The organism is Nocardiopsis ganjiahuensis DSM 45031 (genome assembly GCF_000341085.1).
GTDB lineage: Bacteria > Actinomycetota > Actinomycetes > Streptosporangiales > Streptosporangiaceae > Nocardiopsis > Nocardiopsis ganjiahuensis.
On the sequence record NZ_ANBA01000003.1, the window covers coordinates 169,644 to 216,478 of the forward strand.

The 46,835-nt window shown below is 71.1% G+C and carries 37 protein-coding genes (1 of these 37 only partly in view); 21 read left to right on the plus strand and 16 right to left on the minus strand.

Annotated features, from left to right (window positions below; translation table 11 throughout):
* Together sucD and sucC are read right to left on the minus strand one after the other, a co-directional pair.
* Positions 1-342: the beginning of a succinate--CoA ligase subunit alpha gene (gene sucD, locus D458_RS0104600; protein ID WP_017585551.1), read on the minus strand. It extends 546 nt beyond the left edge of the window; 342 of the gene's 888 nt are visible here — the first part of the coding sequence; its start codon is at positions 340-342; the stop codon falls past the left edge of the window.
* A gap of 23 nt (positions 343-365) precedes the next feature.
* Positions 366-1,550 carry an ADP-forming succinate--CoA ligase subunit beta gene (gene sucC, locus D458_RS0104605; RefSeq protein WP_017585552.1) on the minus strand — a complete coding sequence of 395 codons (1,185 nt, stop codon included), beginning with the start codon at positions 1,548-1,550 and terminating at the stop codon, positions 366-368.
* Between the two features lie 139 nt (positions 1,551-1,689).
* Here sucC and D458_RS0104610 point away from each other — a divergent pair, with 139 nt between their 5' ends.
* The 13 genes from D458_RS0104610 (at position 1,690) to D458_RS34725 (ending at position 18,522) form a co-directional block, all read left to right on the plus strand.
* Entirely contained in the window at positions 1,690-3,273 is a 1,584-nt protein-coding gene (locus D458_RS0104610; RefSeq protein ID WP_193374593.1) for an MFS transporter, read from the plus strand.
* A gap of 99 nt (positions 3,274-3,372) precedes the next feature.
* The gene (locus D458_RS0104615; RefSeq protein ID WP_017585554.1) at positions 3,373-5,082 is read left to right on the plus strand and encodes a thiamine pyrophosphate-binding protein; all 1,710 of its coding nucleotides are present in this window, start codon (positions 3,373-3,375) and stop codon (positions 5,080-5,082) included.
* Between the two features lie 15 nt (positions 5,083-5,097).
* Complete coding sequence (gene frc, locus D458_RS0104620; protein WP_017585555.1) at positions 5,098-6,327, plus strand: formyl-CoA transferase; 1,230 nt, start codon at positions 5,098-5,100, stop codon at positions 6,325-6,327.
* Positions 6,328-6,331: 4 nt separating this feature from the next.
* Entirely contained in the window at positions 6,332-8,485 is a 2,154-nt protein-coding gene (locus tag D458_RS0104625) for an acetate--CoA ligase family protein (protein ID WP_017585556.1), read from the plus strand.
* Between the two features lie 308 nt (positions 8,486-8,793).
* A complete protein-coding gene (locus tag D458_RS0104630) occupies positions 8,794-10,341 on the plus strand; it encodes an Nramp family divalent metal transporter (RefSeq protein WP_017585557.1) in 1,548 nt (515 codons plus the stop codon).
* Between the two features lie 345 nt (positions 10,342-10,686).
* Positions 10,687-11,091: a DUF485 domain-containing protein gene (locus D458_RS0104635; RefSeq protein ID WP_017585558.1), complete on the plus strand. Its 405-nt coding sequence runs from the start codon at positions 10,687-10,689 to the stop codon at positions 11,089-11,091.
* Entirely contained in the window at positions 11,088-12,782 is a 1,695-nt protein-coding gene (locus D458_RS0104640; RefSeq protein ID WP_017585559.1) for a solute symporter family protein, read from the plus strand. The genes D458_RS0104635 and D458_RS0104640 overlap by 4 nt, the downstream gene beginning before the upstream one ends.
* Before the next feature lie 319 nt (positions 12,783-13,101).
* Positions 13,102-14,118, plus strand: coding sequence for a sensor histidine kinase (locus D458_RS0104645; protein WP_017585560.1), 1,017 nt, complete (start codon positions 13,102-13,104; stop codon positions 14,116-14,118).
* Entirely contained in the window at positions 14,115-14,903 is a 789-nt protein-coding gene (locus D458_RS0104650) for a LytR/AlgR family response regulator transcription factor (RefSeq protein WP_017585561.1), read from the plus strand. The genes D458_RS0104645 and D458_RS0104650 overlap by 4 nt, the downstream gene beginning before the upstream one ends.
* Positions 14,900-15,307 carry a hypothetical protein gene (locus tag D458_RS0104655; protein WP_017585562.1) on the plus strand — a complete coding sequence of 136 codons (408 nt, stop codon included), beginning with the start codon at positions 14,900-14,902 and terminating at the stop codon, positions 15,305-15,307. Before D458_RS0104650 ends, D458_RS0104655 begins: the two co-directional genes overlap by 4 nt.
* Positions 15,304-16,959, plus strand: a complete 1,656-nt coding sequence (locus tag D458_RS0104660; protein WP_017585563.1) for a sodium/solute symporter — start codon at positions 15,304-15,306, stop codon at positions 16,957-16,959. The genes D458_RS0104655 and D458_RS0104660 overlap by 4 nt, the downstream gene beginning before the upstream one ends.
* Positions 16,960-17,057: 98 nt before the next feature.
* Complete coding sequence (locus D458_RS0104665) at positions 17,058-17,600, plus strand: hypothetical protein (protein WP_026118994.1); 543 nt, start codon at positions 17,058-17,060, stop codon at positions 17,598-17,600.
* Positions 17,601-17,832: 232 nt separating this feature from the next.
* Positions 17,833-18,522, plus strand: a complete 690-nt coding sequence (locus D458_RS34725) for a hypothetical protein (RefSeq protein ID WP_051049581.1) — start codon at positions 17,833-17,835, stop codon at positions 18,520-18,522.
* A gap of 59 nt (positions 18,523-18,581) precedes the next feature.
* On the opposite strand, the gene D458_RS0104675 is transcribed toward D458_RS34725, so the two are convergent.
* The 3 genes from D458_RS0104675 to D458_RS0104685 form a co-directional block, all read right to left on the minus strand.
* Positions 18,582-19,355, minus strand: a complete 774-nt coding sequence (locus D458_RS0104675; RefSeq protein ID WP_017585565.1) for a bestrophin-like domain — start codon at positions 19,353-19,355, stop codon at positions 18,582-18,584.
* A gap of 254 nt (positions 19,356-19,609) precedes the next feature.
* Positions 19,610-21,418, minus strand: coding sequence for a phosphoenolpyruvate carboxykinase (GTP) (locus D458_RS0104680; protein WP_026118995.1), 1,809 nt, complete (start codon positions 21,416-21,418; stop codon positions 19,610-19,612).
* A 437-nt stretch (positions 21,419-21,855) separates the two neighbouring features.
* On the minus strand, positions 21,856-22,758 hold the full coding sequence (locus D458_RS0104685) for a universal stress protein (protein WP_017585567.1): 903 nt from the start codon (positions 22,756-22,758) through the stop codon (positions 21,856-21,858).
* 271 nt (positions 22,759-23,029) lie between these two features.
* Here D458_RS0104685 and D458_RS0104690 point away from each other — a divergent pair, with 271 nt between their 5' ends.
* Positions 23,030-23,755, plus strand: coding sequence for a hypothetical protein (locus D458_RS0104690; protein WP_017585568.1), 726 nt, complete (start codon positions 23,030-23,032; stop codon positions 23,753-23,755).
* A 131-nt stretch (positions 23,756-23,886) separates the two neighbouring features.
* Here D458_RS0104690 and D458_RS0104695 read toward each other — a convergent pair whose 3' ends face one another.
* The 3 genes from D458_RS0104695 to coaA all read right to left on the minus strand — a co-directional run bounded on the left by D458_RS0104695 (position 23,887) and on the right by coaA (position 29,042).
* Complete coding sequence (locus tag D458_RS0104695; protein WP_017585569.1) at positions 23,887-25,476, minus strand: tetratricopeptide repeat protein; 1,590 nt, start codon at positions 25,474-25,476, stop codon at positions 23,887-23,889.
* Between the two features lie 225 nt (positions 25,477-25,701).
* The gene (locus D458_RS0104700; protein WP_017585570.1) at positions 25,702-27,870 is read right to left on the minus strand and encodes a HelD family protein; all 2,169 of its coding nucleotides are present in this window, start codon (positions 27,868-27,870) and stop codon (positions 25,702-25,704) included.
* Between the two features lie 266 nt (positions 27,871-28,136).
* Positions 28,137-29,042 carry a type I pantothenate kinase gene (gene coaA / locus D458_RS0104705; protein WP_017585571.1) on the minus strand — a complete coding sequence of 302 codons (906 nt, stop codon included), beginning with the start codon at positions 29,040-29,042 and terminating at the stop codon, positions 28,137-28,139.
* Between the two features lie 333 nt (positions 29,043-29,375).
* Between coaA and glmS the strand changes: the two genes are divergently transcribed.
* Entirely contained in the window at positions 29,376-31,229 is a 1,854-nt protein-coding gene (gene glmS, locus D458_RS0104710) for a glutamine--fructose-6-phosphate transaminase (isomerizing) (protein WP_083936235.1), read from the plus strand.
* Positions 31,230-31,382: 153 nt separating this feature from the next.
* Here the strand turns inward: glmS and D458_RS0104715 are convergent, their stop codons facing one another.
* Both D458_RS0104715 and D458_RS0104720 read right to left on the minus strand, forming a co-directional pair.
* A complete protein-coding gene (locus tag D458_RS0104715) occupies positions 31,383-31,742 on the minus strand; it encodes an STAS domain-containing protein (RefSeq protein ID WP_017585573.1) in 360 nt (119 codons plus the stop codon).
* Positions 31,743-31,887: 145 nt separating this feature from the next.
* Positions 31,888-32,316 (minus strand): ATP-binding protein, encoded by a 429-nt coding sequence (locus D458_RS0104720; RefSeq protein WP_017585574.1) that lies wholly within the window; start codon positions 32,314-32,316, stop codon positions 31,888-31,890.
* A 433-nt stretch (positions 32,317-32,749) separates the two neighbouring features.
* On the opposite strand from D458_RS0104720, the gene D458_RS0104725 reads away from it, so the two are divergent.
* Positions 32,750-33,652: a helix-turn-helix domain-containing protein gene (locus D458_RS0104725; protein ID WP_017585575.1), complete on the plus strand. Its 903-nt coding sequence runs from the start codon at positions 32,750-32,752 to the stop codon at positions 33,650-33,652.
* Positions 33,653-34,112: 460 nt separating this feature from the next.
* Positions 34,113-34,346: a DUF397 domain-containing protein gene (locus D458_RS0104730; RefSeq protein ID WP_017585576.1), complete on the plus strand. Its 234-nt coding sequence runs from the start codon at positions 34,113-34,115 to the stop codon at positions 34,344-34,346.
* Between the two features lie 263 nt (positions 34,347-34,609).
* Here D458_RS0104730 and D458_RS0104735 read toward each other — a convergent pair whose 3' ends face one another.
* Positions 34,610-35,953 carry a KamA family radical SAM protein gene (locus tag D458_RS0104735; protein ID WP_026118999.1) on the minus strand — a complete coding sequence of 448 codons (1,344 nt, stop codon included), beginning with the start codon at positions 35,951-35,953 and terminating at the stop codon, positions 34,610-34,612.
* 443 nt (positions 35,954-36,396) lie between these two features.
* Here D458_RS0104735 and plsX point away from each other — a divergent pair, with 443 nt between their 5' ends.
* On the plus strand, positions 36,397-37,479 hold the full coding sequence (plsX, locus tag D458_RS0104740) for a phosphate acyltransferase PlsX (RefSeq protein WP_017585578.1): 1,083 nt from the start codon (positions 36,397-36,399) through the stop codon (positions 37,477-37,479).
* Positions 37,480-37,602: 123 nt separating this feature from the next.
* Here the strand turns inward: plsX and D458_RS0104745 are convergent, their stop codons facing one another.
* Both D458_RS0104745 and D458_RS0104750 read right to left on the minus strand, forming a co-directional pair.
* Positions 37,603-38,760: a M20 family metallopeptidase gene (locus D458_RS0104745; RefSeq protein WP_017585579.1), complete on the minus strand. Its 1,158-nt coding sequence runs from the start codon at positions 38,758-38,760 to the stop codon at positions 37,603-37,605.
* 94 nt (positions 38,761-38,854) lie between these two features.
* Positions 38,855-40,363 carry an AbgT family transporter gene (locus tag D458_RS0104750; protein ID WP_051049588.1) on the minus strand — a complete coding sequence of 503 codons (1,509 nt, stop codon included), beginning with the start codon at positions 40,361-40,363 and terminating at the stop codon, positions 38,855-38,857.
* Positions 40,364-40,579: 216 nt separating this feature from the next.
* Here D458_RS0104750 and D458_RS0104755 point away from each other — a divergent pair, with 216 nt between their 5' ends.
* Positions 40,580-41,593, plus strand: coding sequence for an Lrp/AsnC family transcriptional regulator (locus tag D458_RS0104755; protein ID WP_017585581.1), 1,014 nt, complete (start codon positions 40,580-40,582; stop codon positions 41,591-41,593).
* Positions 41,594-41,622: 29 nt separating this feature from the next.
* On the opposite strand, the gene D458_RS0104760 is transcribed toward D458_RS0104755, so the two are convergent.
* Positions 41,623-42,090: a protein-tyrosine phosphatase family protein gene (locus D458_RS0104760; RefSeq protein ID WP_017585582.1), complete on the minus strand. Its 468-nt coding sequence runs from the start codon at positions 42,088-42,090 to the stop codon at positions 41,623-41,625.
* Between the two features lie 99 nt (positions 42,091-42,189).
* Between D458_RS0104760 and argS the strand changes: the two genes are divergently transcribed.
* Together argS and D458_RS0104770 are read left to right on the plus strand one after the other, a co-directional pair.
* Positions 42,190-43,935, plus strand: a complete 1,746-nt coding sequence (gene argS / locus D458_RS0104765) for an arginine--tRNA ligase (protein WP_017585583.1) — start codon at positions 42,190-42,192, stop codon at positions 43,933-43,935.
* A gap of 306 nt (positions 43,936-44,241) precedes the next feature.
* Entirely contained in the window at positions 44,242-44,847 is a 606-nt protein-coding gene (locus tag D458_RS0104770) for a YceI family protein (protein ID WP_017585584.1), read from the plus strand.
* A gap of 42 nt (positions 44,848-44,889) precedes the next feature.
* Here D458_RS0104770 and D458_RS0104775 read toward each other — a convergent pair whose 3' ends face one another.
* Positions 44,890-45,801, minus strand: a complete 912-nt coding sequence (locus D458_RS0104775; RefSeq protein WP_040702178.1) for a ribokinase — start codon at positions 45,799-45,801, stop codon at positions 44,890-44,892.
* An 8-nt stretch (positions 45,802-45,809) separates the two neighbouring features.
* Positions 45,810-46,634 carry an exodeoxyribonuclease III gene (locus D458_RS0104780; RefSeq protein WP_193374594.1) on the minus strand — a complete coding sequence of 275 codons (825 nt, stop codon included), beginning with the start codon at positions 46,632-46,634 and terminating at the stop codon, positions 45,810-45,812.
* Positions 46,635-46,835: the final 201 nt, after the last annotated feature.

Here is a 46,835-nt window from a genome sequence, read left to right on the forward strand (position 1 = left end):
GCTCCAGAAGGCGGCGGTGTCGTGGACGGGGACGCCTTCGGTGATCACGACGGCCAGGCCGATCTCGGCGTCGATCGCCTCGATGACGGCGTCCCGGGTGAACTTCGGCGGGACGAAGATGACGGTGACGTCGGCTCCGGTCGCCCCCATCCCCTCGGCCACGGAGCCGAAGACGGGCACCTCGGTGCCGTCGAAGTCGACGCTCTGCCCGGCCTTGCGCGGGTTCACCCCGCCGACGACGTCGGTGCCCGAGGCGAGCATGCGGCGGGTGTGCCTGGTGCCCTCGGAGCCGGTCATGCCCTGGACCAGTACCTTGCTGTCCTTGTTCAGAAAGATGGCCATGGAGTTCTCCTCTGGGGGGTGGGTCAGCGCTGTCCGGCGGGTTCGGCGGCCAACGAGGCGGCCAGAGCGGCGGCGCCGTCCATGGTGTCCACCTGGCGCACGGCCGGGTGGGCGCGGGCGGTGAGGATCTGGCGGCCCTGCTCGGCGTTGTTGCCGTCCAGGCGCACGACCAGCGGCTTGCTGACGTCCTCGCCCCGGCTCTCCAGGAGTTCGAGGGCCTGGACGATGCCGTTGGCGACCGCGTCGCAGGCGGTGATGCCGCCGAAGACGTTGACGAACACGCTCCTGACGGCGGGGTCGCCCAGGATGATGTCGAGGCCGTTGGCCATCACCTCGGCGGAGGCGCCGCCGCCGATGTCGAGGAAGTTGGCGGGCCTGACGCCGCCGTGGTCCTCACCGGCGTAGGCGACCACGTCCAGGGTCGACATGACCAGGCCGGCGCCGTTGCCGATGATGCCGACCTCGCCGTCGAGCCTGACGTAGTTGAGGCCCCGCTCCCGGGCGCGCAGTTCGCGTTCGTCGGTCCCGGTGCCGTTGGCGAACGGGGTCCGCTCGGGGTGGCGGAAGGCCGCGTTGTCGTCCAGGGTGACCTTGCCGTCGAGGGCGACGATCCGGTCGTCGGCGGTGCGGACCAGCGGGTTGACCTCCACCAGGGTGGCGTCCTCGCCGACCGCCACGTCCCACAGTGCCGTGATGACCGTGGCGGCCCGTTCCCGGACCTCCTCCGGCAGCCCCGCGGCCACGCAGATGCCGAGGGCGTCGTCGCGGTCCACCCCCTCGGGCCCGACCGGGGTGCGCACGACGGCGTCGGGGTCGGTCTCGGCCACCTCCTCGATCTCCATCCCGCCCCGGGCGGAGCAGATGGAGAGGAACTCCCGGTTGGCGCGGTCGAGCAGGAAGGAGAAGTAGTACTCCTCGGCGATGTCGCTCGCCTCCTCGACCAGGACGCGGTGGACCGTGTGGCCCTTGATGTCCATGCCGAGGATCTCCTCCGCCCGGGCCCGGGCGTCCTCGGGCCCCTCGGCCACCTTGACGCCGCCGGCCTTACCGCGGCCGCCTACCTTGACCTGGGCCTTCACCACGACCTTGCGGCCGAGGCGGCCCGCCACCGACTCCACCCGTTCGGGGGTGTCGGCGATCTCGCCCTCGACCAGGGCGACACCGTACTCGCCGAAGATCTGTTTGGCCTCGTACTCGTAGAGATCCAACGCTCCTCCTCCGTCCGCTTCTCGCCCCCTCCCACAGTGATACTCCACATTGTATGCAGTATTCAATAGGCATTGCCCGAGAGATCCCTCTTCACAAGACGCCCCCCGCTTTGCATACTGCATACAAGGAGGTGTCACCATGTTCCCCCGCCACCTGCCGCCACCAGCGGGCCGCCGGACCCCACCGCCACCGGAAGCACCCGCGACACCCGTGGCCCCGCCCAGCACAGCGACCACGGACGTCCGCGACTGGCGGGGCAGGCGGTACACCGTCGGCCCCTCCGCGCGGAAGCTGACCGGCCTGCCCCGCTCCGCCCTGCTCCTACGGGCCCTGATCGCCGCCGCCGCGGTCGGCGTGCTCCAGTTCGGCTACGGCGCGGCGGTCCCCTCCCTGATGGCGGCGCACGACTGGTCCGCCGCCCAGGCACTGGCACCGTTCCTGGTCTGGGCCCTGGTCCAGGGCTCCTTCGCCCCCGTGCCCCGCCTGCTCAGGGCACGCGGCCTGCTCGGCCCGGGCACGGCGATCTGCGCGGGGGCCGCCCTGTGTGCCGCGGCCCTGTACACGGTCGGCCACTTCTCGGACCCGCCGACCGCCGTGGTCGGCTACGGCCTGCTCGGCGGCGTGGGCGCCGGGCTGGTCTACCACTCCTGCGTGGACCTGGTGGGCGGCTGGTTCCCCGACCGGCACACCGTGCGCCTGGGCGCGGTGGGCGGCGCCTTCGCCCTGGGCGCGGTGCCGCTGCTGCCCGCCCTCGCGCTGGGCCTGTCCCCCGACTCCCTCGCCGCGGCCGCCACCCTCCTGTCCCTGGTCGTGCTCGTCCTGGGCCTGGCGGGCGGAGCCGGACAGCGCGGCGCCCCGGAACGCTGGTGGCCGCCGGGCCGCGACCCGCGCGCGGCCGCGCTGCGCCGGAGCGCCGACCCCCCGGCGGCGCGCGACTTCAGCGCGGGCCAGGCCTGGGCGAGCGGGCGCTCGCTGCCCGCCCTGCACACGATCGTGGCCCTGTCCGGAACGGTCGGGCTGTTCACCCTCGTGGCGCTGCCGCTGGTCCTTCTGGGCCTGGGCCGGAGCCCCGCCGAGGTCGCGGCGGTCATCACGGCCTTCGCCCTGGCCAGCGGGCTGGGCCGGCTGGCCGCGAGCGGCGCCGCCGAGCGCACCGGCCGCCGCCGGACCCTCACCGTGCTGCTGGCCGCGACCGCGCTCGGACAGCTGGCCCTGGCCGCCGCGCTCCCGTCCGGACCGCTCACCCTGCTGGTCCCGCTGGCACTGGTGGTGGGCGCGGGCACCGGTTCCTGTTACCCGCTGACCAGGGCGATCACCGAGGGGCACTTCGGTACCGGCCAGCACAGTGGTACTGGCCGGCACAGTGGTACCGGCTGGCACAGTGGCACCGGGCAGCACGGCGGTGCAGGTCGACACGGAGGCGCGGGGCGGCGCGGAGGCGCAGGCCGGCGCGGCCGTCCGGAGCGCGGCGACCCGGAGCGCTCCGCCGACCTGGCCGGGCTGGTCCACGGGTCCAAGGCGGTCGGCGGCCTGCTCGGGGCGGGCGGCGCGATCGTGCTCCTGGCCCTGGCTCCGGCGGGCTCGTACCCCCTCTGGCTGGCCGCGTCCGCGCTGCTCCCGGCAGCGGCCGCCGTCCTGGCCGTCCGGCTGCGTCGGCCGCTGCCGATCCGGACTCTGCCCAACAGGGTCTGGACAGCGGGGCCTCGGAGTGCTCCAATGTGATGCACACGGTATACAGTATCCGATCTTCACACTGACCCCGTCCCTTCAACCGGCGAAGCAGAAACCCGCACCCTCCGCACGAAAGGGGTCGTCGCACCGATGGCCGACGGCAACGCATCCACCGAAACCACGAACAGCGACAACACCACGATCTCCGGCGGCCACCTGGTCGCCAAGGCGCTCAAGGCCGAGGGTGTCGACGTCATCTTCACGCTCTGCGGCGGCCACATCATCGACATCTACGACGGTTGCGCGGACGAGGGCATCGACGTGATCGACGTCCGCCACGAGCAGGTCGCCGCGCACGCCGCCGACGGCTACGCCCGGATCACCGGCAAACCCGGCTGCGCGGTGGTGACCGCGGGCCCCGGAACCACCGACGCGGTCACCGGCATCGCCAACGCCTACCGCGCCGAGAGCCCCATGCTGCTCATCGGCGGCCAGGGCGCCCTCAGCCAGCACAAGATGGGCTCCCTCCAGGACCTCCCGCACGTCGACATGATCAACCCGATCTCCAAGTTCGCGGCCACCGTCCCGCACACCGAACGCGTCGCCGACCTGGTCTCGATGGCCTTCAGGGAGGCCAACAACGGCGCCCCCGGCCCGTCCTTCCTGGAGATCCCGCGCGACGTCCTGGACGCCTCCGTACCGGTGGAGAAGGCGCGTGTCCCCAAGGCCGGCCAGTACCGGGCCTCCACCCGCCAGGGGGGCGACCCCGCCGCCGTCGAGCGCCTGGCGGAGCTCATCGTCCGCTCGGAGCGGCCCAGCATCCTGCTCGGCAACCAGGTGTGGACCACCCGGGCCACCGACTCCGCCGTGGAACTGGTCCGCTCGCTCAACATCCCGGCCTACATGAACGGCGCGGGCCGCGGCACCCTGCCGCCCGGCGACCCGCACCACTTCCAGCTCTCACGGCGCTACGCCTTCACCAACTCCGACCTCATCATCATCGTCGGCACACCGTTCGACTTCCGGATGGGCTACGGCAAGCGCCTGTCCCCCGACGCCACCGTCGTGCAGATCGACCTCAACTACGCCACCGTCGGCAAGAACCGCGACATCGACCTCGGCATCGTCGGCGACGCCGACGTCATCCTGTCCTCGGTGCTCCAGGCCGCGTCCGGCTACGGCGACACCGGGGCCCAGGGCCGCAAGGGGTGGCTGGAGGAGCTGCGCACCCAGGAGCAGACCGCGCTGGACAAGCGCGCGCCCCTGCTCACCTCCGACTCCTCCCCGATCCACCCCTACCGGCTGGTCAACGAGATCAACCAGTTCCTCACCGAGGACTCCATCTACGTCGGCGACGGCGGCGACATCGTCACCTTCTCCGGCCAGGTGGTCCAGCCGAAGTCGCCGGGCCACTGGATGGACCCGGGCCCGCTCGGCACGCTCGGCGTCGGCATCCCGTTCGTGATGGCGGCCAAGTACGCCAGGCCGGACAAGGAGGTGGTCGCGCTCTTCGGTGACGGGGCGTTCAGCCTCACCGGCTGGGACTTCGAGACCCTGGTCCGCTTCGACATGCCCTTCGTGGGGATCATCGGCAACAACTCGTCGATGAACCAGATCCGCTACGGCCAGATCGCCAAGTACGGCGCGGACCGCGGGGAGCTGGGCAACACGCTGGGCGACGTGCGCTACTCGGAGTTCGCGAAGATGCTCGGCGGTTACGGCGAGGAGGTCCACGACCCGGCCGAGATCGGCCCGGCCCTGCTCCGCGCCCGCGAGTCCGGCAAGCCCTCCCTGATCAACGTCTGGATCGATCCCGAGGTGTACGCGCCGGGGACCATGAACCAGACGATGTACAAGTAGCCCGGAAGGAGAGTCATGGGCAAGGCACTCGACGGGGTCCGCGTCCTGGACATGACCCACGTCCAGTCCGGACCGTCCGCGACCCAGATCCTCGCGTGGATGGGCGCCGACGTCGTCAAACTCGAGGCGCCCTCGGGGGACATCACCCGGCGCCAGCTCCGGGACAAGCCCGGGGTGGACAGCCTCTACTTCACGATGCTCAACTCCAACAAGCGGAGCATCACCCTCAACACCAAGAGCGACGAGGGCAAGCGGATCTTCCTCGACCTGGTGCGCCGCAGCGACGTGCTGGTGGAGAACTTCGCACCCGGCGCCCTGGACCGGATGGGGTTCACCTGGGAGGTGCTCTCCGAGGTCAACCCGAGGCTGGTCTACGCCTCGATCAAGGGCTTCGGCCCGGGTGTGTACGCCGACTTCAAGGCCTACGAGGTGATCGCCCAGGCCATGGGCGGCTCCATGAGCACCACCGGCTTCGAGGACGGCCCCCCGCTGGCCACGGGCGCACAGATCGGCGACTCGGGCACCGGAATGCATACAGTGGCCGGTATCCTCGCGGCGCTCTTCCAGCGCACCAGCACCGGCCGGGGCCAGCGCGTCCAGGTGGCCATGCAGGACGCGGTGCTCAACCTGTGCCGGGTCAAGCTGCGCGACCAGCAGCGGCTGGCGCACGGCCCGCTCTCGGAGTACCCCAACGAGGACTTCTCCGACGAGGTCCCCCGATCCGGCAATGCCTCCGGCGGCGGACAGCCCGGCTGGGCCGTGCGCACCGCGCCCGGCGGCCCCAACGACTACGTGTACGTGATCATCCAGCCCGCGGGCTGGGCGCCCATCGCCCGGCTCATCGGCCGCCCCGAACTGGTCGAGGACCCGGAGTGGGCCACGCCCGAGGCCCGGCTGGACAAGCTCGACAAGGCGTTCGCCCTGATCGAGGAGTGGTCCCGGGAGCTCCCCAAGTGGGACGTCCTGGCCGCGCTGAACGAGCACAACATCCCCTGCGGTCCGATCATGTCCACCCGGGAGATCATCGAGGACCCCACCCTCCGGGCGAACGGGGTCGTCGCCGAGGTCGACCACCCCGAGCGCGGCACCTACCACACGGTGGCCTCGCCCATCCGCCTCTCGGACTCGGCGGTGGACGTCGTCCGGTCCCCCCTGCTCGGCGAGCACAACCCCGACATCTACCGCGACGAGCTGGGCCTGACCCCCGAGGAACTGGCCGAACTCTCATCGAACGGAGTGATCTGAGCGCATGGCCGTCTACACCCCCGACCGTTCCGACCGCGACCGCACCCCGGTCCGCGAGGTCCTCGACCGCGCCAGGGCCGAGGGCCGGGACGCGCTCACCGCACCCGAGAGCCGTGTCCTCGCCGAGGCCTACGGCATCCCCGTCCCCGGTGAGGCGCTGGCTTCCAGCGCCGGGGAGGCCGCCTCCCTCGCCGCCGAGGTCGGCCTTCCCGTGGCCGCCAAGATCGTCTCCCCCGACATCCTGCACAAGACCGACGCGGGCGGCGTCGAGATCGGCCTGAACAGCGCCGAGGAGGTCTCCGCGGCCTACGAGCGCATCGTCGCCAACGCCCGGGCGTACGACTCCGACGCCCGGATCGACGGCGTGCAGATCCAGCAGATGGTCCCGGGCGGGCTGGAGGTGCTGGTCGGCGCCACCACCGACCCCACGTTCGGCAAGGTCGTGGTGTTCGGCCTGGGCGGCATCCTGGTGGAGGTGCTCAAGGACGTCTCCTTCCGCTTGGCCCCGGTCACCCGTGAGGAGGCTCTCGCCCAGGTCGACGACATCCGGGCCGCGGAGGTCCTGAACGGGGTGCGCGGCGCCGAGGGCGTCGACAAGGGCGCCCTGGCCGACCTGCTGGTCCGCCTGTCCGAACTGGTCTCGGACTTCCCCGAGATCGCCGAGGCCGACCTCAACCCGGTGTTCGCCACCGCGTCCGGGGCGATCGCCGCCGACCTGCGGTTCGTGCTGGACTTCGAGCCGGCCGAGGGACCGCGCAAGTTCTCCCGGGACGAGATCCTGGCGTCCATGGAGCGCATCTTCAAGCCGCGCTCCATCGCCGTGATCGGCGCCTCCAACGAGGAGGGCAAGATCGGCAACTCCGTCATCCGCAACATCGTGGACGGCGGTTACCAGGGCGGGATCCACCCGATCAACCCCAAGTCGGCCGAGGTCAACGGCCTCACCTCCTACAAGTCCATCACCGACGTGCCCGGCGACGTGGACGTGGCGGTCTTCGCCATCCCGGCCAAGTTCGTGGCGGGGGCGCTGGAGGAGGCCGGGCGCAAGGGCGTGGCCGGCGCGATCCTCATCCCCTCCGGCTTCGCCGAGACCGGCGAGCAGGAGCTCCAGGACGAGGTGCTCGCCGTCGCCCGACGGCACGGGGTCCGCATCCTGGGCCCCAACATCTACGGGTACTACTACACACCCCAGAAGCTGTCGGCGACCTTCTGCACGCCCTACGACGTGGCCGGCGGTACCGCCCTGACCTCGCAGTCCGGCGGGATCGGGATGGCCATCCTGGGCTACAGCCGCAGCACCCGCACGGGTGTGTCGGCGATCGTGGGCGTGGGCAACAAGGCCGACATCGACGAGGACGACCTGCTCACCTTCTTCGGCCAGGACGAGAACACCAACGCCGTCGCCATGCACCTGGAGGACCTCAAGGACGGCCGCGCGTTCGTGGCCGCCGCCCGCGAGGTCGTCCCGAAGAAGCCCGTGGTGGTGCTCAAGGCCGGGCGGACCTCCGCCGGGGCCCGCGCCGCCGGGTCGCACACCGGTGCGCTGGCCGGTGACGACAAGGTCTACGACGACATCCTGCGCCAGGCGGGCGTGGTCCGGGCACCCGGCCTGACCGAACTGCTGGAGTACGGCCGGGCCCTGCCGGTCATGCCCGCGCCGAGCGGCGAGAACATCGTCATCATCACCGGTGCGGGCGGCTCGGGCGTGCTGCTCTCGGACGCCGTGGTGGACAACGGGATGTCGCTGTTCGAGATCCCGCCCGACCTCGACAAGGCCTTCCGCGCCTTCATCCCGCCGTTCGGAGCGGCCGGGAACCCGGTGGACATCACCGGAGGCGAGCCGCCCTCCACCTACGAGAAGACCATCAGGCTGGGGTTGGAGGACCCCCGGGTGCACGCCCTGGTCCTCGGCTACTGGCACACCATCGTCACCCCGCCGCTGGTCTTCGCGGACGTCGTGATCGACGTGGTGAGCAAGGCGCGGGCCGCGGGTATCGACAAGCCGGTCGTGGCCTCCCTCTCGGGTGACACCGAGGTCGAGGCGGCGAGCCAGAAGCTCTTCGAGCACGGCATCGTCGCCTACCCCTACACGACCGAGATGCCGGTGAAGGTCCTGGGCGCGAAGTATCGCTGGGCCCGGGCCGCCGGACTACTCTGACCGGGTGCCCGGCCGGTGCCACGGGCCCCGGCCGGGCCACCGCAGCACACGGATCGCACTGACCCCGCCGATCCCCGGACAGCACCGACCGCACGACAGCACGACAGCACGAGAGCGCAGTACCACCGCCCGGCAGCCCTGGAGCCGCCGCCGCAAGGCAGCCGGGCCCCGGCCACCGCCACGACAGCCACGTCCAGCCACGGTGACCCCAGCCACGACCGCCCAGGAACAAGGAGGTACGGCACCACCCGGGGGCGACATGCGAACAACCGACTCGCATCCGCTCGTCACACACATGGAGTTCCACCATGGATTCCTCGCGCCCCGACCCCGGAAACAACCCGTCCGACCCCCCGGCGCCCTCCGGGACACAGCCACCCCCCGTCCCGTCCCCGCGACCGGCCCACCCCTCCGAGTCCGGACCCGCCGCCACCGGTGACACCGGCCCCGCCCAGGAGTCGCCGAGCAGCTCCGAAACCACCCCCGCCGCGACAGCCGCCGGAGGCGGTACCAAGACCATCCGTCTCGAAGCGCCGGGAACGGGCGTGCGCGACACCTGGCGGGCCATGGGCCCCGGGATCGCCGCGGCCATGACCGGCATCGGTGCCAGCCACATCATGCACGGCCCCACGGCGGGCGCGCAGTACGGTTACGCGCTGCTGTGGGTCATCCCCTTCGCCTATCTGCTCAAGTACTGCGCGTTCGAGTTCGCCCACCGGTACACGCTGGTACGCGGCGAGAGCATCATGGAGGCCTACGAGCGCACCGGCCGCGGGCGCGGCAACTGGCCGCTGTGGTACCTCGGTTTCCAGTCGCTCGCGAACACCTTCGGTATCGCGGGGCGCGCCCTGGGCTGTGCGGCCATGCTGTGGGCCGCCTTCCCCTTCCTGCCCCTGCAGGCCTGGGCCGTCCTGGTCCTGGTCTCCAGCGTCGCCGTCCTGTGGGCGGGCAAGTACCAGGCGCTGGAACTGGCTGTGAAGCTCGCCATCATCGTGTTCGCCGTGTGCGTGATGCTGGCCTTCCTCCTGCAGAGCCCACCGCCCGGGGAGTACCTCACCCGGCTGGTGCCCACCCTTCCCCCGATCGGCGCGCTCCTGCTCTTCGGGGCCATGTGGGGCTACTTCCCCACGACCGTCGAGGTCGCGCCCATGCAGTCCAACTGGGCCGTGGACAAGAAGAGCGGCATGGTCCGCGTCCGCCAGCTGCGCGCACAGGGGTACACGGTCGACCTCGCCCCGAACTACCTGCGCAACCACATCAAGCTGTTCAAGCGCGACATGAACATCTCCTACGTGATCTCGATGATCACCGGGATGGCGTTCCTGATCGTCGGCGCCGTGGTGCTCAACCCGATCGGCCTCGTCCCCGCATCCAGCGAGATGGGGGCGACGATCGCCAGTATCTACACCGACACCTTCGGCACGTGGATCTTCCCCGTCATCATCGGCGGCGGTGTCGCGGCGCTGTGGTCCACCGTCTTCACGTACTTCGACGGCCAGGGTCGGATCTTCGAGGAGGTCTGCGTCCGGCTCCGCCGCGCGTGGGACACCGAGCGCATCCGCAAGCTCATCTACCGCGGGTTCCACGTGATGTGGCTGATCGCGGGAAGCGCGGTCATCTTCGGGCTGCCCGAACCGATCCTGGTCGTGCAGATCGCGTCCTTCCTCGCCCTGCTGTTCTCGCCGATCCTGTACTGGCTGAACATCAAGGCGATCAAGGACAACTTCACCGCTGAGGACAAGCCCTACCTGCCTTCCAAGCTCATGTTCGCGTGGGCGTGGATCGGAGTCCTCGGCCTGGTCGTCATCAGCGCCTACATCATCTACCTGGAATTCCTCAGGCCGGCCTTCGGCTGAGCCCCGCCCCGAGCACCGCATGACCCCGGCGACGCGCGTCGCCGGGGTCATGCGGTGTGTTCGGCGGAGGACACGGCCGGGGCCGCGGGGACCCCAACGGGCCGCACCCGCCCTTCGACCGCCCGTGGACCGCTCGTCGTTCCAGGGGACCGTTCGTCGCACGGTGGGCGACCGCTCGACGCTCCTCACCCGCGTTCGGCGCGCGCTCCGGCACGCCCCCTGCTCAAGTGGAGTGCCCCTCCTTACAGTGCCGAGTAACGCAGGTCACACGAACCGGACATATCGCAGAAACCTGCACCCGCCCGCAGCACCGTCCCCGCTCCATCCCCCGGAGGTACCGAAACCATGGCAACCGACAGGCCGACGAAGGATCCGACACCATCGGACGGGAACGGCGGCGGTGACGAGCCCATCAGGGACGAAGCCTACGTCGCCATGCACAGCGACCCCAGGTTCATCGACCTCAAGCGGCGCCTGTACCGCTTCATCTTCCCGATGAGCATCGCCTTCATGGCCTGGTACCTGCTCTACGTGCTCATGTCCGCCTTCGGGCGCGACATCATGGGCACCGACCTCTTCGGCAACGTCAACGTGGCCCTGGTGTTCGGCATCCTCCAGTTCGTGTCCACCTTCGGGATCGCGGTCCTCTACACCAGGTACGCCAACCGGAACTTCGACCAGTCCGCTGCCGAGCTGCGCGACGAGCTCCAGAACGGCGCGAACGCCCAGAAGAAGGGGGACAGCCGATGATCCTCGCACAGGAGGCTGTCAGCGAGAGCAGCCGGATGGTCACCATCGTCCTCTTCGCGCTCATGATCGCGGCCACGCTCGGCATCACCGTCTGGGCCAGCCGCAACACCCGTTCGGCCACCGACTTCCACTCCGGCGGACGCGGTTTCTCACCGCTCCAGAACGGTCTGGCCATCGGCAGCGACTACATGTCCGCCGCGTCCTTCCTGGGCATCGCGGGCATGATCGCCCTGTTCGGCTACGACGGCTTCCTCTACTCCATCGGCTTCCTGGTGGCCTGGCTGGTCGCCCTGCTGCTCGTCGCCGAGCTGCTGCGCAACTCCGGCCGCTACACCATGGGCGACGTGCTCTCCTACCGGATGCAGCAGCGCCCGGTGCGGACGGCCGCCGCGGTCTCCACCGTGGTCGTGTCGATCTTCTACCTCCTCGCCCAGATGGTCGGCGCGGGCGCGCTCATCGCCCTGCTGCTCGGCATCCAGGAGGGCCAGACCTTCCTCGGCATGGACGCCCCGACCGCGAAGATCGCCGGCATCGTCGTCGTCGGTCTGCTGATGACCATCTACGTGGCGTTCGGCGGCATGAAGGGCACCACCTGGGTGCAGATCATCAAGGCCGTCATCCTGATGGCCGGCGCCGCCCTGCTCACCCTGCTCACCCTGTCGCTGTACGGCTTCAACCTGGGCGCTCTGATGAGCGACGCCGCCAACGCCAGCCAGGCGGCGGCCGACGGCAACGCGGGCGGCTTCCTGGAGCCGGGCCTGCGCTACGGCGTCGAGGTCGCGGGCGACCCGCTCCAGACCCTGTGGAACAAGCTGGACCTGATCAGCCTCGGGCTGGCCCTGGTCCTGGGCACCGCCGGACTGCCGCACATCCTGATCCGCTTCTACACGGTTCCGGACTCCGGGAGCGCGCGCAAGTCCGTCAACTGGGGCATCGGCCTCATCGGCACCTTCTACCTGATGACCCTGGTGCTGGGCTTCGGCGCCGCGGCGCTCGTCGGCCACGAGGCCATCACCACCCAGGACGCCGCGGGCAACACGGCGGCGCCCCAGCTGGCCCAGGTGGTCGGCACGACCATCGGCGGCGACATGGCCGGTGCGGTCCTGCTGGCCCTCATCGCCTCCGCCGCCTTCGCCGCGATCCTGTCGACCGTGGCCGGCCTGGTCATCGCCTCGTCGTCCTCGCTGGCGCACGACTTCTACAACTCGGTGATCCGCAAGGGCAAGGCCACCGGCTCCGAGGAGGTCCGGGTCGCCCGGTTCTCCGCCATCGGCGTCGGCGTGGTGGCGATCATTCTCGCGATCTTCGCCCAGAGCCTCAACGTGGCCTTCCTGGTCTCGCTGGCGTTCGCCATGGCGGCCTCCGCGAACCTGCCCACCCTGCTGCTCAGCCTGTTCTGGAAGCGCTTCAACACGGCCGGCGCCCTCGCGGGTATCTACGGCGGTCTGATCAGCGCCGTCGGTCTGGTGTTCTTCTCGCCGGTGGTCTCCGGGTCCGAGACGGCACTCATGCCGAACGCCGACTTCGCCTGGTTCCCGCTGCCCAACCCGGCCCTGGTGTCGGTCCCGATCAGCCTCCTGTGCGCGGTGGTCGGAACGTACATGTCCAAGGAGCGCGACTTCGACAAGTTCGCGATGCTCCAGGTCCGCGCCCTCACCGGTGCGGGCGCCGAGAAGGCGGGCAGCCACTAGCCTCACCGGCTCCACCAGGAAGGGACACGGGTCACCCGTCGCAGACGGCCACTCCCACCGGGCGCACACACAGGCCCGGCGCCGCGACCGATCCGCGTCCCGCCCACAGGGCCCGCCACCTCCCCGGGGTGGCGGGCCCGCCCCTTGCCCGGCGCCGAACAGGGGTCGAACGGGACACGAAGAGGAAAGGCGGCACCTGCCACGTGAGCGTCGACACATTTTGCGGGGATAAGATCGGTCCGTGTCCTATCGGTGGCTGTCGTGGCTTTCCCCCTCCCGGCGCCCCACGTCTACGGAACGCCGGGCGAGTGTCGAGTTGATGCGCCAGGTCCACGCGCTGGGTGTCGACCTCCAGGACGGGCTGCACGGGCGCGGGGTGCACTCCGCCGCCCGCCGCCTGCGCCAGGTCCTGGCCGTGGACGGGGTGCTCCTCGCCGACCTCGACGGAACGGTCGCCTCCCACGGAAGGTGCCCGGACTCCGACGAGGTCGAAGGGCTGCTCTCCCAGGTCTTCGAGTACGGGGGCGGAGCCCGGTCCCGCCTGCCCGACGGGTCCTCGGTGTGCGCCGTCCCGCTGAACGTCGCCGACGAGCTCTCCGGTGCCCTGGTCGCTTCGGGCGACCCCGTGGAGGCGGACGTCGAGGCGGCGGCGGCCCTGGTCTCCGACTGCCTGGACCACGCGGCGCTGCGCCGGGCCCGCGCCCGGATCGCCGCCGCCGACCTGCGCACCCTGCGCGCGCAGATCTCCCCGCACTTCGTGCACAACGCGCTCGCCGTGATCGCCGCACTGGTGCGCACCGACCCCGACCGGGCCCGCCACCTGCTGTCGGACTTCGCCGACTACCTGCGGTACGGGTTCTCGGAGAAGGGCGACTACGCGACGGTCTCCGACGAGCTGGAGGCCACCCAGACCTATCTCGAACTCCAGCGGGCCCGTTTCCACGACCGCCTGGACATCACCGTGCGGATGGCGCCCGAGGTGCTGCCCGTCGCCATCCCGTTCCTGGTCGTGCAGCCGATAGTGGAGAACGCCATCCGGCACGGGCTGGAACGCAAGGAGGGCACGGGGCACATCAGCGTGTCCGGGTTCGGCGAGGGCCCGCTGTGCGTGATCGAGATCGAGGACGACGGGGTGGGTATGCACCCTGAACTGGCGCGCGCCCTCCTGGCGGGCACCGGGCCGGAGTCGCGCAGTGTCGGCCTGGCCAACGTCGACCAGCGGCTGCGAGCGGTCTACGGACCGGAGTACGGTCTGGTGATCGAGACAGCGCTGGGAGAAGGGACGAAGGTGACCGTGCGCGTACCGAGGTTCGCCCCCGGGGTGGTGGTCCGGTGAAGCCCGAGCTCCGTGTGCTGGTGGTGGAGGACGAGGCGTCCACCCGCCAGGAGATGGCCTCCCTGCTCGGCGACATGCCCGAGGTGGCGGAGGTCCTGGTCGCGGACAACGGCGCCACGGCCGTGCGCCTGCTGGGCACCACCAGCATCGATGCCGCCTTCCTCGACATCCTCATGCCCGGGCTGGACGGCATGGACGTGGCCCGGGTCCTGAGCGTGATGTCGGACCCGCCGTCGATCGTGTTCGTGACCGCCTCCGAGGCGCACGCCGTGGAGGCCTTCGGGATCGGGGCCGTCGACTACCTGCTCAAGCCGATCCGCCCCGAGCGGCTGGCCGAGGCGGTGGGGCGGATCGCGCAGCTGCGCCGGGCCAGCGGTTCTGCGCCCCCGGCCGAGGACCTGCACGTCGTGCAGATCGACACCGGTCGGCGCACCGTGTTCGTCAAGCGCGACGACGTGCAGTTCGTGGAGGCGCAGGGCGACTACGTGCGGCTGCACACCGCCGACGGCACGCACCTGATCCGGCTGTCGCTGTCGTACCTGGAGGAGGTGTGGGCGTCGGCCGGGTTCGTGCGGGTGCACCGGGGCTTCCTCATCGCCATCCCCTGGGTGCGGGACCTGCGGGTGACCTCCTCGTCCGGGCTGGTCGCCGGCACGCCCGCCGGTGACGTTCCGGTGAGCCGTCGGCACGGCCGCCACCTGCGCGAACAGCTCCTGGAGGCGGCCAAGCGCGACCAGCTGGGCCGCTCGGCCCGGCCTCCGGGGACGGCCAAGGAGCAGCCGTGAGCCCGCGCCGGGAGAAGCTCACCAGCCCGCAGACCCGCATCGCGCTGGCCCGGGGCAACCGCCCCGCGCACCACCTGCTCCCGGTGCCCGAGCCCGTGGACACCGAGGCGGCGCGGCGGCTCTTCCACGCCCAGCGGCGCACCGCCGTCCGCACGGTCCTGCTGCTGGCGGTGGTGCTGTTCGGGCTGAGCGGCGCCTTCGCCCTCCTCCCGGTGCTGGGACAGGTCCGCCTGGCGCAGGTGCCGGTCTCGTGGCTGCTGCTGACGGTCGGGATCTACCCGATGCTGTTCGGGCTGGCCCTGTGGCACGTGCGCGCGGCCGAACGCCTGGAGAACGAGGCCGAGGCGCGAGCGGCCGACCGGGCCGGGGAACCCGGGACCGACGACCCCGAAGGGCCGCTGTGACCACCGCGGTGCTGGCGATCGGCCTCGTCCTGGCCACCAGCCTGTTCATCGGGGTGTACGGGGTGCGCGCCGCCCGCTCCACCTCGGACTTCCTGGTGGCCTCGCGGCGGGTCTCACCCAACTGGAACGCGCTGGCGATCGCCGGTGAGTACCTGTCGGCCGCCTCGGTGCTGGGCCTGGCCGGGCTGCTGCTCAAGAACGGTCTGGGCACCATGTGGTACGCGGTGGGCTTCACCGCGGGATACGTCGCCGTGGTCGCGCTGGTGGCGGGGCCCATGCGGCGGTCGGGGGCGTTCACCGTGCCCGACTTCGCCGAGTACCGGCTGGGCGCGCCCCGGCTGCGCAAGCTCTGCGGCTGCGTGGTGCTGGTGATCATGCTGCTGTACCTGGTGCCGCAGTTCAAGGGCGCCGGAGTGGTCCTGAGCCTGGTCAGCGGGACCCCCTACTGGGTGGGCGTGCTGCTGGCGGGGCTGGTGGTGAGCGGTTCCATCGCCGCGGGCGGGATGCGTTCGGCCACCTACGTGCAGGCTTTCCACTACGTCGTCAAACTGGCCTTCCTCGCCGTGCCCGCCATCTACCTCGTGGTGCACGCGGGCGCGGAGACCCGCGCCGAGGCGCTGCACCCGGAGTGGGGCACCCACTTCCCCGAGACCACACCGGTGGAGTTCACCGTCGCCACGCACTTCAGCCTGGACGAGGCGGTCACCGTGGTCACCGCGGAGGGCGAGGAGCTGGAGCTGGCCGCCGGCGAGCACTCGGTCGGGCAGGGCACGGAGTACGTGTTCCCGGAGGGCGCCACCATCCCGCACCCGGCGGGCCTGCCGGAGCTGGGCAGCGAACGGTGGAGCACACCGCTGCTGGACGTGGGCGGCTATCCGCTGTTCGAGACCTGGTCGACGCTGCTCGCCATCACCCTCGGCTGCATGGGCCTGCCGCACGTCATCATGCGGTTCCACACGAGCCCGACCGCGCGGATCGCCCGCCGGGTGGCGGTGGGCGTCATCGCCCTGCTGGGGCTGTTCTACCTGTTCCCCACGGTCTACGGGCTGCTGGGCCGGGTGCTCACGCCGCAGCTGGTGATGCTCCAGGGCACGGACACGGTCGCGGTGGTCCTGCCCGCGCAGGCCGTTCCGGGTTCGGCGGGCACGATCCTCACCGCGCTGGTCGCCGCGGGGGCCTTCGGCGCGTTCCTGTCGACCTCCTCCGGGCTCCTGCTCGCGCTCGCCGGCGGCCTGTCCCACGACCTGTTCCAGGGCAGTGTGCCCCGGCTGCGGCTGGCCGTGGCGGTGGGCGCCTGCGTGGCGGTGCTGCTGGCGCTGCCCGCGAAGATGATCGACATCAACGTGCTGGTGGTGTGGGCGTTCACGGTGGCGGCGTCGACCTTCTGCCCCCTGCTGGTGCTGGGCATCTGGTGGCGGCGCCTCACCCTGCCGGGTGCGGCCTCCGGGCTGATCGTCGGCGGGGTGACCGCGACCGGGGCGGTCGGCTGGTCCATCCTCTTCGACACCCCGGAGGGCTGGCTGACCGTGCTGCTGGCCCAGCCCGCCGCCTGGACCATCCCGCTGGCCTTCCTGACGATGACGGTCGTCTCCCGGTTCACCCGGCCCCCGGAGTGGGCGGAGCACGCGGTCCTGCGCCTGCACTCCCCCTGACGGCGGGGACGGCCGTGCGGGACCAAAGGCCTTGGTGGCTCAGCCGCCGGTTGGTAGGTTCGCAGCGCCCCTGACCGAACCCGACACCGGAGGACACCGTGCCCCCCATCGTTCGCCACGCGAAGAACACGTCCCGCCTCACGGCCATGACCGCCCTGGCCGCGACGGTCGTGTTCCTCGTCCCCGGTACCGCCTTCGCCGAGATGGGCCGGGTCCGCACCGTGAGCCAGGAGATCATCGTCACCGACGAGGCCGTCTACGAGGTCGGCGAGGACGTGGAGAGCTTCGAGGCCTTCCTGGAGGAGAACCCGGAGTACGCGCCCGCGGAGGAGGACCCCGACGGGTTCGGCGCCCTGGGCTCCGACTCCCTGCCCGTCACCCACGGAACCATGACCACGACGACCACGGGCTGCAACAGCGCGACAGTCACCTACCGCAAGGTCAGCGGTACGCGGCTGACCATCAACTTCTCCATCGCCCAGGTGGGCAGCCTCACCCGCAAGGGCCCCACCACCAGCATCCAGGCGGGCCAGAGCCGCAGCTACTCGGCCGGGCTCTCCCCCATCGGCAACGTCCAGGGGCGCATGCAGGTGAAGGAGCAGAACAAGACCTTCGTGAACAGGTACATCAGCTGCCGCTAGACCACCGGCACCGGCCAGGGGGTCGGGACCCCGAACCCTCCCCCGGGTGCTGACCAGCGCCCCGATTCCGTGTGTGGGGACCGCGCGCTCCCCTTACGATCACCCTGTGAACAGACCACGACACGAAGAGTCGCCAGGGCGCCCTTCGTCCACCCCCGCTCCGGAACCGCCACACCGCGCAGGGTCCCCCACCGCCGAGCGATCGCCCGCGGCCTCGGCTCTCCTCTCACTGGTGGCGGCGGGCGCGCTCCTGCTCGCCTGCGGATCCGCACCGGCGCTCGCCCAGCGAACCGACCCCACCGTAGAGGTCGGGGCGTCGGGAGTGCGCGTCGACGACGGCGCCACCCGGGTGGACGTGAACCCGTCCGGGGCCCGGGTGGACACCCCGGGCGCGCACGTCGACGTCCGGCCCGAGTCGTACGTCCTGGTGTGCGCCAACGGTGTGCGGGTGGTCGTCCACACGGGACAGGCGCCGGAGTGCCCTCAGCCACCGCCGGGGCCGGCGCCGGAAGTACCCGCCCCGGAGGAACCGGAGCCGCCCAGGCGGGAAGTGCCTCCGGCGGCCCCCGCCGAGCCCGAACCGGTCGAACCCGCGCAGCCGGCGGTACCCGACCGCGCTCCGGCCGGGCCCGAACCGGAGGCCTCCCCGGCACCCCCGGAACCGGGGGCCTCCCCAGCGCCGCCCGCACCGGTCCCGGCCGCTTCCCAGGCGCCGCCCGAGCCCTCGGCACCGCCCCCCGTGCCGGCCGCGGAGCCCCCGGCACCCGCACAGGAGGTACTCCTGGCGGACGCCGGCGCACCCGCTCCGGCCCAGCCCTCCGGAGCGTTCACCCCGATGCGCACGATGGCTGTCGTCGCGATCATCGCCGTCGGCGCGGCCACCGGCGCGGGCCGTGCCGTGGCCGCCCTCACCGCCGAGTGAACCGGGCCCGTCCCGCCGGACACACCGGCGGGACGGGCCCGAGCCGCCCGGGAGTCGGACTACGGCAGCTCCAGCGCGACGTCCGACCGGTCGAAGTTCTCCAGGGCGTTCTCCATCTCGCCCGCGTCGTTGGCCAGGACACCGTTGTACGGGTTCCCCATGAGGAGCAGCATGACGATCGTGCCGAACACGAACACCATGTTCACCGCCGCCCAGAAGTAGGCCGTGCCGGCCCCCCGCTTGATCATGGCGAACGGCAGCACCGAGACGGCCACCGCCGACAGCACCGAAAGGACCAGCAGGGCCGGTGGGATCCGGTCCCCGGCCGCGTCGGCGCGCTGGTTGCGCGCGTCGCTGAGGTTGGTCATCTCCTGGCGGGCGGTCATGCGGTCCAGCCCGTCCCCGGTGTCGGACACCGACAGGACCCGCACCGACGCCGCCAGAGCGGCGAGGTCGTCGTCGCCGTCGGGGCTCAGCTCCCCCTTGCCCTCCATCAGCGGCCAGTCGTCCTCGATCACCGTCGCCGCGTAGGTGCGCAGGTGACTCCGCACGGCCTCGCCCTCCGCCTCCGGGAAAGCGGTGCTGCTCCAGTACAGGGACTGGGCCGCACCGGCCTCGGCGATGGCGTCGTCCTCGGCCGACTTGAAGTCCTCCCAGCCGATGACCACGGCCATCGCCGCCGCCACGAGGTACAACGACAGCACGCAGGGCGCCAGGACGACGCCCACCGCTCCGCCGGAGTGGTCGTCACTGATCCGGAAGCGCCGGGCGGCCAACACCGCCCCGCCGACCATGGCGGTCAGGACGGCGAGGATGACGAACAGCGTGAACATGTGTTTTCCCAGGTGGTCTCGGCATGAGGACGGACCATCCTTAGCACGGGACACGGCGCCGTCCCCGGGGAAAGGCGAAAGCTTCACCGGGACGTTCCCGCACCCGAACAGGCTTTTTCGCCCATGTCCTGACCTGCCCGGACACAACTCCCGGCGTTGGCAGACACAACAGAGGGGGTGCGGGCACCTCGGTGCCCGCACCCCCGCGTCGACCGGCCCCTCGCGCGGAAAGGCGGGGCCGGTCGGAGGAGTCGCTACTTCTCCAGACGGTTCAGCAGCGCGTGGTACTCGTCCCAGAGCTCGCCGGGCAGGTCGTCACCGAAGGTCTTGAAGAACTCGGGGACCAGCGCGGCCTCCTGCTTCCAGACGTCGGTGTCCACGTCGAGGACGAACTCCATGTCCTCGGCGGAGATGTCCAGGCCCTCGGTGTCGATGCCGTCGGCGGTCGGCAGGTAGCCGATCGGGGTCTCGACCGCGGCGGCGTCGCCCTCGAGGCGGTCGACGATCCACTTGATGACGCGGCTGTTCTCACCGAAGCCCGGCCACACGATCTTGCCGTCGGCGTTCTTCTTGAACCAGTTGACGTAGAAGATCTTCGGCAGCTTGGCCTCGTCGGCCTGCTTGCCGAGCTTGACCCAGTGGGCGAAGTAGTCGCCCATGTTGTAGCCGCAGAAGGGCAGCATCGCGAACGGGTCGCGGCGCAGCTCGCCGACGGAGCCCTCCTGGGCGGCGGTCTTCTCGGAGGAGACGTTGGCGCCCAGGTAGACGCCGTGCTGCCAGCTGAAGGACTCCGACACCAGCGGCACCGCGGAGGCGCGGCGGCCACCGAAGAGGATGGCGGAGATCGGCACGCCCGCCGGGTCCTCCCACTCGTCGGCGATGGTCGGGGCCTGACCGGCCGGGGTGGTGAAGCGGGAGTTCGGGTGGGCGGCGGGCTCGCCGGACCCGGGGGCCCAGGGGCGGCCCTTCCAGTCGGTGAGGTTGGCGGGAGCCTCCTCGGTGAGGCCCTCCCACCACACGTCGCCGTCCTCGGTGAGCGCGACGTTGGTGAAGATGCTGTTGCCCCACAGCGTCTCGACCGCGTTGGCGTTGGTCTCGGCGCCGGTGCCGGGAGCGACACCGAAGAAGCCGGCCTCGGGGTTGATGGCGCGCAGCCGACCCTCGGCGTCGAAGCGCATCCAGGCGATGTCGTCGCCGACGGTCTCGACCTTCCAGCCGGGGATGGTCGGCTGGAGCATCGCCAGGTTGGTCTTGCCGCAGGCGCTCGGGAAGGCGGCGGCGACGTAGTGGGACTTGCCCGCGGGCGAGGTCACCTTGAGGATCAGCATGTGCTCGGCGAGCCAGCCCTCGTCGCGGGCCATCACCGAGGCGATGCGCAGCGCGTAGCACTTCTTGCCGAGCAGGGCGTTGCCGCCGTAGCCGGAGCCGTAGGACCAGATCTCGCGGGTCTCGGGGAAGTGCGAGATGTACTTGGTGGAGTTGCACGGCCAGGCGACGTCCTGCTGGCCGGGCTCCAGGGGGGCGCCGACGGAGTGGACGGCCTTGACGAACTCGCCGCGCTCCTCGATCAGGCGCAGGGCGGCGGCGCCCATGCGGGCCATGATGCGCATGGAGACGACGACGTAGGCGGAGTCGGTGATCTCGACACCGAGCTGGGAGATGTCGCCGCCGAGCGGGCCCATGCAGAAGGGCACGACGTACATGGTGCGGCCGCGCATCGAGCCCTTGAAGACCTCGCCGAAGGTGGCGCGCATCTCGTGGGGGGCGATCCAGTTGTTGGTGGGACCGGCGTCCTCTTCGCGCTCGGAGCAGATGAAGGTGCGGTCCTCGACCCGGGCGACGTCCGTCGGGTCCGACGTGCAGTAGAAGCTGTTCGGCCGTTTCTCGGGGTTGAGGCGGGTGAAGGTGCCCTGCTCGACCAGCTGGTCGGTCAGGCGGTTCCACTCCTCCTCGGAACCGTCACACCAGACGACCTCGTCCGGCTGGGTGAGTTCCGCGACCTCGCGAACCCACGAGATGAGCTCCTCGTTCTTGGTCGGGGCGGCGCCCACGTCAGTACCCACGTCAGCAGTCACAACGGCTCCTCATCGAATTACGAGATCCCTCGAATCATGAACGACGAGGCCCAGGCCTGACCAATTGGTCTAGGCCAATGGTCTATACGCGTGGGGTCGAGAAGCCCGATTCCGCTGCACAGCAAGGGATTCAGGTGGTCCACAGACGTGCAGGAACGCGCCCGGCGGGGTGGCGTTCCGCTCCTGCCCGGAGCCGCTTTCCCCTGCACCGCGGGCAAGTGCCCCACCAGCCCCGACACACGGTGCTGTTCGTCACACAACAGTCACGGGGTGCCGGGGGCGGCGGATTAGACCTCTGTCGGACTCCGGGGCGACGCCCTGCGGCTTCGCCCAGCGGCCCCGACCACTGTCTCGGCGCTCGAACAGCCGCTCCACCAGCTCGGCGGGCATCACGGCGACCCGGTCGGGGCGGTCGGCGGCGGGAGTCAGCGGAGTATCGCGACCGGGCCGCGGGCGCCGTGCAGGACCGAGTGGCTCACCGAGCCCAGCAGCAGGCCGCGGAAGCCGCCGCGGCCGCGGGAGCCCACCACGATGAGATCGGCGGGGGTGGCCTCCTCCAGGAGCGCGACCACAGGATGCGCGCGTACCACCCGCGTGTGCACCCGGACGTCGGGGCGCAGCAGGCGCAGGTCGGTGAGCTCCTCGTCCAGGGCGTGGCGGGCGGCCTCGGCCGCGGTGGCGTCGTCGAACAGCTCCGGCGGGATCGGGCCGGTCGCCGCCGCGAAGGCCACCAGGGGCTGCCAGGCGCTCACCGCGACCAGGTCGGTGTCGGCGAACTCCGCCTGCGAGAAGGCGAACTCCAGGGCGCGGCGGCTGGGCTCGGATCCGTCCACCCCCACGATCACCCTGCTGCGGACCCCGTGCGCGGACGCGTGGTCCTTGGGCAGCACGATCACCGGCACCGGGGCGCGGGCGGCCAGCTCGATGCCCACGGACCCGACGAAGGCGGCGGCGATCCCGCTCAGCCCGCGTGAACCCACCACCACGGCCACCGCGCCGGGGTCGGCCGCCTCGGTGAGCAGCGCCTCCGCCGGGCGGCTGAAGGACAGGCGGGTCCGCACGGAGAGTTCGGGGAACAGCCGGGCCGTCCAGTCCCGGGCGTGGTCGAGCAGCCGTTGGGCGCCCGCCCCCGGCCCGTCGTCGGAGCGTTCCTCCGCGCCGCCCCAGATCCCGAAGCTCTCCGTGGCCAGCGGACTCGCCGCGGCGACGATGCTGACCCCGAGGCCGCGCAGCGAGGCCTGGTGGGCGGACCACTCCAGGGCGTGCCTGCTGGAGTCGGTGCCGTCCACCCCCACGATCACCCAACGCGTCGTGGCTGCGCCGTTCATCACGTGCGCCCTTCCGTAGGTCGTCGATACCCGCGCGGTTCCCGGACCTACCGGCCGGTGTCCCGTGGTGTTCCACGATGATGCCGCGTGAACACACACCCGTGGATAACAGTGCCGCCGCGAGTTGGCTGACGTAGGGTCCCAGAACAGCCGGAGCCCCGGAACGATCGGTAGTCTCGGAACACTCGGTGTCCTGGTGAAGACGGAACGGGCGGACGTGTCGGTGCGTCCGAGAGACATAGAAGAGTCATCGGCGGAGACTGGGGGCGCGATGCCTTACTCGAACAGCGCGACACTGCACTGGGACCACCGGGACGGCCGGGTGGCCGCGGTGGTCGCCGCTCTGGTCTACAGCATGTGGACCCTGGAAGTCATCCTGCCGGGCGGCACGGCCGCCACCGGGGCCCTCGCCGATCCCGAGTCCGTTCTCGGCCGCGTCCTGGACAGCGCGCACCGGACCGCCGCGATCCTGGTGGTCCTCGCCGCCGGGCTGGGGCTGGGCCTGGGGGCCAGGCGCCCCCGGCGCTGGCTGACCGTCTCCTGGTGGTCGATGGCCGTGTTCGGGGCGGCCTCGCTCACCGCCTCCCTGCTCCCCGGCCGGTGCGTGGTGTCCACGGACGCGGCGTGCACGGTGGAGTCGATGGTGGAGGGGGTCCAGGGCGCGACGGTCGCGCAGCCGGTCCTGGCGGTGGTCGCCGTCCTGTCCGCGCTGCTGGCCGCGGCCGCGCTCACCGTGGACAGCCGACTGGCCGGGGGTCGCGCCTGGCCGCTGCTGGCGGCGGTCACGGTGGCCCAGGCGGTGGCCGCGGTGGTCGTCCTGGTGCTGGCCGCGCTGACCTACGCCGCCTCCGGTGACGGTTCGCCCGGGGTCGCCCTCGGTCTGGCCGAACGCGCCCACCTGATCACCGTGGCCCTGTGGCTGCTGGCCGTGGGGGTCGTGCCCGGCCACTGGAAGCGCCGTCTGTCCCCCCGGCACACGCCGAACACCTCCAGCTGATCCACGCCCTCCGGGCCCCGACCCACCGGTCGGGGCCCGCGGCCGTGGCACACGCGGTTCCGGGGTCCGGGGCTCAGGGGTTCGGGGCTGTGGCACGCCGGGGTTCGGTGCCCCGGTCCCGGGTCCGGCTCTCACGCCGACCGGCGCGTCCGGTCCCCGAGGACCAGTTCGCGCCACTCGGTGTAGGCCTCCAGCGCCGCGCGGGTGCCGGGGGCGTCCGGTCCCAGGGTCTGCGCACACGTGCGGTACAGGTCGCCCAGCTCGGCCAGGGCGGTGGCCTCGTCCGAGCGCAGGGTGATGAGCAGGGCCCGGAACATGACGGTCAGCCCGTGGGTGGACCCCAGCGCCCGGCGGAACTCCTCGAAGAGTGCGCTGAGGTGCCGCCGCCCGTCCTTTCCCAGGTCGCCCTCGGTGGCCAGGCGCAGGCGGACCAGCAGGACGTTGGGGTGGGTGGGGCCCAGAACAGGCGTCCAGCGCTCGCACAGCTCCCGGTACAGACCGATCGCCGCGCTGTCGCCCCGCGCCTCCAGGACGTGCGCGCGGGCGAACAGGGTCGTGTGGTGGTCGTCCCCGTAGCGCTCGCTCAGTTCGGGCAGCAGGGCCTCGGCCTCGGTGACCGCCCCCTCCAGGTCTCCGACGGTGACCCGGGTGGCGGCGAGCAGGAAGCGCGCCGTCACGGTGCTCTCGTGCCCGGCGCCCAGAACCCGTTCCAGGTCCTCGATCCTCTCCTCGATCCCGGCCTTGGCGGTGTCGGTCTCGCCCAGCAGAAACATCAGCCGGGCGTGGTCGGCCCGGGCCAGCAGGGTGAGGCGGTGGTCCACGGGCAGGTGGCGCTCCAGGTCGGGAAGCAGTTCCTCGTAGTCCCGTTCGGCGGCCAGCAGGTCACCGGCCCCGATCCGGTGGCGGGCGAGCAGGCGCCGGGTGTTGAGGACCTCGCGGTGGTGCGGGGGTCGGCTCAGCTCCCGGGCGGCGAGCAGTTCGGCGCAGGCCCGGACGGCCCCCGCCTCGTCCCCCGCCTCCGAGCACCACCGCACCAGCTGGACCCGGGCGGCCAGGGTGTCGGGGTGGTCGGGGCCGTGGACCCGGGCCCGGGCGGCGACCTGGTCGGCGCAGGCCCGGGCGGCCCCGGTCGGATCGCCCGCCTGGGCGTGCCAGCGGATCAGCTCGGTCCTGGTCTCCAGGACGTCCTCGTGGTTGGGGCCGAGCGCGCGGCGCTGCCGGGTGAGGAGTTCGGTGTAGGCCTCGACGGCCCGCCCGACCCGGTCGGTCTTCCCGGTCCACCAGGAGAACCGCTCGTAGGCGGCCAGGGCGCCCGGGTTGTCGGCGCCCCTCGCCTGAGCGGTCGTCTCCGCCAGGCGTTCGTAGCTGTCCGCGGCCAGGTCGGTGAGGTCGCACTCCCCCCAGAGCCGGGCGGTCTCCGCCTGCAGGGCGAGCATGTGCGGGTGCAGCGGGCCGACGCTGTCCGACAGTTGGCCGGCCGCCCCGCTCAGGGCGATCGCCGCCCCGGCCGGGTCGCCCTGCCGCTCCTGGCGGAGCGCCGTGTGCACCCGCAGGGTCAGGGCGTCGTGGTGGTCGGCCCCGAAGCGTCCGACGGCCTCCTCGTACAGCTCGCCCGCGTCCTCGGCCGGCCCGCCGTCGAGCACCTCCCGCACCCGCCGGTCGAACCCGGGGTCCCCGGTCCCCGTCGGGTCCCTCAGATCGTCGAGGACGACTCCCCTCATGCTGCTCCCCCATCGCCCGTGTCCGTCCACACCAGGTCCGACGGGGAAAGTCGCCCCGGGGTTGCACGAAGATCGGCCGCATCCGGTCCGAACCGCGGGTTCACACCTTCGGGCCCACGCTGCACGAGGTCCGGGAGAGGGGGCGGGACGCCGTCGACGGGGTCCTCGGCACCCCGATCGACAGCGTCACCGTCCCACTCCGCGTGCGGGACCCGGAGCCCGGGTTCAGGTGAGTTCGGCGGGCAGCGGGCGGGTGTGGACCACGTGCAGCGAACTCACCGCTCGGGTGAGGACCACGTAGAGGCGGTTCATGCCCCTCTCCTCGGCCTCCACGATGGCGGCGGGTTCGGCGACCACCACCGCGTCGAACTCCAGACCCTTGGCGATGCTCGCCGGCACCGCCACCAGGCGGGCGCTGTCCATGCCGGTCTCACCCAGCAGCGGCGCCTCCACCCCTTCGGCGGCCAGGGCCCCGCGCAGGGCGGGCAGCTCGTGGTCGGCGGCGATCAGCCCCACCGAGCCCTCGCCCTTCAGCGCCGTCCGGCAGGCCTCGGCCAGGGCCGGGGCGATCCGTTCGGCCGCCGGGACCAGCTGGAGCGCGCCCGGGGAGCGGCGGACCGCCACCGGCGCACCCAGACCGGGGGCGATCGCGGGCAGCAGGCGGGCGGCGAAGTCGATGATCTGCGCGGGCACCCGGTAACCCCGGTCCAGGGCGTGCAGGTGGCCGGTGGGCTTGCCCAGGTGCTCCAACAGCGTCGACCAGTTGCGGGCCGCCGACGGGCTCGTGCCCTGGGCGATGTCGCCGAGCACCGTGAGCGAACCCGATCCGGCTCGGCGGCCGATCGCCCGGCACTGCATCGGGCTCAGGTCCTGGGCCTCGTCCACGACCACGTGCCCCAGCCCGGAGGGGCGTTCGATCAGCGCCGTGGCCTCGTCCACCAGGGCCAGGTCCTCCTCCGACCACTTCGCCGACTTGGGGCCGCGCGGCCTGCCCGGCAGCAGCACCGCCTGCTGCTCCTCGGGGGTGAGCAGCCCCTCGGCGGCGCGGGCCAGGCGCTCGGGGTCGGTGAGCAGGCCGAGCACCAGTTTGAGCGGCTCGACCTTGGGCCACAGGGCGGTGACGGCGGCGCGCACCGCCGGGTCCCGGCGGACCTGGGTGTGGGTGCGGTCGTCGCAGACCTGCCCCTCGGCCTCCATGAGGCTCAGGACCGCGTGCGCCATGCGGTGCGACAGGAGTTCGCGGCCGGACCCGTAGGCGACACCGCGCTCGGCGAGTTCGTCGAGGAGGGGGCGCACGTCCTCCGGGTACAGGCGCCAGCGGCGCGAGCCCTGGCGGACCATCACGGTCTCCTCGGGGGCGCGCAGGTGCGCCCACAGGTCCCGGCGGAGGACCTCGGCCATGACGGCGGAGCCCTTGGTCCGGGCCGCCTCGGGGTTCTCCGTGCGGCGGACCCACCCCTGGGCGGGGCGCATGCGCTCGGGCAGGTCGCGGGTGAGGAGTTCGTTGACGGTGGTCTGGTGGACGTCGACCTCACCCAGGGCAGGCAGCACGTCCTGGATGTAGGAGAGGAAGGACCGGTTGGGACCGATGATCGCCACACCCGAACGCGAGAGGCGTTCGCGTTCGCTGTAGAGCAGGAAGGCGATGCGGTGCAGGCCGACGGCGGTCTTGCCGGTGCCGGGCGCGCCCTGGACGCACAGGGTGGTCTCCAGCGGGGCGCGGACCAGCGCGTCCTGTTCGGGCTGGATGGTGGCGACGATGTCCCGCATCGGCCCGGTGCGGGGGCGTTCGATCTCCGCGTCGAGGAGCGCGCTGCCGAGGGAGGCCTCCGGGGCGTTCTCCCCGAGCATCAGGTCCTCGTCCTCGAAGGCGGTGAGGACGGACTCGGGCTCCCCGTCGGGGCCGGCGACGGTACCGAACCCGTAGCGGCGGCGGACCCGGACCTTCATGCGTTCGCTGGGCGAGGCCTGGTAGTAGGCGACGCTGATCGGCGCCCGCCAGTCCAGGACCACGGGTTTTCCCCGGCCGTCGTGGACGTGGCGGCGGCCGATGTTGATGCGGTCGGGCTCGTCGGCGGTCCGGTCGGCCGGGTCGTGTTCCCCGTCGGCGGAGTCGTCGTCATCGTCCAGGAAGACGGTGCCGGGGTCGAAGTCCAGGCGCCCGAAGTACAGGGGCGCGCCGGGGATGTCGGCCAGGGCGGCCAGGCGGCGTTCGCGGCCGCGGCGCAGGGCGGCGTCGGTGACCTTGTCCTTGGCGGCGTCACCGAAGAGCAGTTCGGTGGCGTCGACCTCCTCGCGCATCCGGCGCAGGGCGGCGCGGGCCTCGCGCAGGGCTTCGCGTTCGGCGAGGAGTTCGGGATCGGCGGGCACGGCTGTGGGATCGAGCGTGGTCATGGGAGGACCTCGGGGTCGGCGGGACAAGGAGCGGCTTCACTCGTGCGCGCGGTCCCGCCCCGGTCGCCTCGAGGGCCCGGTTCGTTCCGATCCATGAGCGCGCACCACGCCCCTGGGGGGCGGTGATGCCGAACCTGCGAGCTTACCCGAACCGGGGCTGTTGTTCAGGGTTCTGCGGAGACCGGCCGGGAGAACGGGAACGGGGACCGAGGCGTGCGCCCGCCGAGCCCCCTCCCCGGGCTCGGCGGGCGCACGGCCGGGCCCGCTCAGGTCTTGCGGAGCCGCACCCTGCTGACCCGGTGGTCGTCGCCCTTGAACAGCACCAGGGTGGCGCGCCCGCGGGTGGGCCTGATGTTCTCCACCAGGTTGACCTCGTTGATGGTGCGCCAGGTGTTGGCGGCGAAGTCCAGGGCCTCGTGCTCCTCGATGGTCGTGGCCATGTGGTGGAAGTAGGAGCGGGGGTCGGAGAACGCGGTGCGGCGCAGTTCGCGGAACCGGTCGAGGTACCAGTTGCGGACGTTGTCGACCCTGGCGTCGACGTAGATGGAGTAGTCGAAGAAGTCGGCGACGGCCAGGCGTCCGGCGGTCGCGGGCTGGAGGACGTTGATGCCCTCCACGATGAGGATGTCCGGGCGGTGCACGGTCTGGCGTTCGCCGGGCACCACGTCGTAGTGGAGGTGGGAGTAGACGGGGATGTCGAGGCGCTCGGCCCCGGCCTTCATCTCCGACACGAACCGGACCAGCGCCCGGCGGTCGTAGCTCTCCGGGAAGCCCTTGCGGCGCATGAGGCCGCGGGACTGGAGCACGGAGTTCGGGTACAGGAAGTTGTCGGTGCTGACGAGCTCGACGTCCGGGTGGTTGGGCCACTGGGCGAGGAGGGAGCGCAGCAGACGGGCCGTGGTGGACTTGCCCACGGCGACGCTGCCCGCCACGCCGATGATGAACGGCGAGGGGCGGTCGGACTCTCCGAGGAAGGCACGCACAGCGGCGTGGCGCTGCTGGGTGGCGCCCACGTAGAGGTTGAGCAGCCGCGACAGGGGCAGGTAGATGTCGCGCACCTCCTCGAGGGAGGTGGGGTCGTTGGTACCCCGAAGGTCGCTGAGGTCGGCCTCGGTGAGGGACAGGGGCGTGGAGGCCCGGAGCGCGGCCCAGGCCGCACGGTCCAGTTCCACATAGGGCGAGGAGAAGCCGTTCTTCGTCGCGTGAGACACGGTTGACCACACTAGACGAGGCACTCCCCCACTCCGGGCAGGCGGTCCCTCCCTTGGCCGACCTGGAACGGGAACGTGCTCGAAAGCACACGTTCACCTCGCCGACACGAAAGGTTTTTTGACCGGGTTCGGACGGGTGCGAACCGGTTCCACTCGGGACCCGACACACCCCTCCCACCTGCGTGGTCTACCTCGGATACACCAAATGGTCTATACCGTTACCTGCGAAAACGACCAGTGGTATGGGCCACTGGTTGGTCGATTCGGGGCGGCTTTTCGCCTACGCTGGCGGCCATGTGCGGAATCGTTGGCTACGTCGGGCCGCAACCGGCGCTTGAGGTTGTCGTTGACGGCCTCGCAAGGTTGGAGTACCGCGGATATGACTCCGCGGGTGTCGCAGTGCTGGGTGAGGGAACCCTGCGCTCCGAGAAGCGGGCGGGAAAGCTCGCCAACCTGCGCCAGGCCCTGGAAGAGCACCCCATCTCCGGTGAGGGCGCCGGAATCGGTCACACCCGTTGGGCCACGCACGGTGCGCCCAACGACGTGAACGCCCACCCCCACGTCGACAACGACAACCGGGTCGCGGTCGTTCACAACGGCATCATCGAGAACTTCGCCTCCCTCCGCCTGGAGCTGGAGGAGCAGGGCTGCAAGTTCCTGTCCGAGACCGACACCGAGGTCGCCTCCCACCTGCTCAACAAGGAGCTGGAGCGACGCGGGGACGGTGACCTCGCCGGAGCGATGCGCTCCGTGTGCAAGCGCCTGGAGGGCGCCTTCACGCTGGTCGCGATCTCTCCCGACGACCCCGAGCTGGTCGTCGCGGCCCGCCGCAACTCCCCGCTGGTCGTCGGCCGCGGCGAGGGCGAGAACTTCCTGGCCAGCGACGTGGCGGCGTTCATCGCCCACACCCGTGAGGCGGTCGAGCTCGGCCAGGACCAGGTCGTGGAGCTGCGCGCCGACTCCGTGCTCGTCACCGACTACGAGGGCAACCCCGTGGACGTGCGCGAGTACCACGTCGACTGGGACGCCTCCGCGGCGGAGAAGGACGGCTTCGACTACTTCATGCTCAAGGAGATCGTCGAGCAGCCCAAGGCTGTCGCCGACACCCTCCTGGGCCGGGTCTCGGTCGAGGGCCAGCTCACCCTGGACGAGATGCGCCTGACCCCCGCCGAGCTGCGGTCGGTCGAGAAGATCGTCATCATCGCGTGCGGCACGTCCTACCACGCGGGCCTGATCGCCAAGTACGCGATCGAGCACTGGTGCCGGATCCCCTGCGAGGTGGAGGTCGCCAGCGAGTTCCGCTACCGCGACCCGATCCTGGACCAGCAGACCCTGGTCATCGCGATCTCGCAGTCCGGCGAGAGCATGGACACCCTGATGGCGGTCCGCTACGCCCGCGAGCAGCGCGCCCGTGTGCTGGCGATCTGCAACGTCAACGGGTCCACCATCCCGCGCGAGTCCGACGGCGTGCTGTACACGCACGCCGGACCGGAGGTCGGGGTGGCCGCCACCAAGACCTTCCTCACCCAGCTGGCCGCCTGCTACCTGATCGGCCTGTACCTGGCCCAGGTGCGCGGGATGAAGTTCGGCGACGAGATCAACGCCGTCATCGCGCAGCTGGCCACCATGCCGGAGCAGATCGAGAAGGTCCTGGAGACGGTCGAGCCGGTCCGGGAGCTGGCCCGCTCCCTGGCCGACGCCGACACCGTGCTGTTCCTCGGCCGCCACGTGGGTTACCCGGTGGCGATGGAGGGCGCGCTCAAGCTCAAGGAACTGGCGTACATGCACGCCGAGGCGTTCGCCGCCGGTGAGCTCAAGCACGGCCCGATCGCGCTGATCGAGGAGGGCCTGCCGGTGGTCGTCGTGGTGCCCTCGCCCAAGGGGCGCAGCGTGCTGCACGACAAGATCGTGTCGAACATCCAGGAGGTGCGCGCCCGCGGCGCCCGCACCATCGTGATCGCCGAGGAGGGCGACGAGTCGGTGCGCCCGTACTCGGACGTGCTCATCGAGATCCCGGCGGTGCCGACCCTGCTGCAGCCGATCGTCTCGACGATCCCCATGCAGGTGTTCGCCTGCGAGCTCGCCCTGGCCAAGGGCAACGACGTGGACCAGCCCCGCAACCTCGCCAAGAGCGTGACCGTGGAGTAGGTCGGGACACGTTCCCTCGGTGGACGGGGCGCGCGGCACGGGGTGGGACCCCGGGCGGCGCGCCCCGTTCTCGTTCGCGGGACGCGTCCGCCGGCGGTGGTCAGGGGTCGACGGGACAGCCGGTGCACGGGCAGCGGTCGGCGGTCGGCGGTGTCAGTGCACCGCGTGACCCGCGTGGCTGGCACAGGCGGCCGCGGCGTCGTCGTGGGTGGGCAGCACCCCGTGCAGGTCCAGCACGTCCAGGATGCGGCGCAGCTGCCGGGGCGGGCTCGCGAGCAGGAGGTGGCGCTGGGATCCGGAGGCGATCCGGAGCGCCCCGACCAGTGCGTTGACCCCCGAGGCGTCGATGAACTCCACCGCGGAGAGGTCGACGACCGTGCAGTTCTCGACCACGGCCGAGGCGAGGCCGGCGAACACGCTCTCCGCCGTGGCGATGTCGATCTCGCCTTCCAGACGCACGACGGTCATTCCGTCGCACCGGAAGTGCTCCTGGTCCGGGTCCAGTACGGCCACGCCTTACTCCCGTGTTCGGGGTCGGTGGGGACACTCTGCCGCCGTCGGTCAAATACCGACATGCTTCGACAGCCTACTCGCATCGGCAGGCTCCACCACTGTCCCGAAGTCCGGGCACCGTCCGTTCTCCGCGGGGGCGGGACCCCTAGAACGGCTCAGAACCGCATACGGCCCATACGACCTTTCCGTGTCCGTCCACAGAATTCCAGCCCCATTCCCGGCTGAACGCCGCGATCAGCCCGAGCCCGCGGCCGGACTCGGCGAAATGGTGCGCGTCGACCTGGACCGGGCCCTGCGGGCTGGGGTCGGAGACCATGCAGACCACGGCTCCGTCGGCGGGAAGCGGCTTCAGCTGCAGGGTGACCCTGGTGTGCTCGGGGCGTCCGCCCGTGACCGCGTGCCGGCACGCGTTCCCGACCAGTTCCGAGATGACGAGCCGAAGGTTCTCCGCCGGTTCGGACATACCCCAGGCCGACAGGCTCGCGACGCCGAACTCCCGCGCCGCCCGGACCGATCCCGGAACCGCCCCGTAGGAGGCGGCCGCGACACCCGGGGCGCGTGCGCTCTCTCCCACGGCCAGTCGACCGAGCGACGGCTCCCACCAACCATGCGGCGTTCCTTGGGACGACCGCACCCGGGAGAGGGGGTCCCAGGATGCCCCGGCCTCAAGCTCCGAAGGCATCAGCTCTGCGTTCATCACGGTCCTCACGGGTGATGTCGGTTCGCGCATCCGACTTCCGCCGTGCCCTGTCCCTCGTACGTGTTCCTTACATACGCAAGCCACAGATGCACGTGCAGATCAACTTTCGGCAAGACTATAGGACCTCGTCCCCCTTTTGGTAGGCCCCCTCGCGAAGAATTCACCCCGACCACAGGAGATTCCTGCCGGCACACTTCACCAGGTCTCGAATCGGCTCGCCCCCCTGTCGGGGAACAACGACATCGGTATACTGAGCGGTCGCTCCCGCCAATACCACTCCCAGGGAGGCGAAGTGGTAGCCGACCCAATGCCGAACCACCAGGTCACACAGGATTTTCTGGCCAATTCCAGCGGTGGTCCCACCGTGCTGCGCATTCTGCTCGGCACCCAGCTGCGGCGCTTGCGCCAGGAGAAGGGCATTTCCCGCGAGGACGCCGGTTACGCGATCCGCGCTTCCCACGCCAAGATCAGCCGAATGGAGCTCGGTCAGGTCAGTTTCAAACACCGGGACGTCGACGACCTGCTGAAACTGTACGGAGTCGAGGAGACGGAGCAGCGCGAGGCGCTGGTCGGGATGATCTCCAGCGCCAACGCCCAGGGCTGGTGGCACAAGTACGGCAACGTGCTGCCGCAGTGGTTCGGCGTCTACGTGGGCCTCGAGGAGGCCGCGTCGGTGATCAGGACCTTCGAGGTGCAGTTCGTACCCGGACTGCTCCAGACCGAGGGGTACGCCCGCTCCGTCATCAAGCTCTCACGGACGACCACCTCCGAGGAGGACGTGACCAGTCGTGTGAACATGCGCATGCATCGGCAACGGCGTTTCACCGCTCCCGAGGGTGAGCCGCCGCGCCTGTGGGCGGTCATCGACGAGGCGGTCCTGCACCGCCCCTACGGCGACGCCGAGGTGATGCGCGAACAGATCGAACACCTCCTCGAGATGTCCCGCCGACCCAACATCACCATCCAGATCGCCACGTTCGCCATGGGCGGCCACCCGGCCGCAGGAGGCCCCTTCAGCATCCTGAGGTTCCCCACGCCCCAGCTGCCCGATGTGGTCTACCTGGAGCAGCTGAGCAGCGCGCTGTACTTCGACAAGTACGACGACACCAGCCGCTACGCGCAGACCATGGACCACCTGGCCACCCAGGCGCCGCTCCCGAGCTCCACCCCGGAGATCCTCGAGCGCTTCCTCGACTTCCACGGAGCCTGACCGGCGGGACCGCGCTCCCGCCCCCGAAGCGTTCCCCTGATCCCCCGCCGTCCGGGCGGTTCCGGTCCACGGACCGGAGCCACCCGGACCCGCACCCCCGGTGACCCCCCGAGTGCCCTGGGTGCCCGCGGGGCCGCTCCCATGGCCGCCTTCGGCCACGACTGGGAAACAATCCTGGGACGCCGAACCTTCGGAGCTTGCGGCGCGTTAGGTCTGACATGCGGTTCCACCATCGCCCTGGACCGGGCCGACGCTCGGGTGCTTGCTGATGCAATCACGGATGCACGTGCATGGACTACGCTCTGGACTCGCACGGGGACGAACGGACCACCTCGGAAACGACCTCTCCGCTCTGGGACAAGGCGGTCGGTCAGGGTGGTCCGGCCCGACGAGCACGGCGCACTGGAGCCGCTTGTGGACAGCCCCGCTCACGAGTCCCCGAAGTTCCAGGAGGTTGAGGATGCACCCGATCTACAACGGCGTCCCCGCGGACCGGTTGCAGGTCGCATGGACCAAGAGCAGTTGGAGCAACCCGGACGGGAACTGCGTGGAGGTGGCCACTCTTCCGGGTGGTGACATCGCCGTCCGCAACTCCCGCGACCCGCAGGGGCCCGCACTGGTCTACACACCGGCGGAGATCAGGGCCTTCGTCCGCGGTGCCAAGACCGGCGAGTTCGACGCCCTCCTGGACTGACCCGACACGTGGGCGGCCCCCACGACCCGTCCGTTTCCCCGCCCCGACGATCCTTCCGAATCCCCCCTCCCCCGGGTACCCCTTCCCCCACTGGCGGACCAACCCGGGAAACGTGTCCGCGCCGTCGGCCCTGCGGTCGACCCCCGTCCCGCGGCGGCCTGTTTCCGTCCACGGCGCGGACACGAGCGGAGCCCGGCACCCACCAGGTGCCGGGCTCCGCCGGTTCTCCACCGTTCCCGCCGCTCCTACAGCACGGGAGGCTGTCAGAGCCGGGTGGGGTCGACCAGGCCGTTGGCGCCGACCGGGGCCTGCTCCCACGGGAAGTGGGTGGCACCGAGGGCGGGCTTGAGGTCGAACAGCCAGGCGGCCTTCTCGTCGTACTTGGCGAAGAAGGGCTTTCCGACCAGCTCCGGGTCGCGCGCCTGGATGAAGTGCAGGACGAAGACCTTCTCTCCCAAGATCTCCGTCACACCGTCCACGCACACCTTGCCCGGGGTCGCCGACATCGACGGGCCGCGCACGGTCCGGGCCAGGCCCGAGACCTTCTGGTAGGCACCGCGGAAGATGTCGTAGGCCTCGGCCAGCGGCACCGCGAAGTAGTCCTGCGGGCCGGTGTCACGCTCGACGAACATGTAGTAGGGCACCATGCCGTGGCGCAGGTGCGTCCGCCACATGTCCTCCCACGTGGCCGAGTCGTCGTTGATCGTGCGGATCAGCGGGGCCTGGGTGCGGATGACCGCCCCCGTGGCGCGGATCCGGCGCACGGCCTCCTGCACGAGCTCGGGCTTCATCTCGTTCGGGTGCGAGAAGTGGGCCATGAACGCGAGGTTCTTGCCCGAGGCCACGACCTTCTCGAACAGGCGGAGCGTGTCGTCCGCGTCCGGGTCGGTGGTGAAGCGCTGCGGCCAGTAGGCCAGCGCCTTGGTCCCGATCCGGATCGCCTCGAGGTGCTCGATCTCCAGCAGCGGCTCGATGTAGCGGGAGATGACCCCCTCGCCCATGATCATCGGGTCCCCGCCGGTGAACAGGACGCTGGTGACCTCGGGGTGCGAGCGCACGTACTCGACCATCTGGTCGATCTCACCGGACGCGAACTTCAGGTCGGCGTCGCCGACGAACTGCGCCCAGCGGAAGCAGTAGGTGCAGTACGCGTGGCACGTCTGCCCCTGCTTCGGGAAGAAGAGCACCGTCTCCTTGTACTTGTGCTGGATCCCCGGGATGGGCTCCTCGTTGCCCGTGGTGGGCACGTTGAGGTCCATCTGGCCGGCCGGGTGCGGGTTGAGCTTGGCCCGGACCTGGTTGGCGGCCTCGTTCAGCTCCTTGCGACCGGCGCCCGAGCTGATCAGGTCGGCGATCCTGGAGACGTCGTCCTGGGGCAGCATGTCCGCCTGCGGGAAGACCAGGCGGTAGATCGGATCGTCGGGAGCGGCATCCCAGTCGATCAGCTCGTCGACGACGTAGCTGTTGACCCGGAACGGCAGCACATTGGCGACCGCCTTGACCGCGAGCTGTTCATCAGCCGCGAGACCGGCTCGCGCCGTGAGCTCGTCGAGGTGTTTCGTCGTGTAGGCACGAAACCGACGTCCGGCGGACGGGGACTGTGCCACGTCAGGCGTAACGCTCACGCCTCTCCTCTCCTGCGATTGAACAGGGGCCCTTCCTCAGGAAGGAGGGCAGCCCTGAACCGGTGGTTCCGGCATACGGGTACCGGAGGTCCACCGTGGGATGAAAATTCGGTTATCAGCTGTGCTCGGAGCGTTTCCCGCGACCGAGCCAGCGAGCGGATATACCCCGACTAGGGGATTTGTACCCACTCTGCGCAATATCCAGCCCTGACCTGGACATACTGGAAGTATCCTCGCACGGGTACACGAACGCGCCGCCCGTAGGCAGAGCACGGGCGACCCGATAGCGTGTCACCACACCACCCCGGACAGCCCCTCAGGGCGTGTTCACCCGTGCCGCGAAACCGTGTCGTCAGCCCATGCAGGGCAGCGCGAACGGCACACCCTACCCGCCCACCGGCACCACCTGATCGTGTGAGGAAGCTGTGACTGGCACACCCGACGCGCAGACCCCGGTACCGCGGACGTCACCGCCGATCATCGCGGTGGACGCCATGGGCGGTGACAACGCGCCCCGGGAGATCGTACGCGGCGCCGTCCTGGCCGTCCGCGAACTGGGCCTCCGGGTCCTGCTCGTGGGGCGGCGGACCGAGATCGCCGCCATCCTCGCCGAGGAGGGGGCCCTGCGCGACATCCCGGTGGTGCACGCCGAGGACAACATCGCGATGCACGAGGGGGCCCTCGCCAGCTGGCGCAGGCCCCGCTCCAGTGCGGCCGTGGCCTGTCGGCTGATCCGCCGGGGCGACGCCGACGCCCTCGTGTCCGCTGGCTCCACCGGCGGGATCGTGGCGACCTCCACGGTGCGGTTGCGCACACAGCCGGGCGTGCTGCGCCCGGCGCTGGCAGTGACCCTTCCCACGGGCCAGGTGCCCACGATCATGGTGGACGCCGGGGCCAACGCCGACGCCAAGCCGGAGATGCTGGTCCAGTTCGCGCACCTGGGCTGCGCCTACGCCCAGACCGCCTTCGGGGTCGAGCGGCCCCGGGTGGGCGTGCTCAACATCGGTTCGGAGCCGGGCAAGGGCAACAAGCTCATCCGCAGGGCCGGCGAGATGCTCGCCGCCGCCGCGGAGGGCTCCGAGACCATGGACTTCCGCGGCAACATCGAGGGCCACGACCTGCTCCACGGGAAGGTTGACGTGGTGGTCACCGACGGCCACAGCGGCAACGTGGCGCTCAAGACCATCGAGGGGACCGCGGCCTTCACCATGAACGCCCTCAAGGAGGCGCTCACCTCGTCCACCATGGCCAAGGCCGGGGCGGTGCTCCAGCGCGGAGCCCTGCGGAAGCTGCGCGAGCGCTTCGACAGCGAGACCTACGGCGGCGCGGCCCTGCTGGGCCTCAACGGCACCGTGGTCATCGCGCACGGCGACAGCCACCCCGAGGGCGTCGCGCACGCCTGCCGCCTCGCCCACAACCTCGCGGGCGGCCGGATAGGCGACCAGATCCGCCGCCGGGTCCCCCACCGCTCCCCGAACTGGCTCCACCGGCGCTCCGAGGAGCGCTGACCCGCGGGCGTCGCGGTCCCCGCACGCCGGCCCCGGCAGGGCCGTCCATGTCCGTGGACGGCGCGGCCGGGGCCTGGCCGCCGTTGCGTGCCGGCAGGTCCCACCGTCGCGGGCGTCGCGCGGTCAGCCGTCGGCGAGGCGGGCCAACAGGCCCGCCAGCAGGGCCACCTGGTGCGGGGTACGGCCGACGTCCACGTGCTCGTCGCGCGAGTGCGGTCCGGCCCCGGCCGCCCCCAGGCCGTCGAGGACCGGGCGCCCCAGCGCCGCCACCAGGTTGGCGTCGCTCGCACCGCCCACCGAGATCTGTCCCAGCTCCTCCCCCAGCTCCAGGGCCACCTCACGGGCCGGCCCGAACGCGTGTTCCGTGGCCGGACCGGGATTCATCGGCGGACGGTTCCACTCCCCGGTCACCTCCACCTTCACGCGGGTGTCCGACGGGATCAGCGCCGCCAGCCCCTCGTCCACCCGCGTGCTCTCGGCCGGGTCCTGGATACGCACGTCCACCTGGCACGCGGCCGATCCCGCCACGACGTTCCGAGTGGTCCCGCCCTCGATCACACCCACGTTCACCGTGGTCCCCCGTTCCGGAGCGGCCAGCGCCACGATCCTCGGCACCAGCTCCGCCAGGGCGTGGACCGCGCTCGCCCCGCTCTCGGGGTCCAGACCGGCGTGCGACTCGACCCCGGTGACCGTCACGTCGAAGAGCCCCATGCCCTTGCGTCCGGTCTTCACCATCCCCTCGCGGCTGGGCTCCAGCACGAGGGTGACGTCGGCCGCCCGCCCCGCCCTCTCGATGTGCGGGCGCGAGGCCGGGCTGCCGATCTCCTCGTCCCCGTTGAACAGGAACCGGATCGAGGGCAGCCGCGCACCCTGCTCGCGCAGGGACCTGATCGCCCACACCCCCTGCACGATGCCGGCCTTCATGTCGAAGCATCCCGGCCCGCTGAACCGCTCCCCCTCGACCGTCACCGGCCACTCCAGGATCGTTCCGCGCGGCCACACCGTGTCGTAGTGGCACAGCAGCAGCACCTCGCCGTCACCGTCGCCGGGGTAGAGCACCTCCAGGACGTCTCCGTAGGCCCCGCCGTCGCGGCGGACCCTCTCCGAGGGCGCTCCGAGCCGCTGGTCGAGCCACACCTCGATGTCGTCCAGCCCGGCGTCCAGCAGCTCCTTGTCGTTGCTGGGCGTCTCCGTCTCCACCAGGCGGCGCAGGTCCGCCAGGAGGTCGGGCAGGTTGCTCCGGGCGGCTTCGGCCAGGGCGGGCAGGTCCGTGTCGTTCACGTGGTCGCCTTTCGGGTCCTCGTCGTTCAGGGGCGGGGAAGAGGGGTGGGCAGAGGAGAAGGGGAAGGAAGCGGGGGCGGGCCGGGGCGGCCCGTCAGCGGACCGGCGCACCGGGGCCGAGCGGGATACCCAGACCCCACCAGATCAGCAGGATGACGGTCCAGCCCACGAGCATGGCCACCGCCATCGGCAGCGTCATCGACAACAGTGTGCCGATGCCCGCGTCGCGCCGGTACCGCTGGAGGAAGCCCAGCGCCATCGCGAAGTAGGGGCTCATCGGACTGATGACGTTGGTGGGGGAGTCGGCGACACGGAAGGCGGCCTGTGTCGTCTCGGGCGGGATGTCCAGCAGCATGAACATCGGCACGAACACCGGTGCCACCAGTGCCCACTGCGCCGAACCGCTGGTGATCATGATGTTCATCAGAGTGCACACGAGCACCATCCCGACCAGCAGCGCCGGGGTCGGCACGCCCGTGGAGTCCAGCAGCTCCGCACCGCGGACCGCGGCCACCTCCCCCAGCCCGCTCCAGCGGAAGTAGGCCAGGAACTGCGCGGCGGCGAAGAACAGCACGAGGACCGGAGCCAGCTCACGCACACCCGTGGCCATGGCCTCGGGAATGTCCCGGGCCCGGGCCAGGGAACCGGTGGTCCGGCCGAAGACCGCGCCGAGCACCAGGAACAGCAGTCCCATGACGAAGGCGATCCCGGTGACGATCGGTGAACTGAGCACCCCGCCGTCCTCGCCGCGCATCGGCGACCCGGACGGGACCAGCACGGCCGCGATCACCACCACGACGGCGATCAGAACCCACAGCGTCCGCAGCAGGCCCCGGCGCTCCAGCGGGGTGAGCCGCATTTCGCCCAGGTCCTCGTCGACGCCGTCACCGTCCACCTCCATACGAGCGGTGATCCGGACCAGGACGAACTCGGTGACCGCGGTCATGATCAGCGCCAGGAGGAGGGCGCTGACGGCGGTGAAGAAGTAGTTGGCGAGCGGTGTGACCACGTACCCGGGATCGATGATGTGGGCCGCGCTCGTGGTGAGCCCGGCGAACAGGGCGTCCCCCGGGGTCAGCACGACCGAGGCGTTGTAGCCGGCGGAGATCGACCCGAACGCCACGACGAGGCCGAGGATCGGGCTGCGCCCGGCCGCCTTGAAGATCATGGCGCCCAGGGGGACCAGCACCACGTACGCGGCGTCGGAGGCCACACTCGCGCTCACGCCGACCAGGGCGAGGGCGAAGGTCAGGAGTTGGGGCGGCACGCGGGTGACGCTTCCGCGCAGCAGGGCGTTGAGCAGGCCCGCGCGCTCGGCGACGGCGACACCGAGCATCACCACCACGATGAGCGCCATGGGCGGGAACTCGGCGAAGTTGGTGATGGCGTCGCCGATCATCATCCGCAGGCCTTCGGCGGTCAGCAGGCTTCTGACCTGGATGCGCTCCCCGTCCACCGGCGAGATCGCGTAGGCGCCCACCGCGTTGAGGACCGCGCTGAGCGCCACGACCAGCGCGGCCATGAAGACGAACAGCCAGAACGGATGGGGGAGCTTGTTGCCCGCCCGCTCGATGAACTGGAGGCACCGCATGAGCACGGCCATACCGCGACCGGTGCTGCGGACTTCGGCAGAGGTCACCGTCGGCTCCTTGGGGGTGGAGAGGAGAGAGGTGGGACGTGCTGTGCGTCACACCCTGACTGTCAGGCAAGAGTCCATCGGAATGATGTTTCTTGTCAATATCCAGCTAGACATCGCTTGGTTAAGTCAAAAATCGATCCCTCTTTAGCACCTATGCTCTTGTGTGTGGGAGTACAGAAGATGGACGCACTCGACCTCGACCTGGTCGCGGCCCTGCAGTACGCCCCCAGGGCGCCGATCAGCGCACTCGCGGAGGTGCTCGGGAGTTCACCGAGCACGGCGGGGCGCCGCCTCCAGCGGTTGCAGGCGCAGCGTCTGCTGCGTGTCGTGGGGCAGCTCGACTGGTCGCTCGTCTCCGACACGCACCCGCGCCACGTGTGGCTGCACGCCGTCCCCGGGCGGTCCGTGGAAGTGGCCCGGCAGCTCTCCCACGAGCCCGAGATCCAGCTCGTGGCCGTGAGCAGCGGCAGGGCCGACGTCTACTGCGTCGCGCACCCGACCAGCCGAAGACGGGCCGTCGAGTTGCTCACCGACGGGATCCCGTCGGTGGAGGGCGTCCGATCGACCCAGTCCGACCTGGTGCTTCAACCGGTCACCCGGGCTGACGCCTGGGCCCTGGACCGGCTGCCCGCCGAACGGCTGGAGGCGCTGCTACCGCACCGGATCCACGTGCCCGAGACACGCACGGGGGCCGCGGGAGGGTTGAGCGCCGACGAGACGGGTGTGGTGCGCCTCTTGCACGCTGACGCGCGCATCGGCTCCGGCGACGTGGCCCGGGAGGTGGGCGTGAGCCAGTCCACCGCCTACCGGCTCGTGCAGTCGCTGCTGGAGCGCGGCCTGGTGCGCCCGAGGGTGGAGGTGGAGCCGGAGCAGCTGGGGATGCGCCTGGAGGTGGTCCTGTCCCTGACGGTGCGCCCGGGGTCGATCCCCCTGGTGGCCGACCGGCTGGCGGCGCACCCCTCGGCGCGTTACGTCTCGGTGGTGGCGGGGGACGTGTCGGTGATCCACCACGGGGCCTTCGAGGACGAGCACGCGCTGGGCCGCTTCATCACCGAGGACCTGGCGGGCATGCCGGGGGTGACGGACGTGCGCTCGTCGGTACTGCTGGACGTGCTGCGCCGCTACTGGATCGAGCGCGACGAGGGGCTGCTGGGCGACGCCCGGCTCCCGTTCCCGAAGGACTCCCCCGGCTGAGCGGTGCGATCGGCCCGGGAGGTGCGCCCTCACCCCGCGAAGTGTCGGACGTAGCCTTCCTGTCGTGGCGTCTCCACAGCGTGGGAGGAGTAGTGCTCGCGCACGTAGGCCACGGCATCCTCGGCGGGGACGCCGTCCAGGACCGCCAGGCAGGACAGCGCGGTCCCGGTGCGGCCGCGTCCGCCCAGGCAGGCCAGTTCCACCCGTTCCTCCCCGGAGCGCTCCAGGGCCTCGCGGAACCGGACCAGGGCATCGGCGTCGTCGGCGGGCAGTCCGAAGTCCGCCCAGCGCACCCAGCGGTTCGTCCAGGTGAACGTGGGCGGCTCGTGGTCGAGGAGGTAGAGCCCGAAATCGGGCACCGGCCCCTCCGGCAGCGGGTAGCCCAGGCCACGGCCGCGGACGAGCCTCCCCGAGGGCAGTCTCAGCACTCCGGGGGCCCCGGGGTCCCACAGGCCGCTCGCCGGGTCGGGTGTCGGGTCGGGTGTCGGATCGCTCACCGGACGAGCGTATCCAGCCGTGCGGGCCCCCGGAAGGGGCCCGTGTGACCTGGTTGGCACCTGGCGGGAAGAGCACGGCCGGTCGGTAGGCTTAGGGGCATGGCCGACCCGCAGGAAGTACTCTCGCGACGGGTCCAGTCCGCTCTCGGCGCCGCCTTCGGTCCCGAGTTCGCCGACACCGACCCCGTCATCCGCCCGTCCCAGTTCGCTGACTACCAGGCGAACGCCGCACTCGCGCTCGCCAAGCGCCTGGGCCGAAAGCCCCGCGAGGTCTCCGCGGCGATCATGGAGCACCTCGACGTGTCCGACGTCTGCCGCGACGTCGAGGTCAGCGGGCCGGGCTTCATCAACCTCACGCTCCGCGAGGACTGGATCGCCGACCAGACCCGCCGGCTCCTCGACGACCCCCGAGCGGGTGTGCCGCTCCAGGAGCGCCAGAACATCCCGCTCGACTACTCCGCGCCCAACGTGGCCAAGGAGATGCACGTCGGGCACCTGCGCACCACGGTGGTCGGCGACTCCCTGGCCCGGACCCTGGAGTTCCTGGGCCACAACGTCATCCGGCAGAACCACATCGGCGACTGGGGCACCCCCTTCGGCATGCTCATCGAGCACCTGCTGGAGATCGGTGAGGAGTCCGACGAGGCCGACCTCCTGACGACCGACCCCAACGCCTTCTACCAGGCGGCCCGGACCAAGTTCGACTCCTCCGGCGAGTCCCCGGACGACTTCTCCGCCCGGGCGCGCCGCCGGGTGGTCGCCCTCCAGAGCGGTGACGAGGAGACGCTGCGCCTGTGGCGCAAGCTCGTCGGCCTGTCCAAGGTCTACTTCAACAAGGTCTACTCCCGGCTGGGGGTCACCCTCACCGACGACGACCTCGCCGGTGAGAGCAGCTACAACGCGATGCTCGCCGACGTGTGCGACGAGCTCGAGGCCAAGGGCATCGCCGAGGTCAGCGACGGCGCGCTGTGCGTGTTCCTGGACGGTTTCATCGGCCGCGAGGACAAGCCGGTGCCGCTGATCATCCGCAAGAGCGACGGCGGCTACGGCTACGCCACCACGGACCTGGCCACCGTCCGCTACCGGGTGGACGACCTCAAGGCCGACCGCGTCCTGTACGTGGTCGGCGCTCCGCAGGCCATGCACTTCAAGATGATCTGGGCCACCGCCCGCAAGGCCGGGTGGCTCCCGGACGGCGTCGAGACCACGCACGTGCAGATCGGCAACGTGCTGGGCCCGGACGGCAAGATCCTGCGGACCCGCAGCGGCGCGCCGGTCCGGCTCATGCAGCTGCTGGACGAGGCGGTCGAGCGGGCCGCGGCCGTGGTCGCGGAGAACCGTCCCGACCTGGACGCGGAGAGCCAGGCGTCGATCGCCCACAAGGTCGGCATCGGCGCGGTGAAGTACGCGGACCTGTCGGTCTCGCACGACACCGAGTACGTGTTCGACTTCGACCGCATGCTGGCGCTGACCGGCAACACCGGCCCGTACCTGCAGTACGCGCAGGCCCGGATCCGCTCCATCTTCCGCAAGGGCGGGGTGGACCCGCAGGCGATCGACGGTCGGATCACCGTGTCCGAGGGCGCCGAGCGCGACCTCGCGCTCAAGCTGCTGGGCTTCGGTGCCGTGGTGGAGCAGGTCGGCGACTTCCTCCAGCCGCACCGCCTGTCCGGGTACCTGTTCGAGCTGGCGCAGGCCCTCACCGTGTTCTACGAGCACTGCCCGGTGCTGACCGCGGAGACCGACGCCGAGCGCGAGTCGCGGCTGGCGCTGGTGTCCGTGGCGCTGCGCGTCCTGGTCCAGGGACTGGACCTGCTCGGCGTGGAGTCGCCCGAGTACATGTAACGAGCACACGCAGAAGGAGGGTCGGGGCCGCGCGCCCCGGCCCTCCTTCCGTGTGTCGGGTCCCGTGTGGCCGAGACCTCGGACACCTGTGGCCGGAACCGCCCCGGACGGGGGCCGCCACAGCTCTCCGGGACACCCCCCGCAAGAGGCGATCCGGCTGGTCCGAGGTGGTTCCGACGGCTTCCCGAAAACGCCGAGTCGAATGTCTCTCCGCAGGTCAGGCCGGAACCCGGGGTCCTGGTCAGGCGTCAGACCTAAAGTATGTGGACGAATGCCTCATATGAGACATAAAGGGAGCTATCGCCTATGACATCCATCCCCGCGGAGTTCGGCCCGGGCCCCGGCACCTGGCACCTCGACCCGCTGCACTCCAGCCTGATCTTCGTCGCCCACTACCTGCGCTTCGGCCGGGTCCAGGGCACCTTCGGCCAGGCCGAGGGACAGGTCTACGTGGCGGACGACCCCACGCGGTCCTCGGTGGAGGTCGTGATCGACTCGACCAGCCTCAACACCGGTGTCGGCGCGCGCGACGCGCACCTGCGCTCCCCCGACTTCCTGGACGTGGAGCGCCACCCGGAGATCCGCTTCACCTCCACCGGGATCGAGGCGACCAGACGCCAGAACTCCTTCCGGCTGCACGGCGACCTCGAACTGCACGGCACGAGGGTCCCCGTCACCCTGAACTCGGAGTGGGTGGGCGACGCCCCCGACTACGGCTCCCCCGACGACACCCACGGGCACTTCTTCTCCGCCACAACCCAGATCAGGCTGTCCGACTTCGGGGTCGGCGACGGCGGTCCGGTCCCCTGGGGCGGCCGGATGGTCGGCGACACCGTCGACATCGTGCTGGAGGTCCGCCTGCAGGACCAGGACCCCGCGCCGTTCCTCAAACAGATCGGGCACACGCCCTGACCACGGGGGCCAGGGCGTGCGCCCGGTCCGGAAGATCCCGGCTCAGCCCCTGAGCAGGGCCTCCACCTCGTCCCGCGAGGCCATCGACGAGCTGGCTCCGTGCCGTCCCACGGAGATCGCGGCCGCGGCCGCTGCGAACTCCATCGCCTCCCGCGGCGTTCGGCCCTCCACACGGGCCACCGCGAAGGAACCGCAGAACGTGTCCCCGGCGGCCGTGGTGTCCACCGCCTTCACGCGACGCGCCGGAACGTGCACCGGCTCCTCGCCCCGGCGCCCGTGCAGGGAACCGTCCTCGCCCAGTGTCAGCAGCACCTCGGGCACCCTCTCCAGCAGCGCCGCCAGGGCGGCGCGCGGTTCGGTGTGCCCGGTGATCGCCGCGGCCTCGTGCTGGTTCGGGACCAGGACGTCCACGTTCTCCAGCAGCTCGTCGGGGAGCTCCCGGGCGGGTGCGGGGGTCAGGTGGACCGGCACACCCATCTCACGGCCGAGCCGGGCCCCGGCCACCACAGCGCCCATGGGGAGTTCGAGCTGGAGCAGCAGGGCGTCGGAGCCCGCCACCAGGGCGCGGTCGGCCTCGGGGACCCCGGCGACCTGGCCGTTGGCACCGGGCACCACGATGATGCGGTTGCCGCCGTCGCCCTCCACGACGATGTGCGCGATCCCGGAGACCCCGGGCACGGTGTGCAGGCCGGTGGCGTCGATCCCGTCCGCCTCCAGGTTGGCGCGCAGCTGCTGCCCGAAGGCGTCGTCTCCGACGGCGCCGAGGAAGGCCACTCGGGCGCCGGCCCGCGCGGCCGCCACGGCCTGGTTGGCACCCTTGCCGCCGGGAACCTGGCGGAAGTCGGAGCCGGTGACGGTCTCACCGCCGCCGGGCATCCGGTCCACGTAGGCGACCAGGTCCATGTTGACGCTGCCCAGAACCGCCACACGCGGCTGGTTCGGCCAGGAACCCATGTCGGAACTCACTTCTTCTCCCTGTCGACCGGCTGGCTGTCGGCACCGTCGAGGGCGACGATGACCGGGGCGTGGTCGGAGGCGCCCTTGCCCTTGCGCTCCTCGCGGTCGATGCTCGCGCCGGTCACCCGCGCCCGGAGGGCGGGCGAGGCCAGCACGAAGTCGATGCGCATGCCCCTGCGCTTGGGGAAGGCCAGTCCCTTGTAGTCCCAGTAGGTGTACACGCCGGGGCCGGGGGTGTGCTCGCGCACGACCTCGGCGAAGCCCGCGTCGACCAGCTTGGCGAAGGCGTCCCGCTCGGGATCGGTGATGTGGGTGAGCCCCTCGAAGGCGGCCATGTCCCACACGTCGTCGTCCTGGGGGGCGATGTTGAAGTCGCCGACGTAGGCGATCTGCGCCTCGGGGTCCTCGGCCAGGCGTGCGGCGCCCGCCTCGCGCAGGGCCTCCAGCCAGCGGAGCTTGTAGGCGTAGTGGGGGTGGTCGACCTCGCGGCCGTTGGGCACGTACAGGCTCCACACCTGGACGCCGCCGCAGGTGGCGGCGATGGCGCGGGCTTCGCGCTCCTCGGGTTCGCCGTAGCCGGGTTGTCCGGGGAAGCCGATCCGGACGTCCTCCAGGCCCACACGCGAGGCGATCGCGACCCCGTTCCACTGGGAGAGGCCGTGGTGGGCCACCTCGTACCCGCGGTCGGTGAAGACCGACCCGGGGAACTGGTGGTCGCGGGCCTTGGTCTCCTGGATGGCGAGGACGTCGATGTCGCTCCGGTCCAGCCAGTCGCCGATCCGTTCGGCCCTGGCACGGGCACTGTTCACATTCCATGTCGCGATACGCACAGCCAAAGGCTATCCAGTTTTCTTGGTGATCCCTGCTCTTCCTCGGTTCCGCTGCGGGTGGCCTGGGTGCGCTGACCGCTGGGTTTGACTGAAACCCCTGCCTTGTCGCTCCCTCGTGCCATGATTTCGAATCATGTCCACCCCTTCCCGGCCCACGGCCGACCTCTGGCCGGGGCGGGCGGCCACCCCGGCCGCCGGCCC

Coding starts and splice junctions, on each gene's coding strand:
- D458_RS0104770 (WP_017585584.1), top strand. CDS start 44,242: ATGACATCCATCCCCGCGGAGTTCGGCCCGGGCCCCGGCACCTGGCAC.
- D458_RS0104685 (WP_017585567.1), bottom strand. CDS start 22,758: ATGAACGGCGCAGCCACGACGCGTTGGGTGATCGTGGGGGTGGACGGC.
- D458_RS0104625 (WP_017585556.1), top strand. CDS start 6,332: ATGGCCGTCTACACCCCCGACCGTTCCGACCGCGACCGCACCCCGGTC.
- D458_RS0104690 (WP_017585568.1), top strand. CDS start 23,030: ATGCCTTACTCGAACAGCGCGACACTGCACTGGGACCACCGGGACGGC.
- D458_RS0104645 (WP_017585560.1), top strand. CDS start 13,102: ATGCGCCAGGTCCACGCGCTGGGTGTCGACCTCCAGGACGGGCTGCAC.
- D458_RS0104730 (WP_017585576.1), top strand. CDS start 34,113: ATGCACCCGATCTACAACGGCGTCCCCGCGGACCGGTTGCAGGTCGCA.
- D458_RS0104755 (WP_017585581.1), top strand. CDS start 40,580: ATGGACGCACTCGACCTCGACCTGGTCGCGGCCCTGCAGTACGCCCCC.
- D458_RS0104635 (WP_017585558.1), top strand. CDS start 10,687: ATGGCAACCGACAGGCCGACGAAGGATCCGACACCATCGGACGGGAAC.
- D458_RS0104750 (WP_051049588.1), bottom strand. CDS start 40,363: ATGGCCGTGCTCATGCGGTGCCTCCAGTTCATCGAGCGGGCGGGCAAC.
- D458_RS0104695 (WP_017585569.1), bottom strand. CDS start 25,476: ATGAGGGGAGTCGTCCTCGACGATCTGAGGGACCCGACGGGGACCGGG.
- D458_RS0104700 (WP_017585570.1), bottom strand. CDS start 27,870: ATGACCACGCTCGATCCCACAGCCGTGCCCGCCGATCCCGAACTCCTC.
- D458_RS0104675 (WP_017585565.1), bottom strand. CDS start 19,355: ATGTTCACGCTGTTCGTCATCCTCGCCGTCCTGACCGCCATGGTCGGC.
- argS (WP_017585583.1), top strand. CDS start 42,190: ATGGCCGACCCGCAGGAAGTACTCTCGCGACGGGTCCAGTCCGCTCTC.
- frc (WP_017585555.1), top strand. CDS start 5,098: ATGGGCAAGGCACTCGACGGGGTCCGCGTCCTGGACATGACCCACGTC.
- glmS (WP_083936235.1), top strand. CDS start 29,376: ATGTGCGGAATCGTTGGCTACGTCGGGCCGCAACCGGCGCTTGAGGTT.
- D458_RS0104640 (WP_017585559.1), top strand. CDS start 11,088: ATGATCCTCGCACAGGAGGCTGTCAGCGAGAGCAGCCGGATGGTCACC.
- D458_RS0104615 (WP_017585554.1), top strand. CDS start 3,373: ATGGCCGACGGCAACGCATCCACCGAAACCACGAACAGCGACAACACC.
- D458_RS0104775 (WP_040702178.1), bottom strand. CDS start 45,801: ATGGGTTCCTGGCCGAACCAGCCGCGTGTGGCGGTTCTGGGCAGCGTC.
- D458_RS0104610 (WP_193374593.1), top strand. CDS start 1,690: ATGTTCCCCCGCCACCTGCCGCCACCAGCGGGCCGCCGGACCCCACCG.
- D458_RS0104725 (WP_017585575.1), top strand. CDS start 32,750: ATGCCGAACCACCAGGTCACACAGGATTTTCTGGCCAATTCCAGCGGT.
- D458_RS0104630 (WP_017585557.1), top strand. CDS start 8,794: ATGGATTCCTCGCGCCCCGACCCCGGAAACAACCCGTCCGACCCCCCG.